General features: G+C 64.9%; 41 protein-coding genes (1 of these 41 running past the window's edge). 17 read left to right on the plus strand and 24 right to left on the minus strand.

Features of this window, described 5'->3' with window-relative positions; translation table 11 throughout:
- The first annotated feature begins 159 nt into the window (after positions 1-159).
- Positions 160-10,482, plus strand: a complete 10,323-nt coding sequence (locus HYG95_RS18500; protein WP_220139580.1) for a toxin glutamine deamidase domain-containing protein — start codon at positions 160-162, stop codon at positions 10,480-10,482.
- The gene (locus HYG95_RS18505) at positions 10,472-11,422 is read left to right on the plus strand and encodes a hypothetical protein (protein ID WP_181699404.1); all 951 of its coding nucleotides are present in this window, start codon (positions 10,472-10,474) and stop codon (positions 11,420-11,422) included. The genes HYG95_RS18500 and HYG95_RS18505 overlap by 11 nt, the downstream gene beginning before the upstream one ends.
- 83 nt (positions 11,423-11,505) lie before the next feature.
- Here HYG95_RS18505 and eccCa (HYG95_RS18510) read toward each other — a convergent pair whose 3' ends face one another.
- The 3 genes from eccCa (HYG95_RS18510) to eccD are packed head-to-tail and all read right to left on the minus strand — an operon-like array spanning position 11,506 to position 18,494.
- Positions 11,506-15,558: a type VII secretion protein EccCa gene (gene eccCa / locus HYG95_RS18510; RefSeq protein ID WP_181699407.1), complete on the minus strand. Its 4,053-nt coding sequence runs from the start codon at positions 15,556-15,558 to the stop codon at positions 11,506-11,508.
- 15 nt (positions 15,559-15,573) lie between these two features.
- Positions 15,574-17,022 carry a type VII secretion-associated serine protease mycosin gene (mycP, locus tag HYG95_RS18515; protein ID WP_181699410.1) on the minus strand — a complete coding sequence of 483 codons (1,449 nt, stop codon included), beginning with the start codon at positions 17,020-17,022 and terminating at the stop codon, positions 15,574-15,576.
- The gene (gene eccD / locus HYG95_RS18520; protein ID WP_181699412.1) at positions 17,019-18,494 is read right to left on the minus strand and encodes a type VII secretion integral membrane protein EccD; all 1,476 of its coding nucleotides are present in this window, start codon (positions 18,492-18,494) and stop codon (positions 17,019-17,021) included. The genes mycP and eccD overlap by 4 nt, the downstream gene beginning before the upstream one ends.
- A gap of 151 nt (positions 18,495-18,645) precedes the next feature.
- Here eccD and eccA point away from each other — a divergent pair, with 151 nt between their 5' ends.
- Both eccA and eccE read left to right on the plus strand, forming a co-directional pair.
- Positions 18,646-20,475: a type VII secretion AAA-ATPase EccA gene (gene eccA, locus HYG95_RS18525; RefSeq protein ID WP_181699414.1), complete on the plus strand. Its 1,830-nt coding sequence runs from the start codon at positions 18,646-18,648 to the stop codon at positions 20,473-20,475.
- 105 nt (positions 20,476-20,580) lie between these two features.
- The gene (gene eccE, locus HYG95_RS18530) at positions 20,581-22,344 is read left to right on the plus strand and encodes a type VII secretion protein EccE (protein WP_370465841.1); all 1,764 of its coding nucleotides are present in this window, start codon (positions 20,581-20,583) and stop codon (positions 22,342-22,344) included.
- Positions 22,345-22,413: 69 nt separating this feature from the next.
- Here eccE and eccB read toward each other — a convergent pair whose 3' ends face one another.
- The 9 genes from eccB to HYG95_RS18575 form a co-directional block, all read right to left on the minus strand.
- Complete coding sequence (gene eccB, locus HYG95_RS18535) at positions 22,414-23,913, minus strand: type VII secretion protein EccB (protein ID WP_181699417.1); 1,500 nt, start codon at positions 23,911-23,913, stop codon at positions 22,414-22,416.
- Between the two features lie 98 nt (positions 23,914-24,011).
- Positions 24,012-24,323 (minus strand): WXG100 family type VII secretion target, encoded by a 312-nt coding sequence (locus HYG95_RS18540; RefSeq protein ID WP_181699419.1) that lies wholly within the window; start codon positions 24,321-24,323, stop codon positions 24,012-24,014.
- 27 nt (positions 24,324-24,350) lie between these two features.
- Positions 24,351-24,647, minus strand: coding sequence for a WXG100 family type VII secretion target (locus HYG95_RS18545; RefSeq protein ID WP_181699421.1), 297 nt, complete (start codon positions 24,645-24,647; stop codon positions 24,351-24,353).
- A gap of 93 nt (positions 24,648-24,740) precedes the next feature.
- Positions 24,741-25,532: an ESX secretion-associated protein EspG gene (locus HYG95_RS18550; protein ID WP_181699423.1), complete on the minus strand. Its 792-nt coding sequence runs from the start codon at positions 25,530-25,532 to the stop codon at positions 24,741-24,743.
- Positions 25,529-26,479 carry a PPE domain-containing protein gene (locus tag HYG95_RS18555; protein WP_181699426.1) on the minus strand — a complete coding sequence of 317 codons (951 nt, stop codon included), beginning with the start codon at positions 26,477-26,479 and terminating at the stop codon, positions 25,529-25,531. Before HYG95_RS18555 ends, HYG95_RS18550 begins: the two co-directional genes overlap by 4 nt.
- A gap of 12 nt (positions 26,480-26,491) precedes the next feature.
- The gene (locus HYG95_RS18560; protein ID WP_181699428.1) at positions 26,492-26,836 is read right to left on the minus strand and encodes a PE family protein; all 345 of its coding nucleotides are present in this window, start codon (positions 26,834-26,836) and stop codon (positions 26,492-26,494) included.
- A gap of 73 nt (positions 26,837-26,909) precedes the next feature.
- On the minus strand, positions 26,910-27,227 hold the full coding sequence (locus HYG95_RS18565) for a hypothetical protein (protein WP_255495516.1): 318 nt from the start codon (positions 27,225-27,227) through the stop codon (positions 26,910-26,912).
- Positions 27,228-27,332: 105 nt separating this feature from the next.
- On the minus strand, positions 27,333-27,632 hold the full coding sequence (locus HYG95_RS18570) for a YbaB/EbfC family DNA-binding protein (RefSeq protein WP_181699430.1): 300 nt from the start codon (positions 27,630-27,632) through the stop codon (positions 27,333-27,335).
- 266 nt (positions 27,633-27,898) lie between these two features.
- A complete protein-coding gene (locus HYG95_RS18575) occupies positions 27,899-28,957 on the minus strand; it encodes a hypothetical protein (RefSeq protein ID WP_181699432.1) in 1,059 nt (352 codons plus the stop codon).
- A gap of 503 nt (positions 28,958-29,460) precedes the next feature.
- Here HYG95_RS18575 and HYG95_RS18580 point away from each other — a divergent pair.
- From HYG95_RS18580 to HYG95_RS18600, 5 genes are all read left to right on the plus strand, one after another.
- Positions 29,461-31,314 carry a hypothetical protein gene (locus HYG95_RS18580; RefSeq protein ID WP_181699434.1) on the plus strand — a complete coding sequence of 618 codons (1,854 nt, stop codon included), beginning with the start codon at positions 29,461-29,463 and terminating at the stop codon, positions 31,312-31,314.
- Positions 31,311-32,105 carry an ESX secretion-associated protein EspG gene (locus tag HYG95_RS18585; RefSeq protein ID WP_181699436.1) on the plus strand — a complete coding sequence of 265 codons (795 nt, stop codon included), beginning with the start codon at positions 31,311-31,313 and terminating at the stop codon, positions 32,103-32,105. The genes HYG95_RS18580 and HYG95_RS18585 overlap by 4 nt, the downstream gene beginning before the upstream one ends.
- A 112-nt stretch (positions 32,106-32,217) precedes the next feature.
- Positions 32,218-32,535: a hypothetical protein gene (locus tag HYG95_RS18590; protein ID WP_181699438.1), complete on the plus strand. Its 318-nt coding sequence runs from the start codon at positions 32,218-32,220 to the stop codon at positions 32,533-32,535.
- A 3-nt stretch (positions 32,536-32,538) separates the two neighbouring features.
- Positions 32,539-33,048 (plus strand): YbaB/EbfC family nucleoid-associated protein, encoded by a 510-nt coding sequence (locus tag HYG95_RS18595; protein WP_181699440.1) that lies wholly within the window; start codon positions 32,539-32,541, stop codon positions 33,046-33,048.
- Positions 33,049-33,130: 82 nt separating this feature from the next.
- Positions 33,131-33,841 (plus strand): hypothetical protein, encoded by a 711-nt coding sequence (locus HYG95_RS18600; protein WP_181699442.1) that lies wholly within the window; start codon positions 33,131-33,133, stop codon positions 33,839-33,841.
- Positions 33,842-33,849: 8 nt separating this feature from the next.
- Here the strand turns inward: HYG95_RS18600 and HYG95_RS18605 are convergent, their stop codons facing one another.
- Positions 33,850-34,131 carry a hypothetical protein gene (locus tag HYG95_RS18605; RefSeq protein ID WP_181699444.1) on the minus strand — a complete coding sequence of 94 codons (282 nt, stop codon included), beginning with the start codon at positions 34,129-34,131 and terminating at the stop codon, positions 33,850-33,852.
- 47 nt (positions 34,132-34,178) lie between these two features.
- Positions 34,179-34,418 (minus strand): hypothetical protein, encoded by a 240-nt coding sequence (locus tag HYG95_RS18610; protein ID WP_181699446.1) that lies wholly within the window; start codon positions 34,416-34,418, stop codon positions 34,179-34,181.
- 472 nt (positions 34,419-34,890) lie between these two features.
- Here HYG95_RS18610 and HYG95_RS18615 point away from each other — a divergent pair, with 472 nt between their 5' ends.
- Together HYG95_RS18615 and HYG95_RS18620 are read left to right on the plus strand one after the other, a co-directional pair.
- Positions 34,891-44,292: a toxin glutamine deamidase domain-containing protein gene (locus HYG95_RS18615; RefSeq protein ID WP_181699448.1), complete on the plus strand. Its 9,402-nt coding sequence runs from the start codon at positions 34,891-34,893 to the stop codon at positions 44,290-44,292.
- A gap of 293 nt (positions 44,293-44,585) precedes the next feature.
- The gene (locus tag HYG95_RS18620) at positions 44,586-44,834 is read left to right on the plus strand and encodes a hypothetical protein (protein WP_181699450.1); all 249 of its coding nucleotides are present in this window, start codon (positions 44,586-44,588) and stop codon (positions 44,832-44,834) included.
- A 45-nt stretch (positions 44,835-44,879) separates the two neighbouring features.
- Here the strand turns inward: HYG95_RS18620 and HYG95_RS18625 are convergent, their stop codons facing one another.
- The 3 genes from HYG95_RS18625 to HYG95_RS18635 form a co-directional block, all read right to left on the minus strand.
- The gene (locus HYG95_RS18625) at positions 44,880-45,263 is read right to left on the minus strand and encodes a hypothetical protein (protein WP_181699452.1); all 384 of its coding nucleotides are present in this window, start codon (positions 45,261-45,263) and stop codon (positions 44,880-44,882) included.
- A 77-nt stretch (positions 45,264-45,340) separates the two neighbouring features.
- Entirely contained in the window at positions 45,341-45,895 is a 555-nt protein-coding gene (locus tag HYG95_RS18630) for a hypothetical protein (RefSeq protein WP_181699453.1), read from the minus strand.
- 262 nt (positions 45,896-46,157) lie between these two features.
- Complete coding sequence (locus HYG95_RS18635; RefSeq protein WP_181699455.1) at positions 46,158-47,003, minus strand: toxin-antitoxin system YwqK family antitoxin; 846 nt, start codon at positions 47,001-47,003, stop codon at positions 46,158-46,160.
- Positions 47,004-47,519: 516 nt separating this feature from the next.
- On the opposite strand from HYG95_RS18635, the gene HYG95_RS18640 reads away from it, so the two are divergent.
- The 5 genes from HYG95_RS18640 to HYG95_RS18660 all read left to right on the plus strand — a co-directional run bounded on the left by HYG95_RS18640 (position 47,520) and on the right by HYG95_RS18660 (position 50,395).
- On the plus strand, positions 47,520-47,792 hold the full coding sequence (locus tag HYG95_RS18640) for a hypothetical protein (RefSeq protein WP_181699457.1): 273 nt from the start codon (positions 47,520-47,522) through the stop codon (positions 47,790-47,792).
- Between the two features lie 98 nt (positions 47,793-47,890).
- Positions 47,891-48,325, plus strand: a complete 435-nt coding sequence (locus HYG95_RS18645) for a hypothetical protein (RefSeq protein ID WP_181699522.1) — start codon at positions 47,891-47,893, stop codon at positions 48,323-48,325.
- A gap of 196 nt (positions 48,326-48,521) precedes the next feature.
- A complete protein-coding gene (locus HYG95_RS18650; protein ID WP_181699460.1) occupies positions 48,522-49,169 on the plus strand; it encodes a DUF6301 family protein in 648 nt (215 codons plus the stop codon).
- Entirely contained in the window at positions 49,166-49,630 is a 465-nt protein-coding gene (locus HYG95_RS18655) for a hypothetical protein (protein WP_181699462.1), read from the plus strand. The genes HYG95_RS18650 and HYG95_RS18655 overlap by 4 nt, the downstream gene beginning before the upstream one ends.
- 12 nt (positions 49,631-49,642) lie before the next feature.
- The gene (locus HYG95_RS18660) at positions 49,643-50,395 is read left to right on the plus strand and encodes a hypothetical protein (protein WP_181699464.1); all 753 of its coding nucleotides are present in this window, start codon (positions 49,643-49,645) and stop codon (positions 50,393-50,395) included.
- A gap of 45 nt (positions 50,396-50,440) precedes the next feature.
- Here HYG95_RS18660 and HYG95_RS18665 read toward each other — a convergent pair whose 3' ends face one another.
- Genes HYG95_RS18665 through HYG95_RS18680 form a run of 4 tightly spaced genes read right to left on the minus strand, consistent with a single transcriptional unit; the run spans position 50,441 to position 52,956 of the window.
- A complete protein-coding gene (locus HYG95_RS18665) occupies positions 50,441-51,934 on the minus strand; it encodes a hypothetical protein (RefSeq protein ID WP_181699466.1) in 1,494 nt (497 codons plus the stop codon).
- A 2-nt stretch (positions 51,935-51,936) separates the two neighbouring features.
- Positions 51,937-52,248: a type VII secretion target gene (locus HYG95_RS18670; RefSeq protein ID WP_181699468.1), complete on the minus strand. Its 312-nt coding sequence runs from the start codon at positions 52,246-52,248 to the stop codon at positions 51,937-51,939.
- A 40-nt stretch (positions 52,249-52,288) separates the two neighbouring features.
- Positions 52,289-52,588, minus strand: coding sequence for a YbaB/EbfC family nucleoid-associated protein (locus tag HYG95_RS18675; RefSeq protein ID WP_181699471.1), 300 nt, complete (start codon positions 52,586-52,588; stop codon positions 52,289-52,291).
- Positions 52,589-52,599: 11 nt separating this feature from the next.
- Positions 52,600-52,956: a hypothetical protein gene (locus HYG95_RS18680; RefSeq protein WP_220139582.1), complete on the minus strand. Its 357-nt coding sequence runs from the start codon at positions 52,954-52,956 to the stop codon at positions 52,600-52,602.
- Positions 52,957-53,210: 254 nt separating this feature from the next.
- Between HYG95_RS18680 and HYG95_RS18685 the strand changes: the two genes are divergently transcribed.
- Complete coding sequence (locus HYG95_RS18685; protein WP_181699473.1) at positions 53,211-53,600, plus strand: hypothetical protein; 390 nt, start codon at positions 53,211-53,213, stop codon at positions 53,598-53,600.
- A 55-nt stretch (positions 53,601-53,655) separates the two neighbouring features.
- Here HYG95_RS18685 and HYG95_RS18690 read toward each other — a convergent pair whose 3' ends face one another.
- From HYG95_RS18690 to eccCa (HYG95_RS18700), 3 genes are all read right to left on the minus strand, one after another.
- Complete coding sequence (locus HYG95_RS18690) at positions 53,656-54,915, minus strand: hypothetical protein (RefSeq protein WP_181699475.1); 1,260 nt, start codon at positions 54,913-54,915, stop codon at positions 53,656-53,658.
- A gap of 25 nt (positions 54,916-54,940) precedes the next feature.
- Entirely contained in the window at positions 54,941-55,291 is a 351-nt protein-coding gene (locus HYG95_RS18695) for a hypothetical protein (protein WP_181699477.1), read from the minus strand.
- 132 nt (positions 55,292-55,423) lie between these two features.
- Positions 55,424-57,671, minus strand: partial view of a type VII secretion protein EccCa gene (gene eccCa / locus HYG95_RS18700; protein WP_181699479.1) — the 3' portion only. It continues 1,817 nt past the right edge of the window; the window shows 2,248 of its 4,065 coding nt (coding positions 1,818-4,065); its start codon lies off the right edge, out of view; the stop codon is at positions 55,424-55,426.

A 57,671-nucleotide genomic window follows, 5' to 3' on the forward strand; every position in this document is an offset into this window, starting at 1 on the left:
GCCGACTCCGGCGGCGACCAACTCCAAGCCGCCAAACTCAACTTCTACATCGCCGGCGCCTGGCTCCTCACAGAACTCGCCTGGGCCGCCGCCGCCGGACCCGGCGCACCACTAGCCCACGCCATCGTCATCGCCCAAGCCCGAAAACTCTTCACCTGGATGGGCAACCGCCTCGCCAGAGCCATCGCCCACACCATCACCACCAACGTCACCGAAGAAGTCCTCGAACGCATCAGCGTCAAACTCGTCTACGAAACCGTCCAAGAATCCCTCGTCGAACTCGGACAAGGCACCAGCCAAGAACTCGCCGTCCAACACATCCAGAACACAACCGGCCACATCAACGGCTACGACTGGAAAGCCGTCGGACTCAACGCCGGCATCTCCGCCATCGCCGGCGGCGTCGGCGGCGCCACCGGCTTCGGCCTCGGCCGCAAACTCCCCACCACCAACGGCGGCTTGACAGGTGCCCGCAACGGCGCCACCACCGGCGCAGGCGCAGGCCTCGCCGGAGCCACCGCCGCCTACCTCGCCACCGGCGCCTTCACCGGCCAATGGGACTTCGACCCACGCTCCTTCACCGGCGGCGCCGCCTCCGGCGCCGGCCCCTCCGCCATCCACGGCTACCGCGGACACACCGACAACGCCGGACCCATGAACTACACCGGCAACACCACCCGCGCGGGAAACCCCAGCCCTACGAACAACACCGAAACCAACACGGGCAACGGCAACGGCGCAGGATCGGGCACCGCCGGCACCACGAACGACACCGACACCACCGATGCCAGCGCCTCATCTACAGCCGATCCCGCCGAATCCGTTCAGAACTCGTCCTCCACATCACATACCAGCCAACCCGCCGAACAAGCAGCCACCGTCCCAGCCGGACTCGGCACAGACGCCGCGACCGAACCATCCATCGCTGCCGGACCCACCGCCGAGTCCATCCAATCCCCCACGGTTACCCCACAAATCGGCACAGCATCGGCCGAGACCACCACAAACCCCGTCGCAGGCGACTCGCCCACCCATCCAGCAAACGAGACGACCGGTTCCGGCTCGCCAAGCGGCACGACGACGGAACCGGACAACGGCGCTCCCACCTCGCCGGGCGTGACGGCCGAATCCTCTGTCACCAGCGACGTCGGAGACTCGGCACCGACGACCACCAGCGGTGCGATGCCCGCCACGGGCGTCGATTCCACACCGGTTCAGGCCGATACACCCTCGTCCGCAGAACCGAGCACGCCCACTGCGACAACAGCGATCAAACAGAGTTCCACACCTCAGGTCGGCGCACCGCCCGCAGCAACGGTCGCAGGGTCGACGCAGACGAACTCTCCCGCAACGCCCACACCCAGCGGCGGATCGGCCCCCGAGGCACGTATTCGACGCAGACCATCCCGCCCGGGCGTCACTCCCGATACCACGCCGAACCCGATACCAGCGTCCACCGTCGACTCAGCGTCGCGTGGTGGACGGGTGCCGGAACCGCTCGCGGGAGCGAACACCACCCCGATCGACGTCCCTCTGCAGGCACAGGCGACGGAAATCGAATCCCCCACCAGCTCGTCCGATCCCGCGATCATCGACGACACCGAGAATCGCGTCCCGCCGACGCCGCCCACCACCACACCACGATCAGAACCGGCTACGACGCCCGAACCCACAGCTCCACCCGGTGCAAGGGTCGAACCAGCCGACATACACGTACCTGCCCACGGCCGAATCGATGACGACGGCGCCGGCCGAGCGGAACAACCGAACCCCGACGATCATCGAACACATCGGGCCGAGCGAAACCAGCTCGACGACAACGTAGCCGGAGATCGTCGTACCCCTGAACCGGGCACGACTCCATCCCAACCCGCCCGACCGGAGAGCGGCGGCCTGCCAGATCCTGCGCGCGCGGACACACGCATCGAACCCAGCCTCCACTCGATCCGATTCGATCTCTCCGAACAGACACTGCGTCGTGTCGAATCGCTTGCGCGAGAACGTGACCAGCTGATGGATACGATGCGCACCGAGTCGGCGCTCGCCTACGACGATCCGCGCATCCAACAGGCCGCGGTCAAGACCGCGGCGGCCGCCGCACTCGCAGGCGCCGACTATCTCACCGCGATCGGTGCGGAGTTGGTGACCGAGCGCGTCGCGCTGCTGCGTTCCGAGCCGACCCGGATCCTGCTTCTCGCCAACGGCGACATCCCGGACCGATCACGGATGCAGCAATTGCTTACCAAAGCTCTGACGAGCAGCCCAGAGTTGTCCGCCGCGCTGGCACGTCCCGACACCCGGGTCGAATTTCTCCGCGTCCTGCTCGCCGATTCGGCAGCTCATATCCGAGTCCTCCGCACTGAGACCGCCGCCGACGTGGCGGCCTGGATCGAGGCCGGGCCACTGTCGAGTGCCGACCCGGATGCGAGTCACGCCGACGCGGTCGAGAATCTGGTCAGCCAACGCGACGCGCTCAATCACGAGCGTCACCTGCAACGGATCAAGCGGGACGAGCGGGCCGAACGCTTCGGGATCGATGACCCCGCGCAAGCCCTGAGCGCGAGCAATATCGAGACGACCATTCGCCGGCTGTCCGACAGCATCGTCGGTCGCGAGTACGTCGGTGCGCGAGTGGACCTCGACGACTACACCGTCGCCGAGGAGGTCTCGGAGGAGACCTTGATCGACCGGCGCAAAGAGATCGCCAAACTTCAGGCGGCCGCGTGGCGAGTGGTCAAACTGGACTGGGACTGGTCGGCTTACAGCCGACGGATCTTCGAGTCGACCGGCGAAACCAACGACACAGCGATCTCCCCCTCGGTGCTCACGGAACTGGATGCCCTGGCCCTGGCGCGGGTCGAGGCCACTGTTGCCGTCGAACCGTACCGGGTCATGCGCGACGACATCACAGCCCGACTGGCCGAGGACAACATCGGGCCGCTGGGACGTCAGCACCTCACCGAGCTGCTCGCCGAGGCCACGCACCGAGTCGAACTGGCCGAGAACGCGATCGGCCGCGTTCTCGACCAGATGTCACTGCTGCGCGGTGCGGGCCGATCCGAGGTGCTCGAGCAGGGCGGTCGGATGCTCACCGAGCGCGTCGGCCTCGTCCCCGGTGAGACCCCACGCCTGATCGTGTTCGCCGCCCGCGAGGCATCGGACACCCCGCTGCACGAGTTGGACACAGCCCTCGAATCGGCCCTCCTCCGGTCCCCGGCGGCGGCGATCGCATTTCGTACGCCCGCCACGAGTATCGAGTTCAAGCGCGTACTCGCCGACGACAACGGCGGGTGGCGACTCGCCGACGTGCCGTCCCCGCAGCGGCTCATCGCCGAGCCACAACGAACCCGCCTCGCCCAGCACATGCCCGCGACGATCGTCGGCTGGCTCGACGCCACCGGCAATCATCGGTTCGTCGACGAGACCAAGCCGTGGACGACGGGCCACAGCCGCGAACCGGAGTGGTTCGGCGACGGCAAGGAACGCGACCCGACCAAGGAGCCGCCGAAGGGAATCACCGGCTGGGCGATGGATCCGCTCCAGACGTCGGTGCTCGGCAATTTCGAAACGCTCCCACCGGGACACGTATTCACCGAGCTCACGCCTGCCCTGCCGGGCGCGCCGGATCACTTCGAAGTACCGATGGATGTCTACTCGTCACCCATCGACGGCCTGCTCTACAACGCCGCCCGCCTGGTGCTGGAGACGGTCGGCGTGTTCGCGGGAATGCGGCTGCGTCGCGATCCGCTCAATCCCGCGCGACTGATGGTCACCTTCAAATGGCACCGTCAGCTGAGTTGGTTCGCACGCAGAACCAACCCCGACTACCGGCCGCCCATCGATGTCCAGCCGCGTATCCATCAGTGGGACGCAGCCGAGCACGCCACGGTCCTCGATCCGCCGTCCATCCCGCTGCAAGAGCGCGAGCGTGCGGAACAACAGGCATGGGCTCGTGTCCAGGAATGGGCGGATACGGAATATCGTCGATTCCGTGCCGGCGATCACGACATCGATCGCATCGTCGCCAACCTCGCGGCACGCGACGAGGATTATCGAATCCGGCACGCGGACAAGGTCATCGACAAAGTACAGGCGACCATCGCACGGCTGAATCCTGACTTCGGCCGAGCCAACGACGAAACCCTCGCGAAACTCACCGACTGGGTCGCCGAACAACTACACGAGGACTTCCGCGAGCAAGCGCCGGACATCGTCGACGCCATCGTCCATCGCGAAACGAGTATCGCCGGTACGGTTGCCGATCGCCTCGCCGGGTCGACCTTCTCGCACAGCGAGATCACGCAGATCAAGAACTATCTGATGCGCGATCTGCATCTGGCGATCGATCGTCGTACCGGAGATCCGGTGCGGCAGCGAATGGACGCCGTCGCGGATATCGCGGAAGCCTGGATTCGGCTCGCGTACGGCGTACCGGTGGACGAGGACATCCTGCTGCTCCGCAACAGCTCGGCCGGCAGCCGGTATCTCGCCGAGAACCCGGACGCGCTGTGGCGCGAGGCTGATCGGCACGCCATCGGTCAAGGCTTCGACTGGAACAACCATCGTCCGCCTGCCGCGCCGTGGCGCATCGACATCAAATACGCGCCTCAACCGCTCGAGGCCCCGAGTTCACCACTCCCCCTCTCACGGCGGGCTACCGCACCGGATCCGACACCAGCGATCCCGTCCGAGCCCGGGGCGAGACCGACAGCGTCGATATCCGGCCTCCTGGCGCGGGCCGAGGCGGCCGAAGCCGAGCAGCGCAGGGCCGCCGCCCGAATTTCCGAGATCGCCGCTGCGGTAGCCGGTCCGGTGACACCGGGCCCGAGCCCGCGCACACTCGGTCGCAGTGTCATCGACCACATCGATGCCGAGCTGACGCGCCCGGAACCGGAACCGAACACCGTGCCGACCGGCCCGGACGACATGGTGCGCTCGGTCTGGGAGCGCTTGGCGCGCGACCGGGAGCACGAGCGCCTGGCAGGCGTCCGGGCCGATGTCGAGCAACAGCTCACCCGCTACCTGGATGCACGCGCCGCTGAACGCGAGCTTCGTCGTCAACTGCACGACGTCGCCGCAGGCGAGGCATTACGGGCAGCCGGCGCACGGGTGCTTGCCGACCGGATCGGCATCATCGACGGAGACGTCCCTCGCGCGCTCGTCCTGAGCACGAACTCCGCAACCGAGCCCCTCGTAGACGACCAAGGCTGGCGGGGACTCACAGACGCCGACACCGAGATCACTTTCAAGCGGGTAGTACTCGACGACGCGGGACGACCACACCTGGTCGATTGGCAGGTGCCGCGCGAGGACGGACGGTATCGCACCGCCAATGAGCGCCTCGACGTCATCGAAGGAAGCGCGCGCCGCCGGATCGACGAGATCGCGCTTACCGCAACATCTTCCGTCAGGCAATTCGTGGTCGATCCCGCGTTCGCAGAGCGGATCGAAGAGGCTCGACAGCAGGCGATCGCCCAACTCGCGGCCGCCCGCCAGTCGGCCGTGTCGGAAATGGCCGAAGGCCCCGATGTCCGGCCTGTGCAGGCAGGTGCGCATCTGACCGCCGAACTTTCCGACGTCGTACACGAATTCACCGCAACGGTCGCACAGGAGCAACAAGCCCACGAGATTTCTCGCGCACCGGACGCCACCTGGTTCTACGGCACCCCGCGTCCGCACACGACCTCGCCGCAGGTCGCCGCGACGATCACCGACCAGACCGCCCAGGCCGCCCGGGCGATACGGCGCGCGAAGTCGGCCGCTGACGCACTCACCGGGATTCACAGCGCACTCGACAACGGCGCTACGGCAACCGGGCCACGCGTCACCCGCGACCGGATCGATCAGCACATCGAGACGGCGATCGCCGCAGCGCGGGAAGCAGTCGGCCGCGACGGTGCACCGCAGGCCGACCAGATTGCCCTCTATCAGGAAATCCGCGCCCTCAACTCGCTGAAAAGAGCAGCGGCAAAGCATCTCTCGACCTACCTCTGGGCGCGCGCCGAAGCCCAACGATTGTCGGACGCGGCCACTGAACTGGCCATCGCCGATGTCCTCGCCGCGGCAGGCGTCACCCAGGCTGTCCAAGGGATCGGTGTACTGCCGGGGGCGCCCGGCCGCATACTGGTCACCTTCGAGGGAGCCGATCCACACCTGAGCGCCCTGTCGGCCAAGGACCATCGGCAACGACTAGCACGCGGTGAACAGCTTCTTTTCCAACGTGTCTTCGTCGACGAACACGGCCAGGTGCATGTCGTCGACGCCGAGCTTTGCGGCGGCACACGCGACGATGGACTCGATACTCCGGTCAGAGGCCCGAACTCGGGCGGGTCGCCATCGATCACCCACACCGCTGTGGCCGTGACACCCACGGCCCCTGCGGTGATCACCGGTCCGCACTACGACATCATCCGCGGGCCGACCAACGACGACGCAGCTTTCGAACTGCGCATCCGGCTGCGACTCGAGCTGGATCCGTCCGAGTCCGGCGAACTGGCCCAGTCGATCGTGGACGCGGCCCAGAGCATCGTTTTCGGGCCCGGAAAATGGTATTCACCACTCACTGGCGAGCCCTATCAGTTCACTCTGGACCCGGTCGATTCGCCCACCGCGCACCTGCGCCTCGGTCTACCTGCCGAGACGACCGATATCGGCGACGCCGCGCGGCTGCTCGCAGTCGCCCTACGCGATCACCTCGGCCTGCCTCCGACAAGCTCCATGTCGAATGGGCTCACCGTCGACGAGGGTGATGTCGAGGCACTGACGAGGGAAGCCCGGTTGGGCGGCCTCCGGCTGGCGGTCCCGGACGCCCACTACGCGTTCATGACCACCAGGGGGCGAGAAACGCTGGCGCCACTGGAAAGTCGGTCCCTGCAGGCCGCGCTGGAACAGGCGGCTCGCGTACCCGAAGGCGGATATGTTCGTGGGTTCGATCCACGAACCAGCGCGGTTGCCGACCTGATCAACCCTGGCGGCGACACCGCGCCCGGTCGCGGCGGCAACTGCTGGGCAGTTGTGGCGTCGGCGTTGCTGACTTTTCTCGGTGATCCGCAAGTCGCGCCGCCCGTGCGCGGCGACAGGGCTGCCGGGACCGCGGCCACAATGGCTGATTGGTTACGCGCGGGCCTCATGTCATGGGGCAACCGAGAAATCGACCCGTCTTCGTTCGAGATGCTGCAGCGACAAGTAGCCGAACTCGGGCCCGGTTCCGCCGCACCAGTGTTCGTCGGTTGGCAGGACACGGACCAGGACGGCAATCTGGAGTACCGCGCGGACGGAACCCCCGTCCTCATCGGCCACGCCCTCCTCGTTGTATATCCCCTCGACGCGCCCCATCCGGTGTGGTGGTGCCCGCAGGAACAAGCCACCTGGGATCGGCCCCCGAGCAAATACGTCGAGAACGCGCGAATCCTGACCGCCATTCCGCTACTACCCGATGGGACAGCCGCACTTGAATACACCGATCCGAACGCCGGAGGAAGCCCAGCAGTACATTATCCGAGCTCTGCGGCTCACCGACCCCGTGTCGGTCTACCCGTTCGAGTACGGCTGGATAGCGACGTTGGTACTGCCGACCCCGGCGGACCCACTGGACATGCCGGCCGGAACTCCCCGATTCATTCTGAACTCCCGAACCGGAGTGATCACCAGCCTTCCGAGCTCGGCGAAGAATCCCTTGATCGACCGATACATCGAGGCGATGAAAACTGGGGCACCACTACCCGGGCACCAGCTGTACCCACCGCTCACGCGGATACACCTGCAACTGACGTCCAACGAAATAATGCAGGTCCGCTACCTGATCCGGCTTCAGTCCCTGTCCGAGGACAGCGCACCGGCCCCGGGATACCTGCTGACGATCGACAAGCTGGACTCGGAATACAGCCCGACGTCGCTTCTCGACACTCGAGCAGCGGATTGGATTCTGGAGCAGCGAGCCCGGACGGGCGACTGGCCGGAGACGGGCGTACTGGAGATCTAGATTTTGGCGATCAATACGCGCCGGCCGAAGATACAGCCGATCGGCACGACCTCGCCCCTGGCGCCTCACCCCTGCCCGATATAGCCGGAACCCGGGAGTTCGGACCGGGACGCATAGCGCCGTTGGAAACGGCGGCATATCAGGAAGCGGTGGAGCGAACAGCGGGCGGTAGAGCCGGATTCGATCCGCGGTCCGATCCGGTGCCGATCAACGACGGTGGCATGTCGGTTCCGGGTCGCTTCACCAACTGCGTCGAATGTGTGATGGCAGGCCTGTCGTCGTTCTTCGGACGACCGACAGTCGCCTTCCCTCGTGAGATCCAGCTCCGCTCGGACGGCACCCAGGGCTACACCAGCGGGGAGAGTCCACAGCGGGTCGCGCAATGGGTCGGCGCGGAGCTGCTGCACTTCGACCCCGCGCTCGATGTCACCGAGCACTATCAGCAATTGCACGACCTGATCACCGAACTCGGGCCCGGCTCCGCCGCATTCGTCGCCACCCGCTGGCAACGGATCGACGGGGCCGGCCGGCGGGCGTTCCGGTCCGACGGCAGCCGAGTTCTCAAAGGTGGACATGCCAGTACCGTCGTGTTCCCGCTCGAAGCCGACGGCCCGGTGTGGTGGGATCCGCAGTCGGGTGCCACCGACGACCATCCGTCGGCGAAGTTTCTCTCCGATGCCGGCCAACTACGAGTCATCGTCCTGCGACCCGACGGGAGCATCTACCGTGCCGAAACCGATCCGAACCGAGGCCGAAGCCGAGACCTACCTGTCGACAGCACTTGGCCACGGCCGGAAATGGCAGCTCGTCCCGGCGGAGTTCGGCTGGATCGCCTCACCGGAACCGACGGACCAGGAACTCGCGGACGAGGAGTACATGAGCCTACCGATGCTGGTGCTGGACAACCGGACTCGGCAGATCCTCCAGTATCCGAGTTGGTCGGAGCGAGCGGTGGCCGAGAGTTACCGAGAATCGATGAGATCGGGTATGCCGCCGACCGGGGTGCAGATCTACCCGCACCGCGTCCGGTTGCGTCTGACACTGCGGCGACACGATCCGGCCGAGCTGGAATACCTGATCCGGGTCGAGTCCCTGGAGTCACCGAAGGCACCGGTGACGGAGTACTCGATGCTGATCGACCAGCGCACCGGTCATCACCGACCGACATGCGAGGAATCGGCACACGCGGCAGCGTGGATACGCATGCGGAACCACAGCGAGAGCAGTTGGCCGACCCACGGGACAGTCGTGTACTGAGTCCCCTCGTCGCCGAAGCCCACGCACAGTACGGATCAGACACCGAAGCCGCCCGCCTGGCTGCCCATCTGGGCACAGACGTCCTGGCACCGACAGCCCGCGCATGGACCGACGAACATGGCCGCGTCTACACCAGCGGCTTCGAGATCGACTCGACCGGCAACCGCCGCCCGCGCATCCCACCCGATGGCCAATGGATAACCCATCACCCCGACGGCACAACCACACGCACCACCACTGACGGCTTCGCGCCCAGAACCCCTGCGACGGACCGCTCGTCACTCGACCCGAACAGTGCCCGTGAGCGCGGTTGGCGCGACCGCTTCCGCAGTCGACCCGGGTCTGCACAGGATGCCTCGACCGAGACTGCCACGACAGACCCCCACCAGCCCTCGCCCGCCGCCACACCTGAGCACCCGAGCCGCGAGTCGAGCACCTCGCAGTCGGTCGCCGAGCCGACGAATGCGACGCAGCAGCCACCAGCCGATGTGCCGTTCACCCTGTCAGCGGCGCCGACCGTCGCCGAATCGGCGGCTGTGGACTACGTCGCACCCGACCTCTCCGCGATGCCGCCGCTGCGTGATTTCGTCGAGGGATCGAGCGACGACGAGCTCATGAGCATCCTCTCCGCGATGAACGGCCGTTACGGGCCCTTCGACGTGCGGATCGATGAAGCCGAATATCATGATGTCGCCAACCTCCCCACTATGGAGGCTCGATTCGATGTGAAAGCCACGGTCCACGACCCCGAATCCGGGAATATCGGCAGAATCGAATACTTCATCTATCTCAACGACGATGGAGAACTAGTCCTCTTCCACCAGCTCATCAAGCTGAACGATTCCGCTCGAGGCAAGGGGTTCGCCGGCCACTACACGCTTGCCATGAACGCATACTACCGACGCTCCGACCTGGATGTTGTCGAAATAAAGGCGGGGCTGAGCGAGGGCGGCTACGTGTGGGCCCGGCGAGACTTTCTCTTCGATCCGTCACCCAGCAAGTTGAAGAGTTCGATCCAGAATATATTGAAAAGAATTCGCTCCGTCTACCCTCGGTGCTCACCTGCGGAACAGGTGGTCTTGGATGAGATGGCGAAGCGACTCTCCACCCGTACCGGCAATATCGACCACTACCCCAAGCCGAGGGAGATCGCCGATCTGGCAGGCGACGACGGAACGCTTGGAAAGCGAATCTTACGAGGCTCCGAATGGTGGGGCAGGATCGAGTTGAACCATGGACTCTGACGACCTGGAATTCATCGCCGAGCGCGACAAGGCGATGTCGGATCATTTTGCGGACTTCGTCGAACGAAACGGTCTGAGCTCGGACCGCTCGCTGTGGCCGGAAGATCTCGAAGTGGAGTTCTTCGTCCAGCGGACGGAGCTGGAATCCACGTGGCACCAGAAGGCCGACATACGCGCCGAGCGGCGCAGAGCCTTCACCGAATCTCCCCGTGTCGCCCCGGTCTTCGACGGGCACGAAGAGGGTGGTCGCCCATTGCACCGACGCCCGCTGCTGAAGAAGCTGCACCAACCCCTTCTGAACTACCTGGAATCCGCCCCCATCATCTGGTCGGAACCAGGGTTCGGCGAGGACGAATTCGCGCCGGGCGCATTCGACGTACCGCTGAACTACCGCACCGACGGAGCCTGGATCTGGGCCGGCGCCGTCCCCCACTACTTTCGCAAGCACGGCTTTCCACCGGCCCGCGAACTCAAGCGACACATCATCGACAACGAGTTTCCCCCAATCGCCGTCGACGACGACAGACTGTCGCACGCCAGGGAAGTCGTCGCACGGCTCCGGACATCAGGAGTCGGCGTTCCGCGTCTGGCACACGTCTACGACGGACGTGGCGCCGACGGCAGGCCTGTCGCCGACCGACCACCCGTGCCCCACGAGATCCTCACACCCCTGCTGACCTACCTCGAGTCAGCCCCGATCATTCTGTCCGCCCGCAGTTTCGACGCCGATGAATTCGTCCCCGGCGACCACGATGTCCCCTTGAATTTCCATACCGACGGCACCTGGATTTGGTCCGGCGCCGTTCCGCATTACCTGCGCAAACACAGGTTCCCCCCGGAACCCGGGCTGATCCAGCACGCCATCGACCACGGATTCCGAGTCGCTGAGGTCGATGACGAGACCGCACAGCGTGCCCTCTCGGTGATCACCGAGCCATGAATTTCGCTCGGCCGCATCGCTATCCGGGCGTGCCGGGCCGCTCGGTGGCGAACTGGTTGACGGCACGTCACCTGTGCCTCTGCTTACAACGGCGGCAGATGTGCGATCTGAATCATCTCTTCCCCACGCGTACGCGAGACAAGAATGCCGCGTCCGGGCGGCAGCTTGGACGGGCGCACATCGCCGAAGATCCGCCCCTCGTCTCGTGGACCACTCATCACCAACGCGTCGACCGACATGTTCTTCATTGCACCGAGCACGCCGGCGAACAATGCTCGCGAGACACCACCGGCACGGCGGGCGATGACCAGGTGCAGTCCGATGTCACGCGCCTGGGGCAAGTACTCCAGCAAGGGAGCCAGCGGGTCTGAGGCTGGGCTGGCACCGGCCACCATGTCGTAATCGTCTACCACGACATACAACTCGGGCCCGGTCCACCAGTTGCGTTCGCGCAGTTGCTGCGGGGTGATGTCGTCGCCGGGCAGCCGGGTGCTCATGTAGTGCGCGATTTCCTTGACCAGCGTTCCCGCGGTCTGCGATGTCGACGAGTAACCGGCCAAGTGGGCCTCGTCCACCACGCCGAGCATTGTTCGCCGGTAGTCGATGAGAACTACCTTCGCGGCCTCCGGCGTGGAGTTCTCGATGATTCCCATCACGATGTTGCGCAGCAGGGTCGTCTTGCCCGATTCGACATCGGCGAAGGCCATGAAGTGCGGCTCGGTGCCGAAGTCGAGGACAAGTGGCTGCAGTTCGGATTCGCCGATGCCGACGATCACCCTGGTCGGGCCGAGCTGTATGCCATCGGCGCGGGCTCGGTCGAGCAGTTCCGCGCGCTCGATCTGGTGTGACAGCATGCGCACCGCGGGCGCCCGGACGTCGCCGTACAACGCGACGAGGTCGGCTTTCGCGCGGGCCGCTCCGTCGGACACGGTCTGCGGGTCGGAGTCCGAGTCCATGCGAGGTAGTGCGATCAGCAGGTGCAGCTGGTCTGCGGTGAGTCCTCGACCGGGACGGCCGACCGGAACCAGAACGGCTGCGCGGCGGCCCATTTCGGAATCGGACGGGTCGCCGAGCCGCAGCTCGATGCGGGTGCCGATCTGGTCTTTGACAACGGGGCGGATCTGCGCCCAGCGAGAAGCGGCGATGATCACGTGGATGCCGTAGGAGAGCCCGCGCTCGGCGAGGCCGTTGATCTGGGTCTCCAGCGACTCGAACTCCTCGCGGATCACGCTCCAGCCGTCGATGACGAGGAACACGTCGCCGAACAGGTCGTCGGCGAGCGGGTGGTCGGCGGGCAGTACCCCACCGTTCGCGGCGAGCGCGGAGAACTTCCGCCGCCGGAAGTCCGCCATCGATTCGATCCGCAGCGCGCTGAACCGTTCCTCGCGCTGGCGGGCCAGCGTGCTCAGTTCGGCGATGGTGCGCCGGACCAAGTCGACGTCCTGCCTGCCTGCCACCGAGCCCACGTGGGGAAGTCCGACCAGACCGGCCAGGCTGCCGCCACCGAAATCCAGGCAATAGAACTGCACCTGTACCGGTGAATGTGTGGCGGCCGCGGCCATGATGATGGTGCGCAGGGTGGTCGACTTGCCCGACTGCGGGCCACCGACCACCGCGATATTGCCCTGGGCGCCTGCGAGATTGAGGGTGAGCACGTCACGGCGCTGTTCGTACGGCTTGTCGATGATGCCGATCGGCATCACCAGCTGACCGTTGCGGTTGACCGGCGAACGCCAATCGGGTTCGGGCAGCAGCATGTCGACCGACGGTGATTCCTCCAGCGGCGGCAGCCACACCTCGTGCGCCGGGCGGCCATGTCCGACAAGCCTTTTCACGACGACCTGCAGCAACGTGTCCGGCACGCCCTCGTCCGGTGAAGGCGGCAGCCCGAGTGGGTCGTCCAGGTCCGCAGGTTCCGGTGCCCGTTCGGGAAGTTCCGGTAACTCGACCGGCGCACCGGTGAAAACGCGGGCGGGCAGGTCGAGAACGACCTCACCGTTGGATCGACGCGTGACGGTTCGCGGCGCGATGTAGGCGCCGGACACATAGGTCGCGTTGAATCGCAACGGGTCCGCCGAGTCGCTCTTCAGATAGGCCGAACCGGGGACGCCGGGAAGGTGATAGGCGTCGGTGATCCCGAGTACCGCGCGGGATTCGTTGGCAGAGAAGGTGCGCAGACCGATCCGGTACGACAGGTGTGAATCGAGGCCGCGCAACTTGTTCTCCTCCAACCGCTGCGAGGCGAGCAGTAGGTGCACGTGCAGCGACCGGCCGAGCCGACCGATCATGACGAACAGGTCCGCGAAATCCGGCTTCTGCGAGAGCAGTTCGGAGAACTCGTCGACCACGACGAACAGCGCGGGCAGTGGGTCGAGTGGCTGGCCTGCCGCACGCGCCTTCTCGTAGTCGTTCACATTGGCGAAGTTGCCAGCCGAACGCAGCAGCTCCTGACGACGGTTCATCTCACCGGCGAGCGCGTCCTTCATGCGGTCGACGAGTTCGAGTTCGTCCTCGAGGTTGGTGATCACCGCGGCCACGTGTGGAAGCGGGTCGAGGCCGAGGAAGGTCGCGCCACCCTTGAAGTCGACGAGCACGAGGTTCAGCTGGTCGGGCGAGTGTGTCGTGACCATCGAAAGCACCAGCGTCCGAAGGAATTCCGACTTGCCAGAGCCGGTGGCACCGATGCACAAGCCGTGCGGGCCCATACCGTTCTCGGCGGATTCCTTGATGTCGAGCTCGACCGGGCTGCCGTCGGGTGTGATCCCGATCGGTACCCGCAGCCGCTCACGGCCGGTGCGCGGCCGCCACACCTGGGCCGGGTCGATCTGGGCCGCATCCGGGATCCGCAGCAAGGCCATCAGACCGGGATCGGTCGACCCCGACGTGTTGTCGCCGAGGCTGACGATCTGGGCCGCGGTGGCCAGCCGATACCGGGCCAGGTGCCTGGCGAACGTCGCGGCCTCCTCCACGGTGACCAGATCCGCGGTGGCGAATTTCTCCGTCCCGGCGGCGCTGCGCGCGAAGAGCTCGTCCGCGACGGCCACCAGCTGCAACCCACGTCGAGCGGCCAGACCGTTCTCTGGCGCGGTCAGGTCGAAGACGGTGACCGCGTCCAGACCCGATTCGCTGATCAGACGCTCGGAGCCGCTGACATACCCGTCGTCGATGACGACCACGAGATGCGAACGACCGTCGGGCACCTGGGAGTTGCGCATGAACCGGCCACGGTCGAGGAGCTCGTCGCCCATCGCGGTCTCGAGTTCGGCGAGGGATTGATACATCATCCGCGCCGATCCCATTCCGTCCTTCACGGTGGGATGCTGCAGATGCGGCAACCACTTCGCCCAGGACCACGCGGGCCCGTCGGCCTCGGCGCACACGATGGCGACAGACAGGTGATCCGGCCCGTGGAAAGCGGTGAGCTCCATCAGCACCACCCGCATCAGCCCACGGGCGTCCTCGATCGAGCCGCCGACATTGATCGCCGGAAACGCGCGAAGCGATATCGCGGTCGGCAGCAGATGCACCACCGAATGGGTGCGCACGAAGCGTCGCAACGCCACGGTCGATACCGGCTCCAGATCCTCGAGTGGACCGGTCTCCGGGCGGGCCAGCTTGGTGGCGAGACGATGACTGCCCAGGCCGACCCGAACGTGCCCGAAATCGGGATCGTTGGGCCTGCGCTCCCACATCCGCCGGGTGCCGAGCAGCGACCGCAGGTCGGCGGGGGCCGGATGGCTCCAGATCAGGGTTTCCAGCTGCTTGTTACCCGTCCGGCGCACGTCTTTGCGGATCTGGTCGAGGTAACGGAAATAGTCCTTGCGCTCCTCGTTGAGCTCACCGGCCGCCTTCGGGCCGCCCCCGCGTCCCATGCCCGCGAACATGCCGACCATGGACATCAGCATCATCATCGGAAACATCATCATCATGGGATTGGCCAGCAGGTTGCGGCCCATCATCACGAACATCGCGAGCATGCCGACCACCGCGACGACCATCACCACCGGCATCAGCTTCAGCAGCATCGGGGTGGGAATCGGTCGCTGGATCTCCGGCGGCGGGCTCAGCGTCACTTCGCCCCCCGGTGCCCTCGGTGGTGCTATCCGTGGGCGTCTGACAAAACCTTCGGTAACCATGGTTCCCCCTCCGGGTTACGAATCAAATTCGGGCAGTTGCTCATTCGCCTGCCTACGCCGGTACGGCGCCGCGGCCGCGAAGCCGATCACCAGACCGCTCAGGCAGGCCAACGACCCGAAGACAGCGATGCGCCGAGGCCATGGGCTCTCGGCCGCGGGTGGCGGCGGCGGCACATACGCCTGCGGGCTCTGCGCGTTCGCGCTGATCGGCAGATCGGGCAACTGGTCGGTCAGTGCGGCGGTCGGATCGATGAGGCCCGCACCGATCCGGTCGTCGCGGCCCGCACCCGGCTGGTGCGCCGTCCGGACGATCCGGTCGATGACCTGCTGTGCAGTCAGATGCGGAAACCTCGCCCGCACCAGCGCCGCCAGGCCGGCGACATAAGGTGCGGCGAAACTTGTCCCCTCGATCGTGGCCGGTCCCTCCGATGTCTCGACGGCATCGACCAATCCGGTACCGCCCGGCTTGCTGTCGAGGGAAACGATCTGCCTGCCGATCGCGGCGACACCGATCCACGGGCCGTTGAGCGACAGCTCCGACGGTGCCCCGCTCGGATCCACCGACGCGACCGCGAGCACATACGGCGAGAACCAGGCCGGGCTCGCGATCGTCTTCACGCTCCCCCAGCCGGTGCCGTCGTTCTGCGCCGCACACCCACCGTCGCTCTGCACATTTCCAGCGGCCGCGACCACCACCACATTGCGCTCGTAGGCGTAACGAACGGCGGCACCGAGCGCGCCGTCGGCGGTGTCGCTACCGGCCGCCGCACAGGCGACCTCGGAGATATTGATGACCGTCGCACCGAAATCGACAGCGCGCACGACCGCCCCCGCCAGCGTGAGCACGTTTCCGTAGCCGGAGTCGTCGATGGTGCCCGGTGGCGGGTCGCCCCGCTTGTTCTTGGCCTGGTACGCGAGACTGAGCTGTCTGATGGTCAGGATCTCGGCCTCGGGCGCCACCCCGACGAAGGCGTCGTCCGGGCTCGGCCGCGCGGCGATGATGCCCGCGACCAGGGTGCCGTGACCGTCGCAGTCCACTGTTCCGTCGGAATCGGCGACATAGTCCCCACCGCTCTGCAGGGCTGGCAGACGCGGATGCCGATTGACTCCCGTATCGATGACAGCGACCTTCTGACCGGCACCTCGACTGAACTGCCAGGCCGACTCGAGGTCGAGAACACGTTGCGCGACAGGTGCTTCCTTCGGCGGTGAGCCGATCAGGCGGGGCTGAGCGCAGACCGTTCGCTGCTCCGTCGGCTCGAGCGGTGCGGCCCGTCCGCTGATGTCCTGGGCGACACCGAGCGCGGCGGAGTCGATTCCGGGCGGCAGAATCGTCGGCGACAGCGGTGCGGCGGCGGCCTGCTGTCCGCCGAGCTGCGCCACGATCGGTGTCGATGCCACGAGAAGTGCTGCCGCACAAATCATTCGCGCTCTTGTGCGGCGCGCGGGTACTCGGCGCGTCATAGATTTCGAGCGATCGAATACACATCCATGATCCACACCACCAGCGGCACCATCGAGATGATCAGGATGTACTCGAAGATCTCGATGGCGCGCTGTGTCGGCGGGGTCGCCTCGGTGTGCGGCCCGAGGACACCGAACACCACCGAGCCGATCGCGAACAACAACAGCAACCCGACCGAGGTCAGCAGCATGTCCGAGTCGCCGAGCGCCAGCGTGACGATCAGCGCGATGAAGCTCAGGCAACCGGCGGTGATCATGACGCATGCCTGGGCCAGGTCCGCGAACGAGCGGCCACGCAGGCAGAGGATCGTCGCGGTGACAACCGCCAGGGCGATTCCGGGGCGCCCCGCGTCACCGAACGGGTCGGCCGCGACGACTGCGGCCGCTGCCGCGACGAACGCGGCGGCGGCGACGATTCCGGTCTGAAAGTTGTTGGCATATCGGGCTCTTAGGCCGAGGCCGGTCGCCGAGGGCAGCACGGTCGCACCGATCGCGCCGATGCCCTCGATCGTCGGGCGCGGCTCATGGTCGGCCGGGTCGATCGCCGCGCCGGCCGTGGGGACTGGTGGGATGGGCAGCTTGGCGAAGCCCGCCGCCAGCCTCGCCGCCGCGGAGAAGAGCACAGTCGCACCGACCACGAGCCCGGCGGCGATCGAGTCGAGACTCGGCTCCCAGAACAACCGGACCGCGGCCGCAACGGCACCGAGCGCACTCACGGTCCCGGCCGCGGCGATCATCGTCGTCCCCACCCGCGCAAGGCGATAGCACCCGATCGCGGCGACGAAAGTGGCTGTGCAGCCGAGCAGAACGTGCGGCGCGCCAAGGGCTCCCGGCACGATCAGCGCGCCCGTCCCGAAAACCAGCAGCAGCGTGTACAGCACCAGCATGGCGCCGACGAACTCGGCGCCGAGCTTGCGCACAGCGATCACCGCGGCGACCAGCGAGCCGATCGCCCCACCGGCCAGCATGATCGGCGCGATCAGGTCGGCCCCCTGGCCACGGGTCAGCGCGGAAAGCCCGAGACCGGCGACGATCGCGATCGCGGCGAGGACCAAGCCGACCATCCGCGCCGCGTCCGCCGACCAGCCATGGAACACCTCGGCGGTCAGCCGGGAAACGGCATCGATGACATCGTCGAACAACGCCGGCGATTCGGTCGAGGCTACCGACCGCAACACCAGCAGCTCACCGTCGAAAACCTCTGCCTCGGACAGTGTCTGGTTGGGCGCGAGCGCGTCGCGGCCGAGCCGGGCGAGCGTGTGGTGACGCGCCTCCAACGGCGCCGCGCCGTCCTCCTGATCGGGCTGCTGCGGATCCCGGGACTCGATCAGGGCCACCAGGTCGTCGATGAATGCGATGATCGGAACATTTGCCGGTAGGCCGACGTCGAGCTGGGTGTTTCCCCCGATGACGGACACACGGCACAATTCGGGTTCGGTGGTTCCCAGGCCACCGCTCGATTGTGCTGACACTTGCTAACTACTCCCCCTGCATGTCAGGTTTGCCCGAATCGGGCAATCGTTCATAATGTATCCGACCGTTCGAGTCGGTGCACGGCCACGACGTTCGGACGCTACAGTGGCGAAAGCTACACGGGGAACAAAGATTTCGGGGGAAGCGCGGATGGCTGATATTCGCCAGGCACAACGGGCATTCGACGCGGGGGTCCTATCGCTCGGCCTGAGCATCGACGGACAGGAATCCAGCCGCGACCTCGAGTACGCGAGATTGGCATTCACGCGAGCCACCGAATGGGACGACGGAATGTGCGACGCCTGGCTGGGCCGCGCCGCCGCAGGCGAACTCACCCAGGAAGTACTCGTCAATCTGCACCGGACGAGCACCATTTCACTCAATCGCGAGCAGCGCAGGGTCGGTTTGGCGCCGCGTCAGCTCGCGGGCCGGTTCACACCCGGTCTCTACATCGACTACCCGCTGTCAAGCTTCACCGAGATCTGGCTCGCCTACGCGGCACATCTGATCGCGGACAAGCAGTACGGCGACGCCGAGCGGGTCCTCGACGAACTGGCCGCGCATCGGGCCGCGAAACCGGCCGATCCCGACAAACTCGCCGACGACCGGATCTGCGCCTACATCCGCGGCGTGCTGCACTACCAGACGCAACGCTGGTCCGACGTGATGTCGGTGCTGCCAGGATCCGCCGAATGGGACGACCCGTATCTGGCCGCGGGCGCGCACGTCATGGTCGGTTCGGCCTGTGCGCAACTCGGTTTGTTCGGTGAGGCCATCCGGCGGCTCGAGCAAGCCGAGGCGGGCCCCATTCCCGCGGCACGCACCACCGCCATGTTCTGTCGCGGCCTGTGCCTGCGGGAATCCGGCAAGGCCGAGGAAGCGCAGAAACTTTTCGAGCAGGTCTATTCGCAGGCACCGGACTTCGAGGCCAACACCGCTGCCATGCGGGACAAGACCTACCGGCTCACGGTGACCACCCGCGAGGCCCTCGAAGCGAGGACCGACAAGTGGGATCCGGCCTCGGCGCCGTCGATGTCCGATCTCGAGGACGCGCAAATCCAGGATCGGGCCAAGTCCGTGCTCGCCGAGGCGCGCGCCGAACTGACCAAACAGATCGGGCTGGCCTCGGTCAAAACGCAGGTCGCCAAGCTGCAGTCCACCGCCCAGCTGGCCCGGATCCGCGCGGAGAAGGGTTTGTCGAGTGCGCCTCGCGGACAGCATCTCGCGTTCACCGGTCCACCGGGAACCGGCAAGACCACCATCGCGCGGGTCGTCGCCAAGATCTATTGCGGCGTAGGCATTCTCAAGACCGACAAGGTCGTCGAGGCCAAGCGCGTCGACTTCGTCAGCCAGAATCTCGGCGGCACCGCGCTCAAGACCGAGAAGGTGATCGACAGCGCGATGGACGGCGTGCTGTTCATCGACGAGGCCTACACGCTCATCCAGACCGGCCTGTCCGGCGGTGACGCCTTCGGACGTGAGGCCGTGGACACCCTGCTGGCCCGCATGGAGAACGACCGCGACCGGCTCGTGGTGATCATCGCCGGCTACGACGGCGAGATCGACCGCTTCCTCGCCGCGAACGACGGTCTGGCATCGCGCTTTTCGAAGCGGTTGCAGTTTCCGTCCTACACACCGGAAGAGCTCGGTCAGATCGGTGAGGTGATCGCGGCGTCACGTGACTCCACGCTCTCCGAAGGCGCGCTCAACCGACTGGTCCTCGCCTGCCGGGATCTGTACGAAACACACAGCACCGATCAGAGCGGCCAGCCTCGCCGCGGTGTCGACCTCGCGGGCAACGGCCGTTTCATCCGCAATGTCGTCGAGGCGGCCGAGGAAGAACGCGAGTTCCGGCTCGCCAACGACGATTCCCTCGACCTGGCCGACGTCGACGACTCGGTTTTGATGCGCATCGAGGAACCCGACATGGCGGTGGCTCTGGACGGGCTGCTGGCCTCGCTGGGGTTTTCGGCGAACTAGCGCGCGGCGCACCCGCGCGGCTCGGGATCGACCTGCGCGGACACCAACTGAGATAGGCAGACGAGCGCACAGCTGTCGGTGATGCGCTCGGGTCGGGGGAGATCGGTGAGTATTCAGCAGCTGTCAGAAGACCGGACATCCCAGGAGCCGGAACCCGAGGAGCCCGGCACCGCCGGGTTGAGCTCGCAGGAGTTCTGGTTGTTTCGGCACCTACCACTGGGTTTGGTCATCCCGATGGCCCTCATCGAGGTCGCGGCATCGCTGATCTCGCTCGCGCTCGACGCGCCGTGGTGGGCGACGATGATCGTCTGCCTCGTGGTGGCCGCCTGCGGATTCGCTCCGGTGCGCGGGGTGCCGATCGGTCTGCGGATCGGCGCCTGGGTCCACTACCGGTGGCGCCGGCGCACCCGTACCATCATCGAACAGGATTCGACCTTCGACGTCCCACTACCCGACGGCGGCAGCGCCGGTGTGCGCTGGGACGGCCGATGCCTGGTCACCATGCTGCGCGTGGACTCGCCACCGGACACGCTGACCCTGCTCGACCGTGGTTCGCTCAGCACCGATCAGGTGCTGCCGCTCACCGAAATCGCCCATTGCCTACGGCAATTCGATATCGCGCTCGACTCCATCGACGTGGTGAGCACCGGGACCCGGACCACGAGCACCGACGCCGTGCTCACCGGGTACGCCGCCCAGGTGGCACCGCTGGGCCGCATGTACGACCAGATCCTCGGCCCGCTGCCCGCCATCGCCCAGCGCACCATGTGGATCGTGCTCCGCCTCGATCCGTTGGCCAACGCCGAGGCCATCGCCAACCGGGGCAGCGGACACGAAGGCACGCTGCGCGCGGCCATCATCGCGACCCTGCGGGTGACCAACCGGCTCGCGACCAACGGCATCAAGGCCGCGATTCTGACCTCGGCCGACATGAGCGTCGCGATCAGGGAACTCAGTCGCGGCATCGCGATCGACCAGTTCGACGAACACCCCGACACCCTGGAACAAGCCGACGTATTTCTGACGAGCTACCAGATCGGCGACGAACTCATCACCGCCGACGGCTTCGCGCGGGTGTGGGCGGTGCCGAGTCTGGCGACGACGGTGATGGTGCGGCTGCTGTCCGGCGACGACACCCGAGCCCGACTCGGGCAGCGGCGCAGGATGATCGAAGTGGACGCGCGAGTTCGCTACGACACCTACACCGAATTCGAGGAAGTACCGCTGGCGGGCCTGCGACCGCTGCCCCGCCGTCAGCTCTGGGCCTTGGCCGACAGCCTGCCGATCGGTAGCCGCGACACCGGGGCGGTGGGCTATCGGGGTGGGCTCGACGCGCTCGCCGACCTCAGCATCCCCACCACCGGATGCGGGCAGCTGATCGGTGCCGACAGCTCGGGCCGGGGCGTCGCCATTCCGCTGGTCGGTGTCGGCAGCCGCCGGATCGAGATCGTCGGCAACCTCTATCTGGCCCAGCAGGTGATTCTGCGCGCGATCGCGCTCGGGGCCGGTGCGATCGTCCACACGGATCGTCCGGCCGCGTGGCACACGATGGTCGCCAATGTCGGTGCGCCGAACGCTCTTACGTTGGCACCGCGCAATGCGGGTGCCCGGGTGACGCCCGCCGGCGGCGGACCACACGCGCCCGCGATCGTCATCGTGTTCGACGGTGTTCCGGCCTCCGCACCTCCCGGATCGGCGACCGTTGTGAATATCGCCCGCGAATTCACCTCGGTACCGAGGCCGGAAGTCGATGTCACCATCATCCAGGATCCTCGGTCGGCCACCACGATCACCGTGCATACCCCGGCCTCGAAGGCCACCGCCACCTTGGTCACCACGCCCACCGAGCAGTACTACCTCGGGGCCTGAGCGGTCCCCTACAGACAACAGAGCCCGTCCGGCCGGGTCGGCTGGACGGGCTCTGTTGTGTCGACGGGCTCAGCTGCCGGTGGGCAGGGAGTCGTATTTCGTGAGGGCCGACTGCTTGGACAGCGTCGCTCCCGGCACGAGCTGGCCGACGATCTCCCACGGAGCCAGCTTCGGGGTACGTCCGAGGCCGAGGACTTCGGCGGTATCGAGATCGGGGATGCCGTAACGGATCCCGTTGTCGGCGACGTAGAACAAACTGCCACGTCGCGGGCTGCCCGAGCTGATTCCCGTGATCTGGAGGAACTCGCCGGACGACGGCGGGATGTACGCACCGTCGATCCGGTCTCCGGTGCCGTCCGAGGTGGCCACGGTCACCGCCTTCGCCGAGTCCGGGAGCGGCAACCGGGTACCGGCCAGCAGTGTGACAACGGCCCGGTCGGCGGGCGCCTCGGTGGCATCCGGGGCTTTGGTCGGGATCGCCTTCGCCTTCGTCCACGACAGGCAAGCCACCGGAGCGTCCTCCGCCGTGAGAATCTTCGGAATCTCGTCGGGGAACTCGTTCACCGGCAGTCCCGACACCGTCGCCATGCCATCGAGGATGTCCGGCGGCATCGATTTGATTTCCGACATCCCTTGGGAATTCGCGTTCCTGATCACCTGCGCGGTGAACGGCGAGATCCGCTGCACGCCACCGGCCTGCACGACATACAGCGCTTCCCCCTCCGCGGTGGACACCTTGATCACGCCACCGATCGGCACGTCGCTCAACCTGCCCGGCCCCGGCTGACCGGCCAGCGCGATATTCGGCGGGGTCAACACGGGCACCTCCCGCGCGGCATCGAGCAGCCCGGTGCTCACCGCCCGAGGCTGATACTCCGAAAGCCGCAGCGTCCGTGCGACCGCCGTGTTCTTCGTGTCGATCTCGGCGCGCTTGCCGTCGTAGATCAGGTAGGTCTTGTCACCCCGGCTCACCAGTAGCGTCGCCGCCGGATCCGCCTCGCGGATCACCGCGTTCACGTGCGGCCGGCCGGCAACCAACGTGGTCACCACACCGGGCGAGGAAATCGCGCTACCCGACTTGGACAGCTGCACCGTGTCGCACAGCGTCCAATCCGATCGTTCGCTCTGCTTCGAACCGGGCAGCGCCCCCGGCGCACCCGGCAAGCCGAGAATAGGCCCGCGTGGCGCCGAATCCAGCTTTCGATCCTTCACCGAAGTAGGCGTTTCACTACTCCCGGTGATCAACCGGGCCGACGCCAGATTCAGCACCGGATGAAGCGCGGTGATGTTCTTGTTGTTGTCCCGGACAACAACATAGAGCGCACCACTGTCCTTCCCCATGACGATATTCGCATCGCCGATCGCGCCCTGCGGCCGCAGAAACGCCATGATCGCCGCCCCGGCGACGATCAGCAGTGCGAGGATCGCACCGGCCACCAGTGAGCGCAACTGAGAACGCATGGGGTCGTGCAGCATTCGCACATCACGCCGGATCAGGGCATGGTCCAGCCTGCGCAATAAGAAGCGGTAGCCGTTGACCTGCGCGCGGGTGGTCAGCTGGGCAGGCACTGTTCCTCCAATGAACTATTCGAACCGGTGCACAGTAGTCGCCGATATGGCTAGGCACCCCTTTCGGTTGTTCGAAAGGGGTGCCTAGCCGATGGCCGCTACTGGATGAACCAGTCACCGACCTTCTGGTCGGTGGTGGTCGCGTTCTGCAGCGCGGTCTCCACCTTGTTCGCCAGGTCGGTCAGCTGAGCCGCGGTGTCGCTGAAGTCGGTCTTCCAGACCTGGTACACGGTGTTGAAACCGGTGAAGGACTCACTGGTCTCGCCGGAATTCGGATCGATCCAGGCGTTCTGCATCTCGGTGTAGCCGTGCTCCATCTCGCCCGCGACGGTGTTCAGCTTCGTGACCTCGTCACGAAGCGAAGTGATCAGCGGGTTGATGTAAGTCGGGTTATAAAGCTGTTCGGACATGATTGCCTCCGTTTATAAAGTTTGCGATTAGACTTTGAGAACTGTGAACTCTGCGGCGTTGGCCTGGTTCATCTGCGACAGGCCCTGGGTGCCGCTCTGAACTGCCTCGTGGATCGCATCGAGCTTCTGGTTCAGATCCGCGGACTCCTGGTTCCACTGGGTGGACACCTTGTCGAACTGAGTCTGCGCGTCACCCACCCAGCCGGGCCGTGACGCTTCGATAGACGACGTGATCTCCTGCAACGTCCGACGGACGGACGCGATAGAGGTCTCCATTACATTGGCTGCCGCGACAGCCTTCACTTCATCCTGAAACTGAGCCATGAAAGGCACCTTCCTGAAAGTGTTCCGGACCTTCCGGACCGATTCGCCGAATTCGGCAGCACCGGCTTCTACTTCTGGTGGAGAAACCCTGATCTAGCTGGGCATCCACCTCCCCCCCGGCAGAGATTCGACCAACCCCGCAATCGCCTGCGCGACCCGGTGATCGGTCCCAGGCGTGACGGTCGACCACGCCTGCTGGTCCGGGGCTGAACCGGGAGCGGCCGCGATGCGGCCCTGCGCGGTGTCGTAGACGACAACGGCTCCCGGAGAACTTGTGGTGGCGCCGTCCTCGTGCGCATAGGCAACGATTTCGGCGTATGAACGGCACGAACCAAATGCCAACCCGTATGCCGTGGCGTCACGTCCCTGCACTCCGAGGGCGTATACCGCGTCGGCGTAGTCGGATGACTCCGTCGCACCGTCGAGTCGTTCGGCGACCTCGGCCGCCGGTGCGCTGAAACTCGCCACCTGGGCGGCGTCACAGCGGCCGAGAGTGTCCAGGATCGGGCGCGCGAGCGCGGCCCCCGATCCGTCGCTCCAGATCGAGCTGATCTCGAAGTGGTCACCGCGCCGGATCGCGAACGCATGGTGCTCGCCACGCCGGACCAGACACATCCGCACGGTTTCGCCCTCGCCGTAGACACGGACGACCAACTCGCGTTCTGGATTGGCGAGTGCGGTCAGCGCGTCGCTCAGCTCGAGCGCGACCTCGCCGTAGGCGTCGATCGAACCATCGGCTTTCAGCTCGACGGACGCATCTTCGCGTGCTTTCAGCAGTTCGTCGTATGTCTCCCACCGCGGCCATACCGCGAGCACGGTGGGCAATGTCTGCACGCCGAGCCGATCGGTCAGCGTCAGCAGCCCGTCGGTGGTCAGAGTCGTCACGCGCTCGCCTCCTGCGCCGGTGCGGCTGCCTGCTGCACGTTGGCCGCGGAACCACCGAGCACGGCGGGCGCGGCTTGCACTCCGGCGTCGACGAAATCACCCTCGCCCGCCGACAACAGACCTGCCCGGCTCGTGTGCTCTTCTTCCGCCTTCGACGCCGCTATGGCGCCCGGTGCCATCGGCACCGAACCCTGCGGCACGGTGACGGGCTGAGCAGTAGTCACCGGTGCGGCGACCGAGGTCACCCCGGCGGCAACCATCCGGCCACGATATGCCGTCTGCCGCATCGGAACCGACAGTGCGCCGAGGCCGAGCGGCATGGCGATGCTGCCGGTCGAGGTGGGTGTCGTTGTCGCCGTGGTTGTTTCAGCGTGCAACGCGTCGGCTGTCGCGATGACCGGCGGCTGCGGCTGTTCCCATGGTGTCGCCAACGGCTCGGTGACGAGCTCGTAGGTCCGCATCACCCGCGCGGCTGTCGCCTTGGCGATGTCGGCTTCTCCGTCGATCTGCGCGGCCTTCGCCAGCATCGGCGCGCCGAGGGTGGCACTCACCGCTTCCAATGCCTGCTGTGCGGACTGGATCGCGGCGATCGCGCCTGCGTCAGGCATCGCCAACCTGGCCACCTGGTGGGCGGCGGCGTGTGCTTCCGCTTGCGCGGCGTTCGACGCGGCGGCGGTCGCCATGTCGAGGAACCAATGCCGCAGCGCGGAAATCTTCTCGACCGTTGCTCTGGCTCCGTCGGACTGCCACGCACCGTCGATACCGCCGAGAATCTTCTCGAATTCCACCACCGCGAGTCCGAGACCGGCGCCGAGCCGCGCCCACGCCAATCCTGTCTCGGCCGGGGTCCGTGCGCCTGCCCCGGTGGACAAGTCCCGGGAAAGATCCTGAGGCGACTTCGCCTCCCAGACCTGGCCGGTGAAACCCGGGGGTGCCGGTTCGAGCATCAGCGAGTCCCGTCAGACGTTCCGCGAACGGAACTCGTCGGCACTGATTTCCTCGTTCCGCACAACCCGATCGGACTGGGCGCGCAGGTTCGCGGCGATCTTGCGTAGCTCGAGCACCCCGTCGATCAGGTTGCGCTGAAACGATTCACCGACGGTGGTGAGCGTCTGCGCGGCCCGCACAGACACCGCGTCACTGCCCGCCGGCGCGGGAGAAAGTGCGTGCTGTTCGAGACGCAGATCGTTTTCGAGCCGCTGAGCCAGCGCATCCAGCTGCGCGGCCGCGTTGGCTGCCGCGACCGAATCGAACCGGATCTCGCCCGACTCACCCCCGACAGAAGCGTTTGTATCAATCCCCATTGCCACTGCTCCTAATTGCGAACGAAAATCCCGCTCCGAAATAGTTCGCAGCGGTTACGAATTCGACCGAAGGTCAGCGCGACCTGACGGAATTCATTGCGGCGGCGCCGATCTGCTCGTCGAGCTGAACCGCGCCGACAGTTTGCGCCGATACCAGGGCAGTACCCGCATGCACCGCCGCGATCTCGGTTACCGATGCCAGGTTGTTGCCCTGTGCGACAGCGAACGCGGCAAGAAAATCCTGCCCGATCAAACCGAAGATCGGCACCGCGGCCGCCATCGATGCGCCGACATCGGCAGCGCCGGCGGCCGCCACCTGCGTAGCCATAGCAGCGTTGGCGGCACCATAAGAAGAAATCGCCGCGGTATCGGTACGAATCAGAACGGCCATCGTCCCCTCCAGAATATTTGATGGTCGACATCAGCATACATTGCTGAAAAACGTTGTGCTACAAGGCTTAAGGTAATCATAAGGAGCTCGAAAGTTAACGAGACATTACCGCGCGACCTCGGCGTTGAACTCCTCGATCAACTGCGCGCGGCGCGCAAAAGCGCTGGCCGCGGCCGCGGCGGCGGTAGCGACAAGGGCGGATTCGAAGCCGTCGGGCGTCATGCGGGTGACGGCGGCGGAGAATTCCAGCGCCGTCATCGCACCATTTCCGTCGACCTCGACCGTCATCGCATCGTCCTCGGACGCCTCGCGCTCCCTGATCCGCGTGAGTTGGTCATGCAGATCGCGCATACGATAGACCTGTCGCTGCACCCGATCGACCAACTCGTCCATGGAATCGACCACGATTCCCCCCTTCCATCTCGTCATCTACCGACGAGACTCCAAACCTGTTGTTACAACTACCATCTCGGCACCGAAAACACCATAGATCATCGTCTTTCTGTCACTATCGGCGGCAGAACGGTCGAGCCGACGGGTCGCAATACCTGAAAGTGTTCATGGCATTCGACAAGCGCCGAAATGATGACCGCTGATCATGTCCGACATTTTGTCGGCGGGATTTTCGATTCTCGCGCAGCGAGTCATTCACTTCGGGAGTTCATCGGCGACTACCCGCGCGCGTCGACCAGTCCCGCCAGCGAAAGCTGATACCACGCGCCGTCGACATCGCCGACTGAACCCAAAGCATCCTTCAGGAGATCGCGGGTGACCGCCCCCACCTCCGCCGCCGCGACCAAGACCGCCGCAGCGGACCGCGGCGCATCGGCGGAACCAGCGGCACACACGGCGTCCACGACCTCCTCGGCAGTCCGGATCCCCGGCATCGCGACAGCCAACTGCTCGACCTCGGCCGACTCGCCCCGATACAACTTCCCGCGATCCCACCAGAAGCAGAACGACAAGAGCCCATTCGCCGCACGGGGATTGAGTACCTGGTTGGCCACCCACTCGGGAGCACCCGCGTAGTAGTCCGGAAGCACTCCGGTGCTGTTGTACGCCACCTCCAGATCCGGAGCCCCCCAGACACCGCCGGACAACACGGCACGGTCCCCCGGCAGCAGATACAACGTCGACCCGCTCCGCCCATCCCCCTCGAAGATCCCCATCGACGGGAACACCCGAGGCCCCCGCTCCGACTCACCCGCGACGAACGCGGCCGAGAGCACTGCCCACCGTCCCCACACCGCCGCCAACCCAGGCAGCCCCTCCACCTCTCGCGCCGAAGCCACCCCTACCGAACGCGCCCGCGCAGCCGCCTGCCGCGCCGAGCGTCGCTGCGAATCCTCCTGTCGTACATAAGCTGCCAGCCAGGCTGGCAGCCGCGTGCGTGGAAAGGCCTGCAGGTCGGCCAGATACGCTTCGGGCGCAAGCAACTGGTCGGCCGGAAACGGCTCGCTGCCGTAGTCGTATTCGGCCTCGAAGTCACCCTCGGCCGTTGCCCTCACAACCATCCGCCACCATGGCCCCAGGTCCGAACCCGATTCGCGGATGCGTTGCGCACGAACAGACTCGAGGACTTCGTCGGGAATCTCGAACCGCACAGCCGGACCGTTCCCATAGAAGCAATCGACCCGAGCAACGCCGCCACCTGCAGCCAATGCGAACACCGCCTCCAGTCGAGCCCAACCCGATGGCCCAACCGTCCCCAGTTTGCGGGTCAGAGCCACCAGCCATGTGTCGGATTCCGCCCGAGTCACGGGCCGTACCGCGTCCGATGGCCGCGCGTCGAGCTCGCCCAGCGGAGTCGACGACCCAACGGGCACAGATCCGATCGCGGATGCCCGCACACGAAGCCGGTCCTTGCCAGCAGCAGCCGTGCCGACGGAATCCACCTCCAGCTTGAAACCGACCTCCGTCGGGATGGCTTCTTCCCCACTTGGTCCCGAGTTCCCCATTTCGCCACCCCTCTCGTTCGCGCACCGCACACTCGCGGGCAACGGCATACTCATCCTGCCGCACAGCTGCGTGCGATTCGTCCGCAACATGATCTGCATCCGCCGGTGGCAAGTAGGGTGCGAGTAAGGCACCATGGAACACGCGTCGAGGCTCGACGCCTTACTGCACGGCACACGGGGAGCGTCGTACAGCACGACAATCGTGCGGACCAGCAGACACTGACCAATAGTGGTATTTGCGACGGAGTGAAGCCACGTAACGGAGGGGAACTTGCGTGGGTAGCGGAGTATGGAATGATATACAAAACCGCATAAACAGTGGCGACCAAACCTTTGAGTTCGATTCCAAATTGATTGGAGTCGCACTCGACTTGTGCAATACGCTTACAGGACGCCTCCTGTCCGTACAACAACGCACGAATTCGATAAACAATCTAGCCGCGTTCGCCGGACCGCCCGAGATATTTTCCTCAGGAACGAAGCTCGCACGTGAATTCTCGAGTCAGGCGGTCTCTCTCAACGCCGTGCTACAGCAGCACATCGATATGGTGAGCGCCATGGCGGAGGCCTTCAAGAGCGCAGCAAAGGCGTTTGCGACAGCAGAGCAGCAGTCGGCGGAGGATATTCGACTGATCGAGGGCATGGCTGTCGCACCCAAGTTGACGAATCCCAACACACCCAGACCGGATAGTTCGAACCCATGGGCGTCTGTATCGAAGCCAGAGGCCACGCTAAAGTTCGAGCAAATTCCGCTGATACATCGTTTCCGACCAGATCTCAAGGCGTTGCTAAACGGCGATGGAAAGCGGATTTCCGTATTGACCAAATACACCGCCCCCACGGACGCGCGAGCGGTGACGCCGGAGAACGCGTTCGAAAAGAGTTGGGCGAATCTATACGATCTCGGGGTGAGCATCTCGACCTACCGCATCGCAAGCGCCGGCAATGAGTGGATCTGGATGGCGAAAGAGGTGAAGAGCGCATTTGCGGATTACAAAGCAGGCTCGCCGACATTGAAAAACGGTTGGCGCGGAAATTCGGTCGCCGCAGCGATTCAAGCCATAACCGATCACGAGACAGAAGCCGACAACCTTTCGAAGGCTATCGAAAAAATCGGCAATAGCCTGTTGAATATTGCCGGCACCCTCATGGTTACACGCGACACAATGCCTCCAACTCGGACAAATCCTCACGATACCGATCCGAAGATCGAAGACGAGACCAATAAATATCGCGAGAATTGTGATGCGTACTACACTGCCGGCATCATAAGATATAACGACAATCTGACCACACTGGAATCGCCGAAGAACTCTGTTGCTGCAGCTCCAGCGGTACCCCCACTGCCCCAAGACCCTGGACTTGGCGGCGTCGGCGACAACGGCGGTGCGGGCGGGGGTGGGGGCGGAACTCCGCTCCCGACAACCCCGGAAATCACCCAGCCGACAACGCCGACGACACCGACTACACCGACAACACCAGTTACGACGACACCCGATATCAGCGATCTGTCCTCGGCGCTGTCGGATGTGTCAGACGCTGCCGAGAGCCTTCTGTCGTCCGCCTCGGATGCCGCCACGGAAGGTTCGTCTCTGCAGGACGTGGCGGACGGCGCGCAGGACGTCGCGCAACAAGCCACCGACGACACCTCGAGTGCACTCCAGCAAGGGTTGGATGCGGCGCAGCAAGCAGCGGAGGAAAGTCTGCAAGCTGCACAAGACAGCCTAGAAGCGGCCCAAGAGACGAGTACGTTGAATGCGGCACCTGGGCTCGCAGGGCTTCCTGCCTCGGCGGGTAGCGGTGGCGGTGGCAGTGGGGTGGGTGGTGCCCGGGCAGGGCTCGGCGGCGGAGCGTCCACAGCCGCCCCAATGGCTCGTGATGCCGCGCAGTCCAGATTGTTTCCGCGCGCGGCGGCGATCACGACTGCCGACGCCATGGTCGGTCGCGCGGGAATCGCTGCGGGGGCCGCGGGTGTTCCCGGCACGCCGGGCATGTCCCCCGCCGCCGCGGGTCAGGGACAGGGTCAAGGCAAGGAGCACAAGCGCTCGCAATACCTGAACTCCACCGAGAATCTCGACGAGGCGCTCGGCGATGCGCCTGTTGTCGTCCGGCCCGTGGTAGAGCGATGAGCCGGGCATGGCAGCTGACCGATCTCGAACTCGTGGTGATCTGGGAGTCACTGGGCGAAGCCGGCGTCCTGCCCCGCCCGTTCGTCTTCACCAGCCGGACCCCGATGTACTACGACTATCTGCGCGAGAAGCAGATAGTCAGCGAGCGTCTGCCTACCAAACTGGGCAATTCATTCGAGAACGTATTAGAAGCAATGACTAAGCCAGATGTTCGGATCGTGGTCAATGGTCTAGATCCCAGCGACCCGCTGCGCGCCGACGGGCGGGTCAGGATGCTGGCGTTGCGACGCGCGAACCGTGGCTATCTGATCACGCAATTACCCGGCGAAACGCATATGCACAGTGGCGGGTACACGGTGGCCGAGTGCGATCCGCTGAAGCTCGCGGACGTCACTGTCAGCGCATTGCCCTCGGCCGATGCTGGGAAGATGCCAGAGATCCCGTTGATCGAGACTGCCGTGGACGATGTGGAGTACGACTACGGCCGGTCGTTGGTAGAGGACGATTTCGACGAGCGGGCGAAGGTCCGTTCCAACAAATTCCTGGCGATGCCGACAACATCCGTCGGATCGATAGGTGTGGTGCAAGGCCACTCCGAATTCGGGCCACGTGGCATCACCGAGCGCTGGCTGGATTGGCGGGATCTGACAGACGACGGCCGATACGCGATCAGCCCTGAGCCGAGTTCCAAAGCGATCCCGGTGGATTCAGCTCAGCTGATCTCGATGATCAATGCTCGGATCGCCGCGATCATTCGGGCGATCAGGGATGAACGCAAGGCATACAGCTGACTGCCGGCGGTGAAGCCGCCACCACAGCCATTGTGCCTTCATAGTTCCTGTGGCACAGTCGAATAGGTGATGACCGCATATCCGGTCACTATCGAGCAGTACGGGGGATCCGATGACAGAGCCGATCGAAGTCAACACCGTTAAACTGGCGCAGGTCATCCATGACATCGCCGCTATCGCGGACCAGCTGAATACGATCGCCGCCGCAGGCAAGGCAGCTGTCGCACCCGGCGCGGCCGCATGGGGCGACGACCGGTTCGGAAGCAAGTTCGCCGACGGAGCCGAAGGCTTCGAAGCCGGCGCTGAGAACATCGTCGAGAGCACGAGCACCCTGTCTATCTCCATGGGCAACCTGTCCAGCGGGATCTTGTCGAGTAGCAAACGCAGCGATGAGCGGGAGCAGGAAAACGCCGACGGCTTCGGGAAGTAGACCATGATCGACAACAACGAGGCCGAAACCGCCGCGCTCCTGGATGCTTTCAGCCAGCAGATCAGCGCGATCGCGGAAGTAGCGCAGAAGCGTGCGCTGCTGACCGGCACCGGGTTCACCAGTGACAGACGTGTCATTGTGACGGTGAACGCCGACGGTGCGGTGATCGAGACGAAGTTCTCCTCCGACATCGATGAACTCACCTACGACGAGATCGCCAAGGGCGTGACGACGGCCGCGCAACGCGCTCTCGAGGATGTCGGTCGGCAGTCGCAGGAGCTGATGCAACCGGTCACCGATCAGCGCGCGACGATGCCGAAGCTGCACGAGCTCCTCGACAACCTCCCCGACCTCGACAGCCAGGCACCTACGCTGCCTACCGCCTCACTGGCACCACCCAACTCCCCCGAGCGCACCAGCACCGAGGAGGCTGCACCGACCTTCGACGATGCAGAGGATCACGCCAGGTGGACTGCCGAACGCCGGACGGGCGTGACGGATTCGGGCTGGTAACTGAGCTGTTGTTCGCAGGGGCGGCGTCCTACTGTCGACCGCGAACCATTCCCACCACCGAGTCGACGCCGAGAGGACGGGAGTGATCGACGAAGACGAGGCGTGCCGCTTCTGTGGCCGCTTCGTGTTGGAAGTGGAGGGGTGGGCGGAGGTCATCCAGCCGTACCACCAGATCCGGGCCTCGTGGGATGCGAACACGAACTTCTTCTGGGGTTCGTTCCACCTCGGGTGCATTCGAAACTTCCCCGAGCGCGCCATGTTCCGGCGTGAAGCCGCCACCTGGATCTCGACGGTCGAGGATCTGGTGCAAATCCGGGGCAGCGACGGCGTGCTGCGCGAAGTACCTCGGCGCGGACTCGGCTATACGGATCTGCTGGCGCAGCTACCCAGCGGTGTGATCTACGAGAATCCGCGGTTCAACGAATGGGCCTATGTCGAGGAATCGGGGCCTCTGCACTTCATCGATATGAATCGCGCGCAGGCGCTCGGCCGGAGCGAACGTGTACGTGGCAGCGATGGTGGGCGGTCCGTCCTCTTGAGCGGTGACCCCCAAGTCGATGTGTCGAACTGGGATCTGCCGGAGCTCTTGGACTTTCTCGATGTGCGCGATCTGTACCAGGACATGCTGGATACGCTCGAGCCGCGGTATCACTACCTGGACTCCGGGCGGAATCGCTTCGGCTTGGTGCTCGATTACTCGCTGTCCTGCATTCAGCCGTACCCGCCGGACCTCGCCCACTTCTTCGGTGAATACCTGGCAGGCTATGTACCGAAGCGGCTAGAAGACGCCTGAGCGCACCGTTACCCCGACCACTCACCACGCTCGAGCATCGCCTCGAACTCCTCCCACGACGGATACGGAAAATCAGGCTCATCCGCATCAACCGCGCTGGTCTCGAACTCCATCACCAACCGCCAACGCCGATTGATTGCCCTAAACGCCTCATTCTCCACTCTTGTAAAATCCTCCGGTGTCGGATACTTGCGCCCATCGATCACAAAAGCAACCACCCAATCGTCCTCACCACGCAATACGGTGACAATACAGACCTCACGGCCCGAATCCTGAAACGGCATCAGCACCACCCCACCCTTCGAAGAGAAATCAGCAGAACCACGTAACCACCCGCTTACCCAGACCACTCACCACGCTCGAGCATCGCCTCGAACTCCTCCCACGACGGATACGGAAAATCAGGCTCATCCGCATCAACCGCGCTGGTCTCGAACTCCATCACCAACCGCCAACGCCGATTGATCGCCCGAAACGCCTCCCGCTTCACGCGCGTGAAATCCTCCGGCGTCGGATACTTGCGCCCATCGATCACAAAAGCAACCACCCAATCATCGTCACCACGCAACACAGTCACAACACAAACCTTGCGACCCGAATCGCGAAACGGCATAAGTAATTCACCTCATTCGTCACGTCAATAGCTGCTACCGAACGCTAGCAGCAGAATTTTCTGCGGCCCGACGACTGGTCACTGGTACGGCGCCCCGAGCCGGGCCTCATCCCCTTCCCGCTCGCGCCCTAATCGGCTGCGACACAGACGAGCTCGCATTGCGAGGATGTCATTCGAGTCCGAGCTCGGCAAGCTGAGCCGCTGAAGGCCTGGCCCAGATAGCGCGCCGGAGACAACGTGTGGCGACTCATGTGTTGCTCTTTGTAACTACCTGTGGCACAGTCAATTTCGGTTCGGCGCGTTGATGTCGGCAGTGTGAACGTTGGTTGTATCAGCCGTGGGGGGTCTGATGTCGAAGGCTGTTGTCGACCTATATCCATGGTGGGACAGGCCGGTCGATGCGCGGGTGTTCCGCACCGAGTACCGGTGACCTGCGGTGGCTTTGCAGTTCCCGTCTTGGCTCGAACCTCTCGAATGGCTCGTCGGAGCCGACTGGCCACACGGCAACGAAGACCTCATGTGGCAAATGGGCAAAGACCTCCTAGCGGCCGCAGACGACGCCCAAGCACTCGTCCCCGACCTCGAAGCCATCGTCACAACTGTCAACGCCGCCTACCCCCAAGGCCGCGGCGGTGAATCCATCCTGCAATGGATCCAACCCCTCATCGACGGCCAAGGACCCGACAAAAACGGATCCCTCGCCCACCTCGCCCAACACTGGACCAAACTCGCCACCGCGGCCGACTCCGGCGGCGACCAACTCCAAGCCGCCAAACTCAACTTCTACATCGCCGGCGCCTGGCTCCTCACAGAACTCGCCTGGGCCGCCGCCGCCGGACCCGGCGCACCACTAGCCCACGCCATCGTCATCTCCCAAGCCCGCACCGTGTTCCGATGGATGGGCAAAAAGCTCCTCACCGCGATCGGCCACACCGTCGCACGCAACGTCACCGAAGAAGTCCTCGAACGCATAGCGGTCAAACTCGTCTACGAAATCGTCCAAGAATCCCTCGTCGAACTCGGACAAGGCACCAGCCAAGAACTTGCCGTCCAATACATCCAGAACAAGACCGGCCACATCAACGGCTACGACTGGAAAGCGGTCGGCCTCAACGCCGGCATCTCCGCCATCGCCGGCGGCGTCGGCGGCGCCGCAGGCTTCGGCCTCGGCCGCAAACTCCCCACCACCAACGGCGGCTGGACAGGGGCCCGCAACGGCGCCACCACTGGCGCAGGCGCAGGCCTCGCCGGCGCGACCGCCGCCTACCTCGCCACCGGCGCCTTCACCGGCCAATGGGACTTCGACCCACGCTCCTTCACCGGCGGCGCCGCCTCCGGCGCCGGCCCCTCCGCCATCCACGGCTACCGCGGCAACTCCGACTTCGCCGGTCAACCCTTCACCGACCCCCACGACACCGCCCACGCGGGCATCCCCACCGAGCGGAACAACACCGAAACGAACACAACCTCAGATACCACCACCAACGGTAACGATGCAGGATCGGACACCGACCCCACCACTACCAGTGACTCGACCGACACCGATGCCACCGCCCCGGCAAATTCCGCTGAATCCGGAGAGAACTCGGCCACCACACCACGAGCCGACCTCCCTGCCGGGCAGCCAACTACCGCCGCAGCCGGACTAAGCACCGACACAACCACCGAACAGTCCGAGATCGAGGCAGGGTCGCCCACCACCGACCAGACCGGCGTGCCGTCTACCACCGCCTCCACCAATCCCACGGCGGTCGGTTCACCCGCGCACGAGGCAACAGCACACGCCGCTGACACCGGAGCACCGGATACTGGCTCGCCGCGCGATGTGACGGCGTCGTCGAATAGCGCCGAACCGGCGCAGACCGTTGCCACCGATATCGCAACGATCGAGAATCCCGCCGTGGTCGCCGACAGCGGTGGAATGACATCTGCCGCCGCCCTCGAGCACCCACCAGCCCATGGCGGTACGCCTGCCTCCGTAGCAACCTCTTCTGCCACTACATCGACGGCAACCGGTTTCGGCCTTCCCCTGGGCGCGACCTCCGCGGCCGCGACTACCGGAGCGGCGACGACGGCATCTCCGATGACGCGAGCGGTGTCGGACGGAGACGCGCCCCGGGCGCGGGCAGTACGCGACACCGCACGTCCGGGCGCCGCACCTGGCAACGAGTCCCCCCGTCCCGACCAGACATCGTCGACCTCCGCCGACCCCGGTGCGCCCCGGAGTCGCGCTCAGGAACAGGTCGCCGGGCCGAGCACAGCGGATACGCCGATCGAAATCCCGGTGCAAGCACAACGGACGGGGATCGAAGCAACCGTCAGTGCACCTGAGCCAGCCAGCGACGCAGCGTATTCGATGGCGGCCACGGCGGACGTCGATGAGATACCGATCTCGCAGGACACCACACCTGCAGCCTCTTCCGACGCACAGAGCGCCCGGGTAGTTCACGATGCGATCGACGAGGCGCTACCGAACCACCCCGATCTCGCGCGCATACTCCACGGCCTCCTCGACGACCCCCACGCCCTCGACCTCACTCGTGCTCTGAAGCGCCCGGCACTGCGAGCCCAAACCCTGGCTCTGTTACACCAACTCGCTGACTCCGAGCTCCTTACCCACCAGACGCTCACCGAATTCATCACTGCCAACCCCGGTCGCGGCCCACTTTTCGATCCGCTCCCCTCCGACATCAACCACCTGCCCGACGGCCGATCCCGAATGGCTGCCCTCGTCGCCGAATCCAAAGCCCTCGACCCCGCCCGCAGCATCGGTGCACAGCCCTCGACCGACGAGATCGCACTGCTAGAGGACTACGCCGACCGCCTCAAGCTCGCCGTTCAGCCTGCGGTAAAGGCTGAGCTCGCCCGACTGACCGCCGGACTCGAGGGCGCAACGACAAACTCTCGCACCAAACCCGCCGACGCCATCCTCGACAAAGTCCACCGCATGGTCAACGGCGCCGAAAACCGCCCCCCACGCCCCCATTACCAAGTCGGCGACGCCATCGACGCGGTCGGCGCCCGCATCACCGTCGACAGCACCGAACAACTCGCCGCACTCCTCACCCGGATCCAACAACAACTCGGCACCGGCGACAACAGCCGCATCGTCGAGATCGAAAACATGTACGCCACACCGAAATCACGGAATCCCGAATACCGGGTCATCCCGATGGTCATCCGGATCGACGTCGATGGCTTGCCTTACACCTACGAACTCCAGCTCACCACCCGGCGCGCGTCCATCGCCGCCGACATCAACCACAACACCGTCTACAAGCCGTATATCCCACTCACGCCTGCTCAGCGTGACGAGGTCAACCGCGTATTCGCCGAGGCCGCTGCGCTCGACCAGATCGAAAACCGCACCACCGCAACAACAGCGAATACGACCGACATCCGTCCCGGATCACGACCAGCTAGCCCCGACCTCAGCGACGCCGTACCGGCCGAGCCGACATCGCCACCCGATATCACGGGACAACTCGAAACCCCGACGCCGAGCGACCTCGCCCAGGTCAGTGCCGAAACCGCCCAGGCCAACACCCCTGCTCTGGTGCCCGACCTCCACAACACCCGCACCATCGGTCCTGAAAGGCTCGCCCAGCTCGAGGACGACTCATATCTGACAGCCGTCCAGGAAGCCCTGCTCGACGGCGACCGGTTCGTCGTCGGCGCCGATCCACGTACCAACGACTACGGGCAACTCATCAACGACGGCGGGCCGAAGAGGAATGGGCGCGGATACAACTGCGTCGACACCGCGCTCGCCGCGCTGTCTTCCTTCTTCGGCCGGCCTGCGGTCGCGCTCCCACGCTTCGAGGAATATCTTCCCAGCGGCGAGCTCGACACCAGGGGTGAACTCGGTGGTCTGGACCGCGCCGAAAGCTGGATCGGCGGCACGTGGGAAGACTTCGATGGCCAAGGCTTGTCCGCCGCCGAGCAATTCGACGCACTCCATGACTGGATCAGCCAGATGGGGCCCGGCTCAGCGGCATTCGTCTACAACCAGTGGCATGCCCGCGACGATGCGGGCGACCTGATGTTCGACGAGGACGGCCAACCCGTCGGCGGCGACCACCACGCGACGGCGATCGTTTTCCCGCACGGCGCCGATTCCCCGGTCTGGTGGGATCCTCAGTCCGGGGAAATGACGGCGTTCCCACCGACTGAACTGGTCGACCATTCCGTCGGTCTCACTTTTATGTCCATCGATTCCAACGGAGGCACGGTCAATGCAGGATCAACTGGAAACCAGACCCCAGGTACAACAGTATCTGGCCCGAGTCCTGCGGTTGGACAAGGAGTTCCGGCTCATGGAGTTCCAGCATTGCTGGGTGGCCAATCCGATCCGGACGCCGGAGGAAACGCAGCGACGAATCGGCGGGGCGACCTACGTGGTGAACAAGACGACCGGAGTGGTGACGTCACACCCGAGCGGCCGACCACCACACCTGATCGGCCAGAAATACGACCAGGCGGTAGCGAACGGCGAGACGATCGAAGCGTTCCAGATGTATCCCCCGCAATGGCGCACGACCTACATTCGAATCCGCGAGGACCACAACGAGATCCGGTACCTGGTGGAGGCGACGTCACTGACGGAACCACCGGCCGCGGATTCGAGACAAATCCTGATAATCGACAAGCAGACACTGAGCTATCGAACAGATCCCGCAGCCATCCATCCGAGCAGCATCACAGTGAACGGTTGGGCTCAGATGCGCAACCGCAGCGACGGGACCTGGCCGAAACGGGAGACGATCGAGCACTGACCTCGGCGGCGGGCCCTACTGAGCAGCAAGACGGCACAGCCCAGGCACAGGGCCTTCCGAGCGACGCCCACCCAGCCTACGACGCGCGACTGCCGCGTGGGGAGGGCGTCCTGCATCGACCGACCAGCACATCGATCGGGCAGGACTCACACACTGCGCGCGTCCGGGAGAACATCCGCAACGACGGAGCCCACGACGTCATCGTGCACGGTCGGCCGGACGGCTTCCCGATACCGGGCAAGGTCAGGGCGGTCCATCCGCAGGAGATTGTCGACGCGATCCGGGAGAATCCGAACTATCGCCAGGGAACACCCATTCGGCTCGTGTCCTGTTACGCGGGCAACGGCAAGGGCTGGGCCCAGTACGTCGCGGATGCGCTCGGCGTGACCGTCACAGCGGCGACCGACCGGATCGGTGTTCCTCGCGAACTGCACTCCGCCCCGATCATCGACAACGGCGGCCGTTGGCGCGTGTTCCGACCACAGTCCCTCATCGAAACCACCGGCCCGCGATTCGAGCCGGAGCTGCGGGCAGCAGGTGACCTGTCGGCAGGCAACGACTCCACACAGCATTATCAGGCCCGCACCGACTGGGTAGCCGACACACCGCCGCGCGAGTCGGCATCGGGCTACTTGCGGCCACCGACGGAGCTGTCGGGGCTGCCCAGGCCGAGAGTGGACGCGCAGTTCCTCGGGTCACTTGATATCGGCGACCCGCGAATCACAACCGATGGCGGTGAACCGCCTTCGATCACTCATATCGACGGTGAGCCGGTCGACGACTTCGCCCGCCGGCTCAGTGCCGAACGCGGCGAGGCCTTCGTCCGCGCGGCCGAACCCGACCCAACCCTTGTCTCGGAGTACACAGCGCTCAAAGCGGAGGAATATCGCCTGGACGCGGAAAAACGCGACTCCGGTGTGCAGATCAAGAACGCGAGGTTGGAGCTGAGCCGCGCCGAGGTCGCTCTGCGGTCCGCGACGCCGGAGCAACGCCCGGCCGCGGAGGAACTGGTCCGGCAGCGGCAGGAGGAGTTCCAGACAGCTCGGGAGGCTGCCCGGCGGGCCAAGCTGGCGCAGGATCTGTTTCACCAGGAAGGCCAGTTGCAGCTTGCCGCAAAGGCTCTCGAACAGTCCAGAGCGGAAACACTGTCCGCAGCCAAGCGCGGCAACTGCAGCGCGGTCACCATCGACCGGCTCACCGGTCGGGTGTTCGAAGCCGCCAACGGCCCGTCCACCGACCACATCCATCCGAATAGCCTGCACCCGACGCTCATCGACAACATCGCACGGTATCAAGATCCGAACACGATCGACGACAACCCTGATCACACCAAGTTCCCACACCATGACCACCCACTCGGACATGCCGAAGTCCGATCCACCGACGCCGCGCTACACGATCGCGAGCAGCTGAACAGCACGGCGGAGCACAGCGGGCGTTACCCCACCGACCACGACGGTCTGTCATCGCTGCTCAATTCGCCCTTCGTGCCACGACGCGGAGTCGAGGCGCCGTACTGCGCGAACTGCACCCGCGTCCTCACCGGCACCGAGAGCACCGCGGGTCACATCATCGACGAGGGCGCACCCCGGGTCGACCCCGTCCGCCATCTCGACCTGGCCCGAGCAGCAGACGACACGCAATCGGTCCGGCCGCGCCTTGCCTCCACCGACTATCCCGAAGTGCACCCGCAGGCGCACCGACCCGGTGACAGCGATATGGAGTGGTTGTCCAGCGACCACGACTCCACCCCCGAAGCCCTGCCGGTCACACCGGAACAGATCGAGTCCAAGTACGGAATTCCGCTGGAGAATCAGGCCAAACTGCGGCGCTATGCCGAGGCCAACGGCCTGGTGATCGACGTCCGCCCGACCAACCCCGATGCCGTGCCACATTTGAAGAACGGCGCGATGCCCAAACCGATGTCCATCAAGGACAAAACCATCAACGACCTCGACATCGAGCTCGGTGCACCGGCTGCCGCCAAGGGGTTGGTCGGCCGTTTCGAGCCGGGGATGCTGTCGATGCCGGACACCACGGAAATGTCCGGTGCGCACCGTGAACAATTGCGGGCAAGACTGAATCGGCGAAACGACGATTGGGTGCAGTACGCCGAGCACATGGACAAACTGACCGGAAAGAACGGGCACTTCCGGGTCACCGACGGCATCGTCGAGGGCAAGGTCGACGGCGTGTGGAAGCCGGTCACCGGCGACCACGACCTGTTCGATATCCGTCACGCGGACGGGCAACGTCTCACCAGCGACGAGCTGCGCAAACACCAGTCCAGGCTGATTGCGCTCGGTGCGGGCATTCAGCACGGGCCGCACACCTACTGGGAAACCTTCGACCCTTACCAACGCGCCAACAACTTCGAAAAGATCATCACCGACCACCAATACGATCCCGACCCGGACACCACCCACGAGCCGGTCATCCGAATCACCCCCGACGGCCACCCGACCGTCCGCTGGGCCGAACAATCTCTGACCGACATCGACCGCGAAATGACGCTGTGGCATGTCCAGAGCGATATCGACCACGGCACCACGCGGCGCCTCGGCAGCCTCGCACGACTACCCGGTCTGGAGGCCACCCCTGGCGGGCCACTCACAGACGTGCCGGCCGACGAATCCCACACTGTCCGTGCGGAAGCCGAACAGCTCCGGGGGCGCGCTGAAGATCTTGTATCCGACCCGATCTTCGACCTCACCGCTTATCGCGCGTGGATGGGCCACCAAGCCACAAGCAACGCCCTGATCGACGGGGTGCCGATGACCGCGATCGAGATCGTCGAAGGCGAACCACCGGTGCTCTTGCGCACCGACTCCCCCGAGCACGAACTCGCCGCGCTGCGTGATGAAGCGCGCAAGGGTCAGAGCCTCGACGCGATCCGCGCGGCGGTGGACCAGCGCCTCGGACGGCTTGACAACCAGGTCACCGACTACGACGCGGGGATCGCCGCTGCGCAAGAACTTACCGACACCGAGAACGACGGAACACAACGCCGACCGACCCACGAACCGGAATACGAGCTTGCCCCAGACACCGAACCATCGGCTGGCACGACCGAGGCGCGCGGTGCCGAGTCAACGGAGGAGACTGCACCCGAATCGGGAGCCGCTGTCGTCAGCACCGCACGATTCGACTTCCATCAAACCGTCGATGACGGCGGCCGACGAACGACCGAACTGACGCTACGCGTCTACCTCGAGCAGATGCGAGGCGTCACAACGGCGCAGATGCAAGCAGTCGCACGCACGATGATCGAGGCCAGTTCACGACTGTTCGGCGAGCCGTCGAAAGCGCCGCCCGCCGTATTGTTCACCGAAAAAACCGCCGGGACAACCTCTTCCACGGCGAGACACACTCTGCTCAACGGCAACGACCTACGCGTCGATCTCGAGTTCGTCGGTGCCCCCGACCACGCGCACCTGCGTGCATCCGTAGCGCCCGAGGGTGCCGAGGACGGGTCGCATTTGGCACCGAATGTGCAGGTCGACGCAGTAGTTCAAGTGATCTGCGGACATCTGGAAATCACATACGACGCCGATGGCCTGGACTTGACGGGGATCTCCCAGCTCAGCAATGAGCTCGATGCCGCGACCGATGCATCGGTGTCCTCGCTCCCGGCTGGGAGGGAAGCATCGGCGAACGACCCCAGCCGAATCAATGCTGCGCAGTATCGAGCCGCCGCGTTGTCAGACCTCGGCTTCCAGGACATCAATGAGCTTCCCCCGACTGAGCGGGAACAGATAACTTCGGCACTGAGTAGCACCAGAATGATACCGCCAGAGCAAGTGAGGTTCACTCAGCGCAGCGTGAGTCGGGAAACGTCAGAAGGAATGCCGCTTCCGCAGCTCTCTGGGGCAATGGCCGAACATGGGTGGCGAGGAGGGCCGATCCATGCAGTCATGTGGGAGAACGGAAACATATCAAGCCTGGATAATCGTCGCCTGATTGCCGCCAGAATGGCGCAGCTCGAGCATGTTCCGACGGCATTGCACGCACCGAACGACCGGCTGGCAGACTGGCCCAACGAATGGGACACAGCAAGACGCGAAAGAAATCCGTTAGGAGTCGACATACGTCGTCTTGAAGACGGCACTTTGCGCGTCGGCGGAGATCAAGGAGAAATCGTATACCACCGCGGTCACGTTGCTGATACCTGGGGAGAGATCGCCTTGTTCCGCGCCGCCGAACAGCGAAGTCTCCTGCCCGGCATTCTTGAAGGTTCTGAACATCCGCCGGTCTTCGCCGCCAAGCCGGCGAAAATGCTGGAACTGGAAATACCGGAGGACGATCACCATGAGATCGCAGCCGCTGTCCGGGGTGCTCGCCCCGAGGCCGATGCAATCCTGGCAGATCTCCGAACGATTGCTTCGCTGGTGACTCGCAACCTCGGCCTAGCGCGTGACAGTCTCGAACTGCGAGGCGAGGACTATCGCGTAAAGTCTACGGAATCACTGGCACGCAAATACCTAAGTGAGCGTGCACCCAACCAAACAGTAGCCGAGTTCCTGAACCACGTTAATGACTTGGTACGATTCTCCGTCAGGCTACCCGATGGGGTAAACTATCTCCCCGCCCTGGTGTCAACGTTCCAGGGTTTGCGCGACAACGGATACGACGTTGTCGAGGTAAAGAATTTCTGGCGCCCAGGTAACCGCTACTTCGGCACGAATACTACGATTCGTGCGCCAAATGGTCGGGAATTCGAGATACAGTTTCCCACCGAGGACGCCTGGCGCGCCGGCAAGATCACTCACGAACTCTACGAGGTGTTCCGACGACCAGAAGAGCCCATCGAACGCCGAATACATGCCTTCTTGAGTATATTGCGCGTCAACAGCGAGCTGAACTTGAGCAGCAAAATTCCCATTGGGCTCGATAAACAATGGAGGGCCATCGACACCAGTTTTGAGAAATGGATTCTGAAGAACCCCGCACCCTGGCAACAGTACGCACGCTGGTTGGACGAAAATGGCCGAGACCTGGACTGGGTGGCCGCCCAGTTCGGTCTGCATCCCACCAGTTTGGTGTCGGCTCGATCCACGGATTGATACATAAATCACCTGTCGATCGAGAGTCGTCTGCGATAGCATCTCAACCACGATCGCCCATTCAGCTCTGATAATATCTACGCTGGTAAACAGATCTCGACCATCAGCGACGCCACGTACCTGAAACCCATACCGCCCATCGACCGGAGGTCCATTTGTTTTTTTACCAAGCAGTTTGCGAAGGGAAATTCGGCGCTACGCCACCCTTCACCATATTTGTAACGACTGACGCATCGAATGCTGCGCTGGTATGGAACCAAGGGATCCAGATGTGGCAATACGACCCAGCCCGAGTGGTCCGGTTCACCACTGACTATCGCAACGATGATCGGATTTCGACCGTCGACCGTGCGGCGGCCGAGGAATTCTCGCGCAAACTCGCGGTTGACAACTCGACAGCCAGCGAGCTGCCCAGCGAGGACTGGATCGAATGGTTCTTTTCATGGGAAGGGAACCCGCCGGACCAAGACGATTTTTCCTGGGAGGACGATCATCACGTCCAGCAATGGAAGGCAGATCGGACCTCGCAGCAGGATCGGTAGGTAACCGAGCGGACCGGACCAGACATCGAATCTGTCGGCGGCCGATCAGAAATAGGACATGAACGCCGCATTGAAACCTGCATCGCGGGTATCGAAGTCCGGCGGGGAGTAGTCGAATTCACGCACCCTCGCGACGAACTCCGCAGGGAGCACGATCGGTCGACGGGTGAGGTAGTGCAACGAATCCTCGCGCCAGACCCAGACTCCGTCCGAGTACAGCGAGGATCCACCCTCGATCCAGCCGTCGCCTGCGACCAGGTCCGCGACCGCCTCCATCACGTCGAACACGACCTTCACGTTGTACATGTAGTCGAGGATCCGGGCCCGGTCCGGCTCGACGCCTCCAGTTTCGGCGAGCCACAGGGACGGCAGGTCTTGATGCCGATCCTGATACATCTCCCGGTACATGGCCACCGGTCGCAACATCATTCCAGTCTCCCCCTCCGAGACGCACCCCGGCGCCCCACCCTCCGATCCTTCGCCCGGACCAGCCCCACGTCAACCAGTCAACGGAGCGCGACAACCGGGAGATCCTGGATGATCTCGGTTCCGGGAATGTCCAGATAAGGGCAGTTCACTATTCCATTCCGCAGCACCAAGTCCGGATCGTCCGGCAGGATCCAGAACAGCTTCCCCGACTCGATCCAGGGCCGCAGCTCGAAGTCGTAATCGGTCTCCACCTGCGTGTGTTCGCCCCAGGCCCGCCAGCGTCCATCGGCGTCGTACAGCTCGTACTGATTGCCGCCCCAAAGGTTCTCCAACGGAATGCGATGGAACCGGCTGGTCGTGAAATAGGTGGTGTTCCAGCCGATGTGTGGCCCGATTCGGGTCTGGTTGATCACCGCACGGGTATCCGGCTGTCCGAGGATACGGGGAACAACATAAGGACGATCGGGCCCGGGGTCGCGGGGGAACGGCGCCGGAGGGACAGGTTCGGTGAAACGCACCGCGCCTCCCATCGCCAACCAGGTGGGAAGCACTTGATCGACCAAGCGCCGCAACGGGTTGCTCACATCCCAGAACCACCCGTCGAAACCAACGACATCGATCGGCCAGGACACCGCCGCGCCGGTGAACGGGCACCGGGACACCGTCACCTCGGGTAGCAACTCGACGTACCGATCCTGTAACTCGAATGCGGTATAGATCGCCGTCGCTGCTTCCTCGGAGCCGCCACCGCGCTTATACAAGGCGGTGAGCCGATTTCCCTCCGTGAGCAACTGTGGACGTTCCTCCAGGAACGCTCGCATCGTCATACCACTCCTCGGGGAATTCGCACATCGTCTGCGGCGACACCGATCTGTTCACCAGCCGCCACGCTTGTCATCCGTCTCTCCTCCGGTCCTCTGACGGGTGACCTGGCGCCGGTGGTCCGACAGAACTGATCAACGCGCCGGTCTCATCCCAGGTTCGCACCGACACCAACCGACCGTCGGCAACCTGCACACTTTCCCGGCGTAACGTCCCGTCCGGAGCGTAATCACGCCAAGTTCCGGTTTCCCTGCCGCGCGTATATTCGCCGGAGAACCTGAGCGAACCATCCATATACCAATCACGGATCGGGCCGTCGAGTTCCCCATCGACATACGCGGTGGCTTCGGCCACCGGGCCGCCCTCCCACATCCGCTCGATCAACTCACCGGTGAACGGCTCACCCCGATAGACAGCACAACCCGTCTCCGGATCGATGACCAGCTCCGGATCACCCTTCTCCACCGCTTCCCGGGAAATCCCCTTGACCGTCAGCTCGTCCCAGATCTCCACGGTCCGGCCGTCCTCGTCGTACACCACCGACGAGACCAATCCGTTTTCCCTGTCGTACTTCGCGATTCGGCGCAGTCGTCCGGATGGATACCACTCCTCCCACACACCGATCGGCACGTTCCGGTAGAAGTCGCCGGAATAGCGGTCCGTACCGTCGGGGTACCAACCCCACCAGCCCCCGTCCCGGTCGCCACCGTCATATGACCACAGCTCCAGCCACCGCCCATCGGGATGCCGCTGCACCACCAAGCCTGTATACGGCTCACCCCGATAGAACAACCGTCCCGTCGCGGCCTCGACAACCACCTCGGGATCATCGCCATAAATCGTGTCGTCATCGAACGAAGTCATGAACCACCCTCCCCCACCGCCTCGGCCACGCGACAAAGCCACGGAAAAACGCACGGGACAACACAGATCAGCTTTCCCTCTTCGCGGACCGTCCGCAATAGGCTACCTTCCACACCGCCGCACGGAAAACCCTCATATCGATCGACATGAGGAACTCCGATCCGCGCCTGACGAGTGGTGCGCGAAGTCTGCGAGGACAACAACTGCATTACATTCTGAGGTCCAGCACATCTAGCCCAGCACATCTTGGACAGCTCGACCTTCTTGCAGGCGGCGTAGTCGGCCATCATCAGGTGCACCCACCGGTCGGATACGCGCGGGCCACGCGGTGCAGGAAAGCGAGAAATTCCTGGTGGCGGTGCCTGGGTTCGCAGGCGCCGGTGACTTTGCCGGTCAGCTCCGGATCGGTGGAGAACTCGAAGGTCTCGGCTCGCCACGGTTAGACCCCGTACTCGCCCCATACCTTCGACACTTGTTGGGTGCGCGATACCGAGGCGATCGGCAAGGATACGCGAATTCCAGTGTGTGTCACTATATTACGTGGCAAGGAGTGGCCCAGGAGCTTGACACATGATGGTCATCGTCTATCCCGCCGACGGAACCGGACCCATCTGGTGGAACCCACAATCTCGCGAGACCTGGAACCATCCACCCACTGCCCTCACACATGGCGCGGTCGCGCTCACCGCGGCAACCGGAATCCCGGTACTGATCCTGAACTCCGAGACGGGCGTGATCCTCGAGTATCCGAGCTGGTCGACCAGCCGAGTGATCGAGAGCTATCAGCGATCGCTGCGCGAGAACAGACCACCGGTCGGCGGGCAGATGAATCTCGACTACTGACCGCGGCAAGTGGTTCGGTCGTCACCGGCGACGACTCCGCTGTTCGAAGACACCGCCGTTCTCTGCGATTCCATTGCTTTCAGACGGGAGCCCCTACCATGTCCACACCGATTCGAACGCCCGAGCAGGCACGTCAGTACCTGACTCCCGTGCTGGGGGATCGCGAGTTCCGGATCCTGCCGTTCCAGTACGGGTGGGTGGTGTCGCCGACACCACAGCCGCCCGACGCGCACCACGCGGTCCTTCCGAAGCTGGTGCTGAACGCCGAGACGGGCGTGATCCTGGAGTGCCCGAGCTGGTCGGCGAAAATGGTAGCGACCAGATACAGCCAGGCACTCGAGAACGGAATACGACTGCCGGGCAGGCAGGTCTACCCGCCGACGGATCACACAGCTCCGATGACACAGGCCCGACGCGAAGCCTTCTGGCGGACCCGGGGTTGGCGCCCCGACCTCCCGGCGGACAAACGTCTGGCGATCGAACAGAGCTGGCCGGACGAGATGATCGAGGAAGCGGAGTTCCACGGATTCTGACCTGGAATGATGAATATGCCCCGCCCGGTCGGGATTCGTTCCATCTGCACAACGCAGGTGGTCCGGACATGGTTTTCATGGCCTACGAGCACCCACCTCGGAACCGACCCCACTTCGCGCACCTTCCATCGGCCCAGGTCCGGCCGACCAATCCTGACTCGGTGCCGCACTGAAAGCCGGCGCCGCGCCCAAACCGATGGCGATCAAAGACAAGACGATCAACGATCTCGATGTCGCGCTCGGCGCACCGGAGCACGCCAAGGGGCTGGTCGGGCGGTTCGAGCAGGGGACGTTGCGTATACCTGACTTATTCTTGCCGAATACGTCCGGCGGGGAAGAACAGGACTCGAATATGAAAGAGTGGAAAACACTTTCGGAGAACGAGATCGCCGATCTGGCTACCCGGTTGCGCGACCTCGACTGGTCTTGGCAGATGACCGACGTCGACGCCCTCGCCGCGCGTTTCGGTTGGCGGGTCGAGGCCACCCGACCGCACTCGGTGCGCCTGGACACCGGCTTCGGTCGCGCCAGTGGTTCGGTGCAGGGCTATCGGGGTCGCGCCAACGAGATCGACCTGGCCGTCACCGGGTTCACGAGCGAGACAACCGCTACCCGTGCCGATATCCGAGACGCCTTTGTCGTGATGGCAACCGCGATCACCGGTGCGGTCGGCGCGCCGACGAACAGTATTCCCGGCGAGTACGCCGAAGTCCGCTGGGCCGGCCCTGACACCACACTCCGACTGATCGAGATGACCAGCAGCATCCACCTGTATTTGGACACGAACGCGGGCTTGGCGGTACACGACGAAACCGTGCGGCTCGAAGCAGAAGGAGTGATTTGACCGACTGGACCGAGTTCGCCGACGGACTCGCACAGCAACTGATGTGGCTCCCCGCCGGCGCCTTCCTCGTCATCACCGCGTCGCGACCACCCCACGATTCACGCAGATTCGTCCAGTTCGCCCAGACCGATGACGAACTCTACGGCCAGCTGGCCGGCGACGAGTGGATAGATGAGAGCGATCGCATCACCGCCGAGGAATATCGACTGCTCATCGAAACCGGTTGGCAGGAACCTCATCCCGATCACGTCGACAACTGGTGGGTCGAACTTCCCTGGCCCGCGCCCTCGACCAGCTACCGGAAACTGGCGTCGATGGCGGTTGTCGGTCTGCGCGATGTCTTCGGTATCGCGGCACCGGCACTGCTCACCTACCGGGCGTGGAACGGCAAGGCGGGCAACAGGGATCTGGACCTTCCGCTGCTGGGCCTCGCCTCCACGAACTCGGGCGACGATGCATAGGATTCATAGGAAATGAGCGATATCTTCAGGGCGGAGCGCAGAAATCTGCTCGACGCGGGGAACCGGATAGTCGAGCTGTACAAGTCGGCGCCCGATACCGAAGAGGGCGACGCGATCATCTACGACGCCTTCGAATACTTCGAACGATATGTCGAGCTGCTCCCGGAAGTACTCGTCTCGCGGTGCCCGTTCTCCGGCGCCGCTTTCCGGTGGCCGATGGACAACGTCGACCTCGACGGCTGGTACTGGGAATACGACAAGCCCCATCGTCGTCGGTCGAGTATCGTGCCGCGCACCTGGCTCGCCATGGGTGGCGCTGTCCGCCTCACCGAACCTGTTGCCCCCGCGCCTTTCTCGCGCCGGCCCGGACCCGACGTTCCCTACGTCATCCCAGCGATTCTGAACCACCCGACCGTCCGTGCGGTCATCACTCAGATCACCATCGGCCCACACACCGGGTGGGCCACCACCTACTACAGCACCGTCCGCGAGCTGGGGGTGCCCCTCGAAAACACCTGGGGCGCCGACAACTACGACACCTATGACGTCGATGGGGTCTGGCGTGGCTGGGACGAACACACCTTTGCATTCGGTGATCACGACTTCGACCTTCGCCCTTGGTTCGACACCGGCAAGCTGCTCTGGATCGCCCCCGACGACCCCACCGCAACTCTCCGTGAAGGGGCGACCGACTGCCCTTACATCGACCTGGACGGAACGCGCCTACGCCAGAGAATCGACGGCGGCACCGTCAGCAGGAATTGACCGACCGGGTGCCCGGACACCGCGAAGTGTTTCCGGGCGCCCGGGTCAGACCACCAAACTTCCCGACGATTCGTCGAACGTCTCCTCGTCCGCGCCGATCACCGGCATCGACGTACCGCTCACAGCACCGACCAACTCGTCACCGTGTGAACCGGCGACCAACCCGGTGCGCTCGGGGTCGTGTGTTCCGGCGTCACCCGCGCGACGGGCCGCGCCCGCGCCGGGAACCATACCGCCCGGTGCACCGGCCGTTGTCTGGCGCGCGGAGTCCGCGGCCTGGCCGGTTGCTGCCACGTCGATACTCTGCCGACCGGCGAGTGGGGTGCTGCTGAGTGGGGAGCTGCTCGGTGGCATGCCGCCGAGTCCGCCCATGCCACCCATGCCGACCATGCCCATTCCGCCGCCTCCACCGCCCGCACCGGCCGAGGCGGAGCTCGGGTCGGTGGACAGTGCGGCACTGCTGTCTTCGGAACCTGTGGTGGCACCGAGGTTCTCGGTGAGGCTGTTGGCTTCGGCGAGCTCGGAGGACACCGTTTCACCGAGCTGGGTGGCCGCGTCGGTCAGGGTGCTCATGACATCGGCGCCGGTCGATGCCGCTTCGGTCGCCGCGTCGACACCCTCGCTGACCGCGCTGGTGGCGCTGCTCGCCAGGCCCGACAGTGCCTCCACGCCGGTCGAGGCCATGCTCATCAGGGGTGTTGCCACGTTGAGTGCGGTGGTCAGCCCGGAGATGATGTTGGGCGCCTCGGTGACGGCGATCTTCTGGCCGGCCGCGGTCATTTCGCCGGCCTTGGTGGTGAGCGCCGCTTGGGTTTTCGCGACGATCGCGCCGCCCTCGGCGATGCTCTCGTTGGCCAGCGCGATCGCGGCGGCCTGACCCCACGGGGTCCACAGCATCGGTGCGAGCGCGGTGATCCCCGCGACGAAACGTGCGATGACGGCGTTGATTTCGGCCACGCCGGTGCTGACATCGGCAGCGCCCGCTGCCACCAGCTGGTTCATCTTCTCCGCCTGGGCGGCGGTATCGGTGGTGTTCTGCGCGACCTCGGTGGACTTGGTCGCCGCGGCATCGGCGCCGGTGCCCTCCCAGAGCGCGGTCGCCGCCGACAGCGCGTCTTTGGCCAGATCGACCACCGTCGAGAGCGTGTCGGTGATGCCGGACAGTGCCGAGGTGGGAGAGCTGCTCGAGCCGCCGCCTGAACCGCCGGTGGAACCGCCGGTGGAACCGCCGCCCGAGCTACCACCGGTATCACCGCTGCCGAACGCGGACGCCATTTCCAGCACCGGCTCGATCAGGCTCGACAGGGGAATCGAAGAGGCCGCCTCGGCCACGGAGGACAGATCGGGCAGCTGCGGAAGCTGCAACGAACTGAGCGCGTCCGGCACCGACATGTCGAGCAGCGATCCCAGCCCGTGGGCTTCGAGCAGCTCGCGGATGATCTCCTCGACGGTCTGCTGTGTCTCGCCCTCGGCGGTTTGGGTAGCCGCGGCAGGATCTGCGACCATCCCTTCCGCGGGCGCGCTGTCTTCAGTCGCCATGGCTAGGGCATAACCGTGTTGAAATCGGCCGCGGAGCTGACTTCGGTGGTCTGGTACGCACCGGCTGCGCTGACGGCCGCGGCCGAAGTGGCGGCGTGGACGGCCGCGATCTCACCGATGGTGCTCAAGTGGTTGCCGGAGGCCACCGCGAACGACGCGAGGAAGTCCTGGCCGATGAGGCCGAAGATCGGAACCGCCGCGGCGACCATGCCGGCCGCACCCGCGCCTGCGCTCGCGACCTGACCGGCGAGAGCGGCGTGCTCGCTGCCGAATTGGGTGATCGCGGCCTGTGAGGTCTGCAAAACCTGGTTCATTGAATTCTCCTTCGAGCTTGGATGAGTAAAGTCGGCAACGTCAGGACGTGGTCGCTTCGGTGAATTCGGCCACGAGCCGGTTATGTTGTTCGAGTGCGCGTTTCGCGCCTGCCTCCGCCGCCGCGACAACCGCCGTTTCGAACTCGGTGGCCGTCAGTTCGGAAATGTCCTCGGTCAATTCGAGATCGACCAGCGCGCCGGTGCCGTCCATCACGACGATCACCGCTCCGTCCGCGGCACCGACGCGCACGCGGATCGCCGCGAGCTGATCGCTCAGATCTTGCAGCCGGTATGCCTTGCGCATTACCCGATCCATCAATTCGTCCATCGAACCGACCATGATCGCTCTCCTCAGTTCGACGGGGACCAGATCTGCGGGTCGGCACCGTATCGCTGTTCGTACTCGAATTCCGCGCGCGCGACCTGTTCGCGTGTGGGAACGCCGATGGCGGCGAGCGACTGCGCGCTCATTCCCGCGGCTTCCAGCTGCGCCCGCCTGGCCAGGGCGCCCCGGTCGGCGGCGTGGCGGCACAGCGCGACGATCTCGGCGGCGAGGTCGTCGGGCTGTCGGTAGAGTTCGTCCTGGCGAATCCGCAACCGCAGCGGCTGGCCGCGTTCGGTGGTGCGAACCGCGATCGCCCCCGATGCGGATGTCGCGGTGAAGGTCGCCGGATCGGCCTCCGGCACACCGGAATCTGACTGAACCACGAGATTTCCCCCCTGAAAGATCTTGCTCCATACAGCATTCCGCAAATGCGGCGAATGGGCAACCTTTGATACAACTTCCGGCGGCTCGCCTGTGATCTTCGAAATGTAGATCCGAAAATGCAGGACCCGGACTGCCACAACGGGTTCGACATCGTCGCGCGCTATGCTCACGTCGACGAAACTTCGCGAGGATCGGAGGGCCGCGGCCTCCGCTGCGGGAAGCAAATCGGGGAATTGCTCCTGAAAGGAAGCACATGCTGGAACTCGAACCGGTCGGCATCTACCGGGAAATGTATCGGAGCGGTCATGACGACCTGCCCTCGCTGCGTGAATCACGCACCACGCATCAGCTCGAAGATCGCGCCCGGATCCTCGAATACATGGTCGCTGCCACGCCGGTATTCGACGTCATGGGTAGCGTGGTCGACCTGTTCGACCCGAATACGTCGATCAGGAGTGGCCAGTCGTTGATCTCGGACGGCACGTGGCTGTGGCGGGTCGATTCGATTCACTATCTGACCCGCTACGATCTCGCGATTCCGGATGAATTCGTCGAACATGTTCGCGCGCGGAACTATCAGCCGGTAGCGGATGTCGATCTGGCCGACGAGATCTACGACGCGGCCATCACTGCCTACTTCTAGACGATCCGGTTCGCAGCACCCGCTCGAGGTGCTGCGAACCATCGCATCGCGATCGTCAGACCGAAAGGTCGACCTGCCCCGATCGCGGTGCGCGTTGCGCCGCCGCACCGACCACCGGCTGGGCCGTATCGGCGATATCGCCGATGACCTCGTCACCGTGCTCGCCGGTGACCAGATTGGTTCGCACGTCCAGACCGCTGCTCGCGTCGCCCGCCCGGGCGGCGTTGGCCATGCCCTGACCGAGCGGCAGCATGCCGGGCCCACCGGTGACCGCGCCACGACCACCGCTCGACGCGCTGGCAGTGGCCTCGGTGGCGGCACCCGTGGTGGTGGCGCCACCGGTGGACCCACGTCCACCGGACCACGCCCCGAGAGCCGGTGCGACCGCACTCACCGCGCCGATACCTCCGACGCCACCGCCGGCTCCACCACCGAGGCCACCGGCCGATGCACCGATATTCGCATCCTGTTCCAGTGCGACATCTTCCACGGTGCTCGTGTCGGTGGTCGTCTCACCGGTCAACGCGGAGGTGAGCTGTTCGGACGCGGTCGTCGCCAACGAGAGCAGCGGCGTGATGAGGCTGGACAGCTGCGAGAGCATGTTCGAGGAATCCATACCGGAGGGTGCGCTCGTCACATCCACTTTGGTGCCTGCCGCGTTCATCGACGCGGTGTGGGCGGTCATCTCCGCACGCGTTTGCGCGACGACCGCCAGCGCCTCGGCACCGGCCTCGGCTGCGAGACCGAGCAGCGCCACCTGACCACCCGGTGTGGCCGCCAGCGGAGCGGCGGCGGTCGCGGTGGCGATGAACCTCGCGGTGATGGCTGTCAGCTGGGCCAGCCCTTTGGCCACCGAGGCGGCCGCCTGGGTGACCACCGACTTCTGTTCGGCGCTCTGCGCGGCGACCTCCGTCGAATCCTGCTGCACGGCTTGCGCTTTCGAAGACGCGGCGTCGGCGCCCTCACCCTCCCATTCCTGCATGAGCGTCTGTAAGGCGCTCACCCCGACTTCCAGCGCCGTCTGCAAGATGGTGCCCGCGTTCGACAACGCCTCGGTAGGATCGAAAGCCGTGCCGGTCCCGATCTGCCCGGTGCCGAAACCAGCGGCCAGGTCGGTGAGCGGTTGGACGAGCGCCGACATATCGATCAGGGGCAGCGCGGGCAGATCCGGCAGTGCGGGCAACGCCGGAAGTTGCGGCAGGGTGGGCACTCCCATGTTCGCGAGCGCCGAACTCACCGGGAGATCGAGCGCCGGTCCGATCGCGCTCGCACGCAACAGCTCCATGGCCGAAGGCTCGGTAGCTACCGTATTCATGACAATCTCTCCTAGCGATTTCTGATCACACCGACCGCAGCCAGCTGTCCGGCTCGGTGTCGTAGTCCTGCTCGGCAACGACCTCCGCGGCGGCCACCGACTCCGGAGTGGGCAGACCCAACGACGTGAGCACGTCGGAGCTCACACCGGCAGCCGACAGCTCGGCACGGCGCGCCAAAGCCGCGCGATCGGCCGACTGCTTGCACAACCGCAATACCTCGGCGGCCAGCTCACCAGGCGCACGACGCAATTCGTCGGCTTCGATGGTGATTCCCAGCGGCAGTCCCTGTTCGGTGGTGCGAACCTCGATCGCCCCCGTGCGAGACAACGCGAAGAACACATCGGCGTGCGACGCCGACCCCCCTTGTGCTGACATCGATACTGCTCCCCTTCGATTCCCCACCCGAGCGCTGTTACGCACAGCGTTTCACGGCGACGATACCGCGATTATGAGCCGTAACATAGTGTGTGGCAGAAGATTTCATCTGCTGCCCGGGTGGGGGTTCGATCAGAGCGGTGGCAGGTCGGCGATCTGCACGAGTTCGATGCCGAGACTGCGCGAGACGAGGGTGCCTCGGCCGGGTGGCATCTTGCTCGGGCGTACGTCGCCGACCAGTTTTCCTTCCTCGCGTGAGCCGCTCATGATGAGCGTTTGCACCGACATGTTCTTCATTCCGCCGAGTACCGAATCGAAGAGCGCGCGGGAAGCGCCACCGATGCGGCGCGCCACGATCAGGTGCAGGCCGATGTCGCGCGCCTGGGGCAGGTACTCGAGTAGTGGGGAGAACGGGTTCGTCGATCCGGTGACGACCATGTCGTAGTCGTCGACCACGACGTAGATCTCCGGGCCCGACCACCAGCTGCGATCACGCAGCTGCTGCTGGGTGATGTCGGAGCCGGGGATGCGCTTGCTGAGATAGCCCGCCACCTCCGAGATCATCGGCCCGCAGGTCTGTGACGACGTGGAATATCCGGCGAGCTGGTCGCCGTCGAGCACGCCGAGCATGGTGCGCCGGTAGTCGATGAGGATCACCCGCGCCTCGTCGGCGGTGGACTGTTCGGCGATGCTCATCACGATATTGCGCAGCAGCGTGGTCTTGCCGCATTCCACGTCGGCGAAGGCCATGAAGTGCGGTTCCACAGCGAAATCCAGGACCAGCGGCTGCAATTCGGACTCGCCCAGACCCACGACGATCTTGCTGCGGTCCAGGTGCACGCCCTCGGCCTTGGCGGCGGCGACCACCTGGTCGCGGGGCACGCTCAGCGGCAGCATGCGCACTTCGGGAGCCCGCCTGCCCTGATAGAGGGTCGTGAGTTCCTCGCGGGCCCGGGTGACACCGTCGGCGATGGTCGTGGGATCGGAGTCGGAATCCAAGCGCGGCAACGCGATCAGCATGTGCAGCTGTTCCGGCGTGAGACCGCGGCCCGGCCTGCCGACCGGAACCTGGTGGGCGGTCCGGCGATTCATCTCCGAGTCGCCGGGGTCACCGAGGCGCAGCTCGAGCCGGGTGCCGATCTGGTCCTTGACGACCGGGCGGATCTCGGCCCAGCGCGAGGCACCGATCATCAGGTGGATACCGAAGGAAAGACCCTGGGTGGCAATGGCGTTGATCTGCGGTTCGAGTACCTCGAACTCCTCGCGGATGGCGCTCCAGCCGTCGATGACGAGGAACACGTCGCCGAACAGGTCGGCGGCGAGCGGGTCGCCTGCCGGGGCCTTGGTCCCGTTGATCTGGCGGGCCTCGAGAGCGGAGAACTTGCGCCTGCGGAACTCGGCCATGGATTCGATGCCGAGTTCGGCGAAGCGCTCCTCGCGCTGGCGCATGAGCGAGGTGAGTTCGGCGACGGTGCGGCGCACCCGGTCGCCGTCGAGGCGACCGGCGACCGAGCCGACATGCGGGACGCCGACCAGACCGGCCATACTGCCGCCACCGAAGTCGAGGCAGTAGAACTGCACCTGTTCGGGGGTGTGGGTCGCGGCGGCGGCCATGATGATGGTGCGCAGGGTCGTCGACTTGCCCGACTGCGGACCACCGACCACGGCCACATTGCCCTGGGCGCCTGCGAGGCTGATGGTGAGCACATCGCGGCGCTGCTCGTAGGGCTTGTCGACGACGCCGATCGGCATCCACAGCTGACCGTGCCGGTTCACCGGCGAACGCCAGTCGGGGTCGGGTAGCAGCATGTCGGCGGTGGGAGACTCCTCCAGCGGCGGCAACCACACCTCGTGGGCGGGGCGGCCGTGACCGGTGAGCCGCTTGACGACGACGTCGAGCAGCGAGTCCGGGATGCCCTCCTCGCCTGCGACAGCGCCGCTCGGCGGTGGCGGCGGCAGTTCCGGCCTGGCACGCTGGGCCGGCTCGTCTGCCTCTTCGGCTGCCGCCTCGGTGACCTCGACCGGCGCGGCGGTGAATTCCACCAGGCGCTGCCTGCCGACCGGGGCGCCGTCGTCGTCGACGACAGTGCCCGCCGGTGCGACGTACGGGCCGGACACATAGCTCGCGTTGAACCGGAGCGGTTCGGACGCATCGCTTTTCAGATAGCCCGCGCCGGGCACGCTCGGCAGATGGTAGGCGTCGGTGATGCCGAGCACCGCGCGCGACTCGTTGGCCGAGAACGTGCGAAGACCGATCCGGTAGGACAGGTGCGACTCCAGGCCGCGCAGTTTGTTCTCCTCGAGCCGCTGCGAGGCCAGCAGCAGATGCACGTGCAGCGAGCGGCCGAGTCGGCCGATCATCACGAACAGTTCCGCGAAG

It is taken from the genome of Nocardia sp. GTS18 (genome assembly GCF_013839555.1).
GTDB lineage: Bacteria > Actinomycetota > Actinomycetes > Mycobacteriales > Mycobacteriaceae > Nocardia > Nocardia rosealba.

Excerpts from the sequence above, each read along its gene's own strand:
- HYG95_RS18500 (WP_220139580.1), top strand. The coding sequence starts at position 160 with ATGGGCAACCGCCTCGCCAGAGCCATCGCCCACACCATCACCACCAAC.
- HYG95_RS18505 (WP_181699404.1), top strand. The coding sequence starts at position 10,472 with ATGGACTCTGACGACCTGGAATTCATCGCCGAGCGCGACAAGGCGATG.
- eccCa (WP_181699407.1), bottom strand. The coding sequence starts at position 15,558 with ATGGTTACCGAAGGTTTTGTCAGACGCCCACGGATAGCACCACCGAGG.
- mycP (WP_181699410.1), bottom strand. The coding sequence starts at position 17,022 with ATGACGCGCCGAGTACCCGCGCGCCGCACAAGAGCGCGAATGATTTGT.
- eccA (WP_181699414.1), top strand. The coding sequence starts at position 18,646 with ATGGCTGATATTCGCCAGGCACAACGGGCATTCGACGCGGGGGTCCTA.
- HYG95_RS18540 (WP_181699419.1), bottom strand. The coding sequence starts at position 24,323 with ATGTCCGAACAGCTTTATAACCCGACTTACATCAACCCGCTGATCACT.
- HYG95_RS18545 (WP_181699421.1), bottom strand. The coding sequence starts at position 24,647 with ATGGCTCAGTTTCAGGATGAAGTGAAGGCTGTCGCGGCAGCCAATGTA.
- HYG95_RS18555 (WP_181699426.1), bottom strand. The coding sequence starts at position 26,479 with ATGCTCGAACCGGCACCCCCGGGTTTCACCGGCCAGGTCTGGGAGGCG.
- HYG95_RS18560 (WP_181699428.1), bottom strand. The coding sequence starts at position 26,836 with ATGGGGATTGATACAAACGCTTCTGTCGGGGGTGAGTCGGGCGAGATC.
- HYG95_RS18565 (WP_255495516.1), bottom strand. The coding sequence starts at position 27,227 with ATGGCCGTTCTGATTCGTACCGATACCGCGGCGATTTCTTCTTATGGT.
- HYG95_RS18585 (WP_181699436.1), top strand. The coding sequence starts at position 31,311 with ATGAGCCGGGCATGGCAGCTGACCGATCTCGAACTCGTGGTGATCTGG.
- HYG95_RS18590 (WP_181699438.1), top strand. The coding sequence starts at position 32,218 with ATGACAGAGCCGATCGAAGTCAACACCGTTAAACTGGCGCAGGTCATC.
- HYG95_RS18595 (WP_181699440.1), top strand. The coding sequence starts at position 32,539 with ATGATCGACAACAACGAGGCCGAAACCGCCGCGCTCCTGGATGCTTTC.
- HYG95_RS18625 (WP_181699452.1), bottom strand. The coding sequence starts at position 45,263 with ATGATGTTGCGACCGGTGGCCATGTACCGGGAGATGTATCAGGATCGG.
- HYG95_RS18640 (WP_181699457.1), top strand. The coding sequence starts at position 47,520 with ATGATGGTCATCGTCTATCCCGCCGACGGAACCGGACCCATCTGGTGG.
- HYG95_RS18645 (WP_181699522.1), top strand. The coding sequence starts at position 47,891 with ATGTCCACACCGATTCGAACGCCCGAGCAGGCACGTCAGTACCTGACT.
- HYG95_RS18650 (WP_181699460.1), top strand. The coding sequence starts at position 48,522 with ATGGCGATCAAAGACAAGACGATCAACGATCTCGATGTCGCGCTCGGC.
- HYG95_RS18660 (WP_181699464.1), top strand. The coding sequence starts at position 49,643 with ATGAGCGATATCTTCAGGGCGGAGCGCAGAAATCTGCTCGACGCGGGG.
- HYG95_RS18665 (WP_181699466.1), bottom strand. The coding sequence starts at position 51,934 with ATGGCGACTGAAGACAGCGCGCCCGCGGAAGGGATGGTCGCAGATCCT.
- HYG95_RS18670 (WP_181699468.1), bottom strand. The coding sequence starts at position 52,248 with ATGAACCAGGTTTTGCAGACCTCACAGGCCGCGATCACCCAATTCGGC.
- HYG95_RS18675 (WP_181699471.1), bottom strand. The coding sequence starts at position 52,588 with ATGGTCGGTTCGATGGACGAATTGATGGATCGGGTAATGCGCAAGGCA.
- HYG95_RS18685 (WP_181699473.1), top strand. The coding sequence starts at position 53,211 with ATGCTGGAACTCGAACCGGTCGGCATCTACCGGGAAATGTATCGGAGC.
- HYG95_RS18690 (WP_181699475.1), bottom strand. The coding sequence starts at position 54,915 with ATGAATACGGTAGCTACCGAGCCTTCGGCCATGGAGCTGTTGCGTGCG.
- HYG95_RS18695 (WP_181699477.1), bottom strand. The coding sequence starts at position 55,291 with ATGTCAGCACAAGGGGGGTCGGCGTCGCACGCCGATGTGTTCTTCGCG.